The organism is Actinomycetota bacterium (assembly GCA_035697485.1).
Classification (GTDB): Bacteria; Actinomycetota; UBA4738; order UBA4738; family HRBIN12; genus JAOUEA01.
This window is the reverse complement of record DASSCU010000033.1, coordinates 57672-114168: the sequence shown is the minus strand read 5'-3', so window position 1 is coordinate 114168 and position 56497 is coordinate 57672. Positions and strand designations below refer to the sequence as shown.

The following is a 56497-nucleotide window of genomic DNA, read 5'->3' as shown; positions in this document are numbered from 1 at the left end:
CGTCGGGATGATCGCCGATCGGGATCCGGTCCATGCGCACTTCATGGACCGGCGTCGCCCCGGCGGCCAACCCGGATCCGCCATCCTTCCTCCGGATGCCCCTCGTCTGCCTGCCCCGCGTAGAATCCTTGACACGGGGCGACCGCACCCCGCGATGGGTCGGCAGACCCGGAAGGAGAGACGAGTCGATGAGCACGACGCTCACCCGCCTCACCGAGCCGATGGTTCGCGAGCACGGCGAGCTGCGCGTGGCCAACTGGGACGAGGCCCTCGACCGGGCCGCCGAGGGGCTCCGCCGCGCCGCCGACCGCAACCCCGGCTGGGGCACGGGGGTGTTCAGCTGCTCGAAGGCCACGAACGAGATGAACTTCGTCGCCGGGAAGTTCAGCCGTCAGGTCCTCGGCAGCAACAACATCGACAGCTGTAACCGCACCTGACACGCGCCCTCGGTGGTCGGTCTGGCCACCGTCTTCGGTGCCGGTGGCGGTACCAGCTCATATGAGGAGGTCGAGCACACCGACCTCATCCTGCTGTGGGGCTCGAACGCTCGAGCCGCGCACCCTATCTTCTTCCACCACGTCCTGAAGGCGGTCAACCGCGGGGCGAAGCTGATCGTGGTCGATCCCCGGCGCACGGAATCGGCGGAGTGGGGCGACCTGTGGCTCGGCATCGACGTCGGCACCGACATCGCGCTGTCGAACACGATGGCGCGCGAGATCGTCGTGAACGACCTCCAGCACCACGCGTTCGTTGAGGGGGCCACGCTCGGGTTCGCCGAGTACGTCGACTCGATCATGGACTGGACGCTCGAGCGAGGTGAGGCCGTGACCGGGGTGCCGGCCGACGTGATCCGCGAGGTAGCGCATGCCTACGCGAAGGCCGACCGGGCGACGATCTGCTGGACGCTCGGCATCACCGAACACCACAACGCCGTCGACAACGTGCTCTCGCTGATCAATCTGTCGCTCCTCACCGGCCACGTCGGCACGTACGGCAGCGGCGTGAATCCGCTGCGCGGCCAGAACAACGTGCAGGGTGGCGGTGACATGGGCGCGATCCCGAACAAGCTGGCCGGCTTCCAGGACATCGAGAAGGACGCGGCCGCCCGGGCGAAGTTCGAGGCGGCCTGGGGCACGCCGATCATCCCGAAGTACGGCTGGCACCTCACCAACATGTTCCAGGCGATGGAACGCGGCGAGCTCACCGCGGTGTACTGCATCGGCGAGAACCCGGCGTCGAGCGAGGCCGACAAGGAGCACGCCGTCGAGCTGCTGCAAGGCCTCGATACGCTGATCGTGCAGGACATCTTCATGACGAAGACCGCGGAGCTCGCCGACGTCGTGTTCCCCGCGTCCAACAGCGCGTTCGAGTCCGACGGCACGGTGACGAATTCCGAGCGCAGGGTGCAGCGGGTGCGGGCGGCCCTGCAGCCGCCGGGCGAAGCCAAGGACGACATCTGGATCATCAACCAGCTCGCGAACCGCATGGGGGCCGGCTGGGGCGATGTCTCACCGCGTGAGGCGTGGGACGAGTTGCGCACCCTCAGCCCGATGCACGCGGGCATGAGCTGGGAGCGCCTCGACGAGCTCGGCGGCATCCAGTGGCCGTGCCCCGACGAGGAGCATCCCGGCACGACGTTCCTGCACGCCCGCCTGTGGGAGTTCGACGACCCCGAGGCGCAGGGCGCGAAGGCGCCGTTCTCGATCGTGATCGACGACCCGCCGGTCGACGAGCTCACGGAAGAGTTCCCGTTGCGCCTCACGACCGGTCGCCGACTCGACTCCTTCAACACCGGGGTGCAGACGGGCGCGTTCACGTCACCGCTGCGCCGTGGGGAGACGATCGACGTCTCGCCCGAGGACGCCGAGCGGCTCGCCCTCGCCGAGGAGGAATGCGTCGTCGTCTCGAGCCGCCGGGGGTCGGTCGAGGTGCCGGTCCACGTCGACGAGGCGCTCCGCCCCGGGCTCGTCTTCATGACGTTCCACTTCCCCGACCAGGTCGACACGAACGTGCTCACGATCGAGGCGACCGACCCGAAGTCGGGGACCGCCGAGTTCAAGGCTGCCGCGGTGCGCATCGACAAGTTGCCGGAGTCGCAGCCCGCCGGTTCGGTGTCCGGCGGAGGCGGGGAGTAGCATCCCGACCGTGACCGCCATCCGCCCGCCAGCGTCGCCCTCGGAGGCGTCGTGGACCTGAAGCTGATGCAGGCCGGCCCGTCGGCCGCCGAGCGCGCCGCCGTGGACGAGCTGCTCGGTCCGCCGACGAGCGCCTGGGACGGTGCGCTCGAACGCTCGGAATTCGACCACCGTGTGGCCCGAGGGGGAGCCGACGCGCGCGGAGACCGCGACCTGCTGCTGCCCGCGCTGCACGCCCTGCAGGGCGCGGCCGGCTGGATCAGCCCCGGCGGTATGAACTACGTCTGCGAGCGCCTCACGGTGCCCCCGGCCGAGGCGTACGGGGTCGCGACGTTCTACGCGATGTTCAGCGTCGAGGAACGGCCACCCACCGTCGTCCACGTCTGCGACGACCTGGCCTGCCGCCGGGCGGGTGCCGAGACGGTGATCGATCGCCTGCGCTCCGACGACGCAACCGTCGTGGCGAGCCCCTGTCTCGGGCTCTGTGAACGGGCACCTGCGTTGCTGCTGCAGCGCGCCGGCGACCAGGTGGACTCGGCCCTCGCCCCGGTGACCGACGATGCCCTCGAGGGGTTGATCCGCGACGGTGTCTGGGGCGACGCGGACGCCGGGCCCGAGAGCGCGCCGCAGGCGTGGGAGGCCGCATCGCGAGAGGGCCTCCGTCTGCTGCGGCGCATCGGCGCCGTGGACCCCTCCTCGATCGATGACTACCGGGCGCACGGGGGCTACGAGGCGCTGCGCCTGGCTCTCGAGCACGGCCCCGAGTGGACCCTCCGCGAGGTGACCGACTCCAAGCTGATGGGCCGCGGCGGCGCGGCGTTCCCCACGGGCGTGAAATGGAAGGCGGTCGCCGAGCAGCCGGTCCGCCCGCACTACTTCGTGTGCAATGCCGACGAGAGCGAGCCCGGCACGTTCAAGGACCGCGTCGTGATGGAGCAGGATCCGTTCGCGGTGATCGAGGCCCTCACGATCGCCGGCATCACCACCGGGTGCGAGCGAGGCTACGTGTACATCCGCGGGGAGTACCCGCTCGCGACCGAGCGCCTCGTGCACGCGATCGAGGAAGCGCGCCGGCACGGCTTCCTCGGCGACGACGTGTTCGGGCACGGCGCCGCGTTCGACGTCGAGCTCCGCCGGGGTGCCGGCGCGTACATCTGCGGCGAGGAGACGGCGCTGTTCAACTCGCTCGAAGGCAAACGCGGGGAGCCCCGGAACAAGCCACCGTTCCCGGTGCAGCGCGGGTTGTTCGGCAAGCCCACCGGCATCAACAACGTCGAGACGCTGATCAACGTGCTCGAGCTGCTGCGGATCGGCGGCCGGGCGTACGCCGGCATCGGCACGGAAGGCTCCACGGGTCCGCGGCTCTTCTGCCTGTCCGGCGACGTGGCGGCGCCCGGCGTCTACGAGCACCCGCACGGGGTCACGCTGCGGGAGGTGATCGACGCCTCGGGCGGCGTGCGTGACGGGCGGGCGCCGAAGGCCGTGCTGCTGGGCGGCGCCGCCGGCGGGTTCGTCGGCCCCGATCGGCTCGACGTGCGGCTCACGTTCGAGGATGCCCGCGAGGGTGGTTACACGCTCGGATCCGGGGTCGTGATGGTGTTCGGCGACTCCGCCGACCTCTCCGACACGTGCCTTCGCATCGCGCGGTTCTTCCGGGACGAGTCCTGCGGGCAGTGTGTGCCGTGCCGGGTCGGCACCGTCCGCCAGGAGGAGGCGCTGCACCGGCTCGTGCAGGGCAGGACGCTGGGCTCGCGCGCCGACGAGCTCGCGCTGCTCGAGGACGTCGCCCGGGTGATGCGCGACGCGTCGATCTGCGGGCTCGGCCAGACGGCGGCCAACGCCGTGCAGTCGGCGATCGCGTCGCTCGGGGTGTTCGGCGGCGGCGAAGCGGACGCGCTCGAGGGAGAGGCCGTGCCGACCCGCACCGAGGCGCAGGAGTCCTGATGGCCGTCCGACCCCTCGGCGCCGTGCCGCTCGAGCCCCCCCGCCGTCTGCTCACGGTCACGGTCGACGGCGCCGAGACCCGGGTGCCCGAGGGCGCCACGATCCTCGACGCCTGCCGGGCGAACGCGGTCGATACGCCCACGCTCTGTTACGCCGACAACCTCACGCCAGTCAACGCGTGCCGCGTATGCGTGGTCGAGGTGGAGGGCTCGCGCACACTCGTGCCCGCGTGCAGCCGGACGGCCGAGGACGGCATGGTCGTGTCGACCGACACCGACCGGGTCCGGCACTCCCGCACCCTCGTGATGGAATTCCTCGCGTCGAGCGTCGAGATGGACCTCACGAATGCCGACGTGCACCGCTGGATGGCGGAGTACGAGGTGCATCCCGAGCGGTTCGGGGCGCAGATGCCCGAGCTGCCGGCCGACGAGCGCGACCGGCGTGACCCCGGCCATCACCACGAACCCCTCGACCCGACCGTGGCCGAGGGCGTCGCCCAGCCCGTGAAGATCGACAATGAGCTGTACGTGCGCGACTACTCCCGCTGCATCCTCTGTTACAAGTGCGTCGAGGCCTGCGGCGTCGACGCCCAGAACACGTTCGCGATCGCCGTCGCGGGCCGCGGCTTCGACGCCCGGATCTCGACCGAGTACGCGGTCCCGCTCGACGAGTCCGCGTGCGTGTACTGCGGCAACTGCATCGGGGTCTGTCCGACCGGCGCGCTGATGTTCCGCAGCGAACACGAGATGCGCGAGGACGGCTCGTGGGACGAACAGCAGCAGACCGTGACGAACACGATCTGCCCGTACTGTGGCGTCGGGTGCGAGCTCGAGCTGCACGTGCAGGACAACGAGATCGTGAAGGTCACCAGCCCCTGGGACCATTCGGTCACCAACGGGCACCTGTGCATCAAGGGGCGGTTCGGGTTCGCCTACGTGCAGTCGCGGCGGGAAGACGATCCGACCCGCCGGCGCGCGGGTGCTCGGGACCGGCGGGGGTCGAGCGAGTCTGCGTCGGACTAGCGACCTCGTCAGCGGCATCGTGCTGGCCGGCGGACGCTCGACCCGGTTCGGCGGTGCCGACAAGCTCGCGGCAGATGTGGATGGCACACCGCTCCTGCACCACGCGGTGATCGGGCTCGCGAGGGTCACGGACGACCTCGTGATCGTGATCGGACCCGAGGCGGCGGAGCCTTCGATGCCTTCGGACGTCCGGGTCCGGTTCACGAGAGACGCGGTGGCGGACGAGGGCCCGCTCGCCGGGGCGCTCGCGGGGCTCGAGGCGGCCGGCCGGGAGCTCGCCGTCCTCGTCGGCGGCGACATGCCCGAGCTCTCGGTCGAGGTCCTGCGCGACCTGGTCCGCGTCGCCGGGGCCGGTGCCGTCGACGCCGTGGCGCTCGAGGACGGTGGACGGTTCCGCCCCCTCCCGGTCGTGGTGCGGACACTCCCGGCCGCGGTCACGGCCCGATCGCTGCTGGAGCGCGGGGAACGGTCCCTGCGGGCCTGGCTCGAGGCGCTGGACGTGCGGACGATCGGCGAGGCGACCTGGACCCGCCTCGACCCGGGCCGGCGGACGCTTCGCGACGTGGACGCCCCGTCGGATCTCCACGCGACGTAGGCTGCTGCCATGACGCACGTCGAGCCGATACGGGTCGGCGACGTCGAGATCGCCGTGGCCTGCTACGGGTTCGCCCCGCTCGATCTCGCCGACGAGTGCCCGGGCCACGACGTGGACTGGCCGGCCGAGCGCGAGCGGCACCCGTGGGCCTTCGTCGACGAGGGCTCCTGGCCATGGCACGTGCACGCGTTCGTCGCGAGCGGCCGCTGGGGAACGGCGGTGATCGACACGGGCGTCGGCGCGTACCCGCCGTATCGGCCCTGGGCGCCGGGGACGGGAAGCTCGGCCGACGAGGCGTTCGCGGGCGTCGAGCTCGCGCCGGGCGACGTGGGCCTCGTGGTGCTCTCGCATCTGCACGCGGACCACGCGGGAGGCGCGTGGGCGGGGGAGAGGCCGCGGTTCCCGAACGCCCGCTACGTGCTCCACGAGGCCGACCTCTCGTTCTTCGCAGACGGGCACGAGGCATACGCGGCGGTGAACGAGATGCAGCAACTGCGCACGCTGGGCCTGCTCGACCTCGATCCGCGCGACCGGGAGCTCGTCCCCGGCATCCGGGTCGTCCACACTCCAGGCCACACGCCGGGCCATCGCAGCATCGTCGTCGGGACCGACGCCGGCGACCACGTGCTCCTCGCGGGCGATCTGCTCCACATCCCGGTGCAAGCGGCACATCCCGAGTGGGCGTCGAGCCATGACGAAGATCCCGAGGCGGGCGCTGCCTCACGCCGGGGTCAGCTCGAACGGGCCGCCGAGGGGTCATGGATCGTGGGTGTTCCCCACTTCGCGCAGCCGTTCGGTCGCATGGGTGACGATGGATGGCGGTCCGTCGGGCCCTCCGCCGAAGGGGCCGACGCCCTCTGACCGGCGGCAGCCGGCTGGGGTAGTCTCGCCGATGAAGAGCGGGGACGTGCGCCGCGGCGCAGGCCCCGAGGCGCGCTCGCCTCCGCGCATCAGACGATTCCGACGCAACGGGCCTTCGAGCTGGAGGGGAGTCCTCATGGCGAAGCGACGTGTCCTCATCATGGGAGCTGCGGGTCGCGACTTCCACAACTTCAACACCGTGTACCGCGATGACGCGCAGACCGAGGTCGTGGCGTTCACAGCGACCCAGATCCCGTTCATCAACGACCGTCGGTACCCGGCCGAGATCGCGGGGCGGCACTACCCCGACGGCATCCAGATCTACGACGAGTCGGAGCTCGTGCGGTTGATCGGCGACCTCGACGTCGGCGACGTGGTGTTCAGCTATTCCGACGTCTCGCACGAGACCGTGATGCACAAGGCGAGCGAGGTGCTCGCAGCCGGGGCGAACTTCGTGCTCCTCGGGCCCGACGCGACGATGCTGCGCGCGACGATCCCGACCGTGGCCGTGACGGCCGTACGGACCGGCGTGGGCAAGAGCCAGACGACCAGGGCGATCGCCGGAGCGCTGAAGGGGGCGGGCAAGACCGTCGTCGCGGTGCGGCACCCGATGCCCTACGGTGACCTCGCCGCGCAGCGCGTGCAGCGGTTCGCGGCGCTCGAGGACCTCGACCGGTACGGCACGACGATCGAGGAGCGCGAGGAGTACGAGCCGCACATCATGAGCGGCACCGTGATCTACGCCGGTGTGGACTACGGCGCGATCCTCGAGCAGGCGCAGGCCGAGGCCGACGTGCTGCTGTGGGACGGCGGAAACAACGACCTGCCCTTCTATTCACCCGACGTCTGGATCACGCTCGTCGACCCGCTGCGCGCGGGCCACGAACTCAGGTATCACCCCGGAGAGGCGAACCTACGAGCGGCCGACGTGATCGTCGTGAACAAGATGGACTCCGCGACGGCCGAGCAGGTCGCGATGATCGACGCGACGATCGCCGAGGTGAACCCCTCGGCCACGGTCGTCAAGGCGAACTCGGACGTCACGGTCGACGACCCAGGGGCGATCCGCGGCGCGCGCGTGCTCGTCGTCGAGGACGGTCCGACCCTTACGCACGGCTCGATGAAGATCGGCGCCGGCGTGGTCGCTGCCGAGCGCAACGGTGCCGCCGTGATCGTCGACCCTCGGCCGTGGGCGCTGGGCACGATCGCGGACACGTTCGAGAAGTACGACGTCGGCGCCGTGCTGCCGGCCATGGGCTACAGCGACGGCCAGCTCGCCGAGATGGAGAAGATCATCGAGGCCGCGGACGTCGACCTCGTCGTGATCGGCACCCCGATCGACCTGCGGCGGGTGATCGACATCCGCAAGCCCGCCGTGCGCGTGCGCTACGACCTGGACGTCCTCCCGGAGTCCCCCCAGTTGCTCGACGTGCTCAAGCCCGTCCTGGGCTGAGCCGACTCGGAAACGCGGGGCGCGACCAAGCCGTCGCGTCCGTGCGAGCGGCGGGTGCAACGGCCCGCGACGGTGGAAGGGGTGCGCATGGAACGGGTCGTGGTCGCCTTGGGCGGCAATGCGCTGCTTCGTCGCGGTGCCGACGACACGTTCGAGGAGATGTACCGGGCCTGCCGCCGGGCCGCCGAGCGCATCGCCGACATCGCGGCCGACGGGTGGCAGGTGGTCCTCACCCACGGCAACGGACCACAGGTGGGCAGGATCCTACTGCAGCAGGAGGCCGCCGCGGAGTCGGTGCATCCGATGCCGCTCGACGTGTGCGGGGCTGAGAGCCAGGGACAGATCGGCTATCTGCTCCAGGTGACGATCGGTGACGTCTTCTTCGAACGCGGCATGGAACGCCCCGTCGCCACCGTGCTGACCCTCACGAGGGTGCCTCCCGACGACCCGGCGTTCGCCAACCCGACGAAGTACGTCGGCCCTTACTACGAGGAGCATGAGGCGCGCCGTCTCGAAGAAGAGCGCGGCTACACGATGAAGGCCGACCCGCACGGTGGGTGGCGCCGCGTCGTGCCGAGCCCGAAGCCCTACTCGATCGTCGAGACCCCCGTGATCGCCCGGATGGTCGCCGACGACGTGATCGTGATCGCGAGCGGCGGCGGGGGCGTGCCCGTGATCGAGGAAGGCCCCCGGTTGATCGGCAAGGAGGGTGTCGTCGACAAGGACCTCGCGGCCGCGATCCTCGCGAAGGAGGTCGGCGCGAGCACCCTCCTGATCCTCACCGACGTGAAGAAGGTGCAACGGGGGTACGGCTCGTTCTACCCCGAGGACATCGACCGCATGACGGTCGGCGAGGCCCAGACGCTGCTCAAGAAGGGTGAGTTCGGTGCGGGGTCCATGTGGCCGAAGATCGAGGCGGCGATCGGCTTCGTGCGCGGCGGGGGAGCGATGGCCGTGATCGCCGACCTGGAGGACGCGACCGACGCGCTGCGGGGCGAGGCGGGGACCGTGATCGTGCCGAGGTCCGACGGGAACGGTGCCTAGAGCCCTCGCCGCTCGCGGCGACCCGGGTTGCGGAACTGCTGCGCGATCACGAAGAGGGCGAAGAGACCCACGGCACCTGCCAGCAGCACCAGCAGGCCCACGAAGACCGCCTCGAGCCATCCCTTGATCTCGGGGAACAGCCCTCCGATCAGCGCCGCATCGATCATGCCGACATCCTATCGAAGCCCCGGGAACCGGCCGGGAGTGCCCTACCCGGCCCGCGGTATCAAGGTCCCGGCACGCGGTTCCGATGCTGCATGAGGCATCGATCTCACGCACGTAGAGGGTGGAGACGGACGAATGGCGGACAGGCGGTCGGTCGACAAGGGGCTCGGCTTCGTGAAGGACGTGACCGATGAGCGGGCACCGGGGGCCGAGGGCCCCGAGGGCTCCTCGCAGGAGGACGGCGCCTACGAGGACAGCTGGTACCAGGTGCTGAAGGCGCAGGCCGACGGGGCCGAGGAGGCCTGATCCCGGCCGTCGTAGGCTGTCGCCCGTGCGGATCGGACTCCTCACCGGCGGAGGCGACTGCCCGGGCCTGAACGCGGCGATCCGGGCCGTCGTGCGCCACGCGCTCGACGAGATCGGCGCCACCGTCTACGGCTTCCGCGACGGGTGGCGCGGGGTGATGGAGGGCACCGCCGATGAGCTCACCCGCGACGAGGTCCGCGGCATCCTGCCTCGAGGCGGCACGATCCTCGGCACGTCGGGGATGCAGCCGTTCCGGACCCCCGACGGCATCGACCGGGTGCGCGAGACGACCGAGGTGCATCGGCTCGACGGGTACATCGCGATCGGCGGCGAGGGCACGATGAGCGCGTGCGCCGCGATGCCCGACGTCCCGGTGGTCGGGGTGCCGAAGACGATCGACAACGACATCGGCGGCACCGACCACAGCATCGGGTTCCAGACCGCCGTGCAGATCGCGACCGACCTGATCGACCGGCTCTACAGCACGGCCGAGAGCCACCAACGCGTGATGGTCTGCGAGGTCATGGGGCGCAGTGCGGGATGGATCGGGCTCGAGGCGGGCCTCGCCGGGGCGGCCGACGTGATCCTGCTGCCCGAGCACCCGTTCGACATCGAGCTCGTCGCCCGCCGGGTGAAGCAGCGCATGCTCGAGGATCGTCGGTTCTCGATCGTCGTGGTGTCCGAGGGGGCCTCGCCGGTCCCTGGCACGATGGACGTGCCCGACTACGCGCTCGATGAGAACGGATGGCCGCGGCTCGGAGGCATCGGGAGCCTCGTGGCCCGGGAGCTGGGGATGCGCAACAGCGTGGAATCGCGCATCACCGTGCTCGGACACGTGCAGCGTGGCGGATCGCCCGTGGCCTACGACCGGGTGCTCGCGACCCGCCTCGGGATCGCGGCCATCGAGGAAGCTGCGCACGGCGGGTGGGGCAACATGGTCGGCATGCTCGGGCGGAAGATCGTGACCACCTCCGTGGCCGAGGTGGGCGCCGCACCTCGCACGGTGCCCGACGAACTCTGGGACCTGCCGCAGGTGCGCTGCGATTGAGGGCCGGCTCCCACGCGGGGCAGGCCGGCTCTCGTAGGCTTCCGCCATGCGCATCGGCATCCTGACCGGCGGCGGCGACGTGCCGGGCCTCAATGCCGCGATCAAGGCGGTGGTCAACCGGGCCGCGTCGGAGGGGCACGAGGTCGTCGGCATCAGGCGCGGATGGGGCGGCCTGCTCGACACCGAGCCGGACGACCTCGAGAGCATCGCGGCCAACTCGCTGGCGCTCGACCCCGGTGTGGTGCGGACGATCGACCGCTCGGGGGGGACATTCCTGCATACCTCGCGTACGAACCCGGCCAAGGTAAAGGCGGCGGACGAGCCGGCGTTCCTGGCATCGGGACGCGTCGACGAGGGTCCCCGCGACCACACGGACCACGTGCTCCGCGTGATCGAACGACTCGGCCTGGACTCGCTGATCCCGATCGGCGGCGACGACACCCTCTCGTTCGCCCTGCGCCTGCATCAGGAAGGCGTGCCGGTGATCGCGATCCCGAAGACGATGGACAACGACGTGCACGGCACCGACTACTGCATCGGCTTCTCGACCGCCGTGACCCGCACGGTGATATTCGTGCACCAGCTGCGCACGAGCGCGGGCTCGCACGAGCGCCTGGCTGTGGTCGAGGTGTTCGGTCGCTACAGCGGCGAGACCTCGCTCGTGTCGGCGTACCTATCGGGGGTGGAGCGAGCGATCATCTCCGAAGTGCCGTTCGACATCGATCGGCTGGCCGAGCAGCTGAAGCGCGACAAGGCCGCGAACCCGAGCAACTACGCGATGATGACGATCTCCGAGGGCGCCACGTTCGCCGGCGGCGAGATGGTGCAGGCCGGCGTCGAGGACGCCTACGGGCACCGCAAGCTGGGAGGCATCGGGCAGCGGACGAGCGAGCTACTCAAGGAACGCACCGGCTCCGACATGATCTACCAGCAGGTCGGCTACCTGATGCGGTCGGGCTCGCCCGATTCGCTCGATCTGATGGTCGCGATCAACTACGCGGTGATGGCGGCCGACCTCGCGATCGAAGGGGTGCACGGCCGCCTCGTCGCGCTGCGAAACGGGAACTACGTCAACGTGCCGCTCTCGGTGCTGGGACAGGGCGTGAAGCGGGTCGACGTCGACGCGCTCTACGACCTCGAAGCGTACCGACCGAAGATCCGCCACGTCGACGGCAAGCCGATGTTCCTGTACTGAGGCGCCGACGCGTGCGCCGGGTCGTGCACGCTCGCATCGCTAGACTGCGGCCCATGAGCCGGTTCCGGGTGGATCTGCGTTCGGACACCGTCACCGCCCCGTCGCCAGAGATGCGCCGGGCGATGGCTGAGGCCGAGGTCGGCGACGCCTGGTACGGAGACGACCCGACCGTGAACCGGTTGCAGGAGCTCGCGGCCGAGTGCCTCGGCACGGAGGCCGCCCTCTACGTGCCCACCGGCACGATGGCGAACCAGATCGCGCTGGCCCTTCACACGAACCCAGGTCATCTCGCGGCGTGTTCGGAGTGGTCACACGTCGCGACGACCGAGGTGATGACCTCGGCGACCCTGTCGGGCATCGCGTTCCGGACCGCCGACCCCGGGCCACGGGGCTGGATCGACGCTGAGATCGCCGCAGCCCTGCTCGAACCCGACTCCTACTACGACGTCGAGGTCGTCGATGTCGTCTCCGTCGAGAACACCGTCGGCGGAGCCGGCGGCCGCGTGATGCCCGCCGAGGAGCTGCGCGCGGTGCGCAAGGTCGCCGAGGCGGCCGGGGTGGGGGTCCATCTCGACGGTGCCAGGCTCTTCAATGCCGCCGCGGCCGCCGGGGTGGACGCCGTGGAGTTCGCGCGCGAAGCCGACACGGTGATGTTCTGCGTGTCCAAGGGGCTCGGTGCACCGATCGGGTCGCTGCTGTGCGGCCCCGCCGAACTGATGCCCGAGGCCCGACGCCTCTGGATCCTGTTCGGCGGCGCGTGGCGCCAGGCCGGCATCACCGCGGCGGCGGGCATCGTCGCGCTCGAACGAGGTCCCGGGCGTCTCCACGAGGACCACGAGCGCGCCCGCCGCCTCGCCGAGGGGGTCGCCGAGCGCCTCCCCGGCTCGATCGATCTCGGACAGGTTGAAACGAACATGGTCTTCGTCGACACGGAAGCGGTGGGGCTCGGCGTGCTCGAGACGCTCGAGCGGCTCGAGGCCCTCGGCGTGGGGGCGACGCACACCGGGAGTCACGTGCGCATGGTGACCCACGTCGACGTGAGCGACGACGGCGTCGACGTCGCGCTCGAGGCATGGGCATCCGTCGCGGAGGCCGCGTCCCCCGGGCGCCGCGAGGGTGCGAAGGAGGAATGATGGGCCTGTTCACGAAGAACTATCCGCCCGAGATCGCCCCCCGCATCCCGCCGGGTCAGCGTCTCGTGAAGACCTGGCCGGTGCTGCACTACGGGCCGATCCCGACGTTCGACGGCGCGCACTGGGACCTCGAGGTCTCGGGTCTCGTGGCGAACCCGTTCACGCTGAGCTACGAGGAGCTTCGAGCCCTGCCGAGCGTCACCGTGGGCGCCGACATGCATTGCGTGACGGGCTGGACGACGCTGGACAACGCGTGGGAAGGGGTCCCGTTCCGCACGATCCTCGAACGCGCGCAGCCGGCGCCAGAAGCGAAGTGGGTGATCGCGGAGAGCCCGTCCGGGTACACGTCGGACCTGTCGCTCGATGCGATGAGCGACGATGACGTGCTGCTCGCATGGCGCAACTACGGCGAGGACCTGACACCCGAGCACGGCTGGCCGCTCCGGCTCGTGGTGCCGAAGCGGTACGCGTGGAAGAGCGCGAAGTGGCTCACGGGACTCCGGTTCAGCGACCGCAACGAACGCGGATTCTGGGAGGAACGCGGCTACCACGTGCACGCCGAGCCGTTCGCGGAGGAGCGCTACAGCTACCAGGAGGGACCGAGGGCGGAGCTCGAACCCTGAACGGGCGCACCCCTCGCGACGTCAGGCGGGGCCAGGCTGCGCAGCAGCGCGATCTGCGCCGCGTGCGACGCCGCGTCGCCAGGGGTCTCGAGCACGAACGTCCAGTCGGCCGCCTCCGGTCGTGCCAGCAATGCACGCCATCCCTCCGCCCCGATCGCCCCCTCGCCGATCGGGGCGTGGCGGTCGCGGCGTTCCCCCTTGGAAAAGGCGGAGTCGTTGGCGTGCACGAGGCAGACCCGCCCGGTGAGCTCGTGCGCCGCCAATTCGTCGAACATCGCCGCAACCCCTTCGGGCGTGTCGAGTCCGTAGCCCGCCGCGAACAGGTGGCAGATGTCGAGACACAACCCGAGGCGATCGTCGTCGGTAACCTCGAGCAGAGCCGCAGCCTCCGCGATCGTTGAGGCGACCGCCCCGCGCGTCCCGGCCATCAGCTCCACGAGCACGCGCACCCCCTCGGCGGCCCCGACCGTCTCGAGCAGGCTGCGGACCGCACGACGACGCGATCGCGCAGGCTCGCCGGTGCCGCCCGCCCCCGCGTGTACCACGAGCAGGTCGACTCCGAGGAGGTCACAGGCACGGGCCGTACGTCGAGCGAGGGTCCGGGAGCGCGCGAGGAAGCCGCGGTTCGGCGAGGCGATGTTCACCACGTACGGGGCGTGGGCCGCCAGCGGACCGAGCCCGCTGGTCGTCCAGGCATCTCGGAACCGCGCGGCGGCCTCGTCGGAGAACGACGGGGGAGCCCAGGCGCGGGGATTCGAGACGAAGACCTGGGCGCAGTCGGCGCCACGTCGGCGGCACTGCTGGACGACGCCGGTGGTGGCTTCCGACCCACGGCGCACGTGTGCGCCGAACCTCACAGCAGGAAGAGCTGGATCGTGTCGCCGTAGCTGACCATCACGCCCGGCGCGGGGCTCTGGGTGATCACGACGCCGGTGCCGCCGGGGAGGTCGGTGAACGACACCTGCAGGCCGTACTCCGCGGCCCGGTCCTCGGCAGCGCCGCGGGTGAGCCCGATGAAGCTCGGCGCCTGGAAACGTTCGGGCCCGAGCGAGACCTTCAGCGTGACCGTCGAGGCGTAGGCGGTCTCCTCGCCGGCCTTCGGGCTCGCGCCGATGACGAACCCGCGCTCGACGCCGTTGGAGAAAGCTTCCTCGGTTCTGACCGTGAAGCCGAGCGCCTGGAGGGCGTCGGAGGCCTCGGTCTCGCTCATGCCGGCGACCTTCGGAACCTCGACGGGTGCGTGTCCCTTGCTCACGACCACCTCGACCGTGCTGCCTGAGGGGACCATGCCGGTCTGCCGCTGCTCGATCACGCTGCCCTCGGGGATCTCGTCGTCGTAGCGGCGCTTCACGATCGAGACGGCGAGACCGGCCCCTTCGAGCTGCGTGGTCGCCCGTTCGAGGGTCATGCCCTCGATGTTCGGGGCCTTCACCGGCGGCGGGCCGAGCGAGGGCACGATCGTGACCGTCTCGCCCTGCTCGAGCGAGGTTCCGGGCTCCGGCTGCACACGGATCACGCGATCCTCCGCGAGACGCGGAGAGTACTGTCCGTCGGCGATCACGACCGCGAAGCCGAGGTCGGAGAGCCGATCGCGCGCCTCGTCCACCGACACGCCGGCGAGCGCGGGGACGTCGGCACGGTGAGGGATCAGGTACGTCCACACCCCCCAAGCCGAGGCGGCGAGCGCGGCCACGAGGGCAACGATGCCCAGGAGCCGACGCCACCGACGGCGGGTACCCCGCTCCACCCTCGCGATCGTGGCGGTGGTGGTCTCGAGCTCGCTCGTCGCCGCCGCGTCGCCGAGCACGACGACGTCGGTCGTCGTGCCGTCGTCCGGAAGCGGCGTGACCGCAGGCGCGTCGTCGACGATCGACCCCAGTGCCCGCGAGGGGGGGAGCGAGGGCGCGATCGCGTCGAGGTCGCGATGCATCGCGAGCGCTGACTCCGGGCGCATCTCTCGGTCGCGGTCGGTGGCGCTCGCCACGAACCCGTCGAGCTCGGTCGGGACCGAGTGGACGGCCGCGCTGGGCACCGGCACCCGCCCCGACAGGTGCTTGTACGCGATCGACATCGCGGTCTCGCCGGTGAACGGAAGCTTCCCGGTCAGCAGCTCGTAGCTGACGATGCCGAGCGAGTACAGGTCGCTGCGAGGGTCGGCGGGCTCGCCCCGGATCTGCTCGGGTGCCAGATACTGGACCGTGCCGGTCACCGTTCCTGCCTGGGTCTGTCGTCCCTCGGCGTAGGCGCGCGCGAGGCCGAAGTCCGCAACCTTCACGACGCCCTCGGTGGTGACGAGGATGTTCTCGGGCTTGATGTCGCGGTGCACGATCCCCTGGCGGTGCGCGTGGTCGAGGGCCAGCAACGTCTGGCGCACGACCTCAGTGGTCTGCGCGGGCTCGAGCCGCCCGTCGCGGTTCAGCAGCGCCCGAAGGCTCTGGCCACGGACGAACTCCATGACCATGTAGTAGATGCCGTCGACCGAGCCCCAGTCGAAGACGGCCACGATGTTGGGGTGGGAGAGGCCGGCAGCCGCACGCGCTTCGGTTCTGAACCGGTCGACGAACGCCTGGTCGCCGGCGAGGGACCGGTGGAGCACCTTGATCGCGACCTCGCGAGCGAGGACCGTGTCGCGGGCGCGGAAGACCTCGCCCATGCCGCCCGAGGCGATGCGCTCCACGATGGCGTAGCGTCCATCGAGCGTGACGAGCGCATGGCCTTGCGGAGCCCCCGTGGGCGCCGGCTGCGCGATACTCCTAGACGTGATGCCCTCCTGCACGTGTCGGGGAAGCGCTCTCCGCAGGAGCGCCGGGCGAATCGTATAGCCGGAAAGGGGCCGGATCGTGGAGGTTCGGGCAACTGCGTCGCCGGAGGTTCATCCTGAGATCGGCGCCGATCTCGACCGGATCGAGGCGGCCGTGGCCGCCGGCAACACCGATCTGAGGGCCCTCGGGTTCTGGGCGGTGGTGAAGCAGGTCAAGCTCGACCGCCTCCTTGTGGACGAGCACGCCGATCAGATCGGCCGCATCGACACGGCCGCGTTCCGCACAGGGGTTCGGCTTCGAGCGCCGGTCTGGCTGGGCAACGCGCTGCTCGTCGTCGGCACGGTCGTCGGCGCGCTCGCCGTGGGGGCGGCCTTCGTCTGGCAGACCCCGCTGTGGAAGGGGCTGGCCATGATCGCGGCGGGGGCGATCTGGGCGATCTCGGTGCACGCCCCGACGCACTGGCTGGTGGGCACGATCGTGGGGATCAGGTGGACCGACTACTTCCTCGGCGGACCGCCCCCGCCTCGGCCGGGCCTGAAATCTGACTACGGTTCGTACCTGCGGGCCGATCCGGACTCCCGAGCCTGGATGCATGCGTCGGGCGCGGTCGCCACGAAGCTCGCCCCGTTCGCCGCGCTCGCGTTCTGGCCGGCCTCGGGTGCGCCCTGGTGGGCGGCGGCCGTGCTGGCCGGCATCGGTCTGCTGCAGATCGCGACCGACATCGGCGTCAGCACGAAGTCCAGCGACTGGAAGAAGTTTCGTCGCGAGAAGGCGATCGCGAGGGAACGGCGCGCCGCGTTGGAGCCAGGGGCTCCCCCCGAGGAACTGGCGCGGATCACCGGCGGATCGCAGATCCCGACGCCGGCGCCGCCGGCCCTCCTCGCCGAGCCGGTCGAGCGGCAGCCCGGTTGAGGCCGGGCCCCACATCGCCGCCCCGGTAGGGTGTGCGCCGTGGACCTGGTGTGCGTCGGCGACGTGATGCTCGACATCCGGGTCGACGCGGAGGCGTTGAAGCGCGGCGGCGACGTACACGGCCGCGTGCTCCTGCAGCCGGGGGGCACCTCGGCCAACGCGGCGGTCTGGGGGGCGTGGGCGGGCGCGACGACGCAGGTGCTGGGTCGCGTGGGCGACGACCTGCCGGGAAGGACCGTGCGCGGGGCGCTCGTCGAAGGAGGGGTCGACGCAGCGCTCACGGTCGACGCGCGCACGCCGACGGGCACGATGCTCGTCGTCCACGAGCCGGGGGAACGGTCCATGGTCGCGGACCGAGGCGCGAACGCCCGGCTCGCGCCCGAGGACCTCCCCCCAGCGATCGAGGCCGGCGCCGTGCTGGTCTCGGGCTACCTCCTGCTGCAGGAGGCCGGCCACGATGCGGCCGTCGAGGCCCTGACCAGGGCACGGGCCGACCTGATCGCGGTGGAGACCGCGTCGTGGCCACTCCTCGAAGCCTTCGGGGCCGATCGCTTCTTCGGGGAGACCTCGGTGGCCGACGCGGTACTCGCGAACGAGCGAGAAGTCGAGGTGCTCACGGGCCGTGGCGGCGCCGGCGCCGCGGCGGCGCTCGGCGAACGCTACCGGCTCGCGGCGGTGAAGATGGATCGCCGGGGGGCCGTCCTCTGCGCCGACGGACGCGTGCTCGTCGCTCCCGCCGAAGTGATCGACGAGATCGACCCCACGGGAGCGGGTGATGCTTTCGACGGGGTGCTGCTCGCGATGCTCGTGCGAGGTGCCGCACCCGAGGACGCACTCGCCCGCGCCTGCCACGCCGGCGCCCTCGTCGCGGCGAGCGAGCAAGCGTGGCCCCAACCGGGGGCTCCCCGTGACTGATCGCTTCGAGGTGGCCGACGAGGTCCGCGACGCGCTGACCCGGGGGGTCGGCGTCGTCGCGCTCGAGACCAGCGTGATCGGTCAGGGCCTTCCCGCCCCGCGCAACGACGAGTGCGTGCGGCGCATGAGCGCCGCGATCCGAGCCGCGGGCAGCGTGCCCGCCTGGATCGGCGTCGTCGACGGGTGCCTGATCGTCGGCCTTTCACCCGACGAACTCGCCCGCTTCTACGAGTCGGGAGCCGCCACCAAGGTGGCGCGGCGCGACCTTCCGGCCGCCGTGGCGACTGGGGCGCTCGGGGCGACGACGGTGAGCGCCACGATCTGGGCGGGGGCGAAGGCGGGCGTGGCCCTCGGCGCGACCGGAGGCATCGGTGGCGTGCATCCGGGCAAGTCGCCCGACGTCAGTGCCGATCTGCTCGAGCTCGCGCGCACGCCGGGGATGCTCGTCTGCTCCGGGCCGAAGTCCATCATCGACCCGGTCGCCACGGCCGAGAAGCTCGAAGAGCTCGGCGTGTCGATCGTGGGGTACGGGGTGGATCGGCTGCCGCACTTCCTGGCGAGGGAGGCGCCGGTCGACCTCGAGCACCGCGTCGACGCCCCCGGCGAGGCCGCCGCCGTGCTCGGCGCCTCGCTCGCCCTGGACACCGCCTCCACCGTGCTGGTGTGCAACCCGGTGCCGTCCTGGGTCGCGATGGACGCCCAGGACGTGGCACGAGCGGCCGCGGAGGCCGAGCGCCTCGCCGACGAGCAGGCGGCGTTCGGGAAGGCGCGCACACCGTTCCAGCTCTCGACGTTGGCCGAGCTCACCGGCGGGCGGAGCCTCGAGGCGAACCTCGCGCTGCTCGAAGACAACGCGCGCGTGGCGGCGGAGATCGCGGTCGCGCACGCCGCTCGCTCGTGAGCGACCGTCCAGAACCGAATCGCGTCGCGCTGTGGGCCGGCGCGGCGGGGCCCGTCGGCTTCCTGATCATGGCGTTCGTGCTCGCCGGCACGCGCCAGGCTGTGATCGAGGACGGCGGGTGGCTGAGCTGGCCGAGCAGCTTGGCGCTCGGTGGTCTCGCCGGCGTTCCGATGATCGCGGCGTTCCTGTGGCTCGGCGGGTGCTACGCGGTGTTCGCGCTCGGCGGCCTGCGTCCGGCCGCCGTCTCGACGGTCGCGGTCACGGGGTACCTGATCACCGCAGGCGGCGACGCGCTCCTCGCGTTCCCCACCGACGCGCCAGGGACACCGACGTCCTGGCACGGGATGCTGCACCTGACCGGCATCGTCGTCGCGACCGTCGGCACGCTCATCGCGGCCTCCGGCCTGCTTCGTGCCACGCGGGGGCGCCGAACATGGCGTCCGCTCCGCCCGGCGGTCGCCGTGCTCGCCGGGGCGACCCTCGTCGGTGTCGCCGGCGGGTTCGACGAGGGGTGGGCCAAGGTCGTCTACGTCGTCGGCATCACGCTCCCCGCCGCGGTGGTGCCGTGGTGCCTCGCGCGGGACCGGCTCGCGGGGGCCGGGCTCACCTGAGCCAGGTCTTGCCGATCGCCTTCGAGAAGTGCCAGGCGTACCGCATGCTCTTCGGCTTCTTCGACTCGCCGCCGCGTCGTGTGAGGAACGTGACCGGTACCTCCACGATGCGGGCACGTTGCCGCAGGGCCTCGATCGTGATCTCCGAGCTCCAGAACTGATCCTGCACGAGGATCAGCTTGCGCAGGGTCTCGGCGCGCGTCGCGCGGTACCCGCTCGAGATGTCGGTGATCCGTTGACCGGTGAGGATCGTCACGAGCCAGGAGAAGAAGTGCACGCCCGCGTGGCGGATCAGGGGCCCTCGTTCGAAGTCGCCCAGCATGCGGGACCCGTTCACGTGGTCGGCGCGGTCCTCGACGATCGGAGCGATCAACGCGGGGATCTCCTCGGGCAGGTGCTGCCCGTCGGCGTCGAGCGAGACGACGATGTCGGCGCCGAGCCGCAGCGCGATCTCGTAACCGACGCGCAGCGCCATCCCGCCTCCGCGCCGGATCGGCAAGGTCGCCGCGAAGGCCCCGGCCACCCGGGCGGCGTCGGCGGTGCCGTCTTCGGAGTGGTCGTCGATCACGATCGGCACCACGTGGTAGCCCGCGACCTCTTTCGGCATCGCGTCGATCACCACGCCGACGTTCTCGGCCTCGTTGAACGCCGGGGAGATCGTGACGACCTTGGGCCCCGACGGCACGCGACGCTCGGCTTCGTCCCAGTCGAACCGCTCGACGGTGAGCGACTCCACGAGCTGTCGGATCGCGCGCTCGCTGCGGTCGGAGTGACCTTGCAGGCGGAACAGCAGCAGGAAGAGCACGACCACCGCGCCGAGCAGCAGCGCCACGAGCCTCCGGTTGTTGCCCGCTTGGAAGTTGAGGGTGTCGAAGACGGGGTCGAACAGGTTCGGGAAGGCCGCCAGCACGATCACGGCGGTCGAGGCGATGAACGCCGTGAACAGGCTGAGCCGGCTGATGTTCCGTCGCTGATATGAGCGCAGCGCCGCCAGGAAGAACGCGGCCGCGGCCACGCCGGCGAGCAGCCGCAGGGCCCACATGGGCTACGAGGCGGTGGTGTCGGCCGGCGCCGCGGGCTCGGCCTCGATGGGTCCGGCAGCCCATCGGTCGCGGGGCATGATGTGGTCGACGATCACGCGTCCGCGATGGCGCTCGACCTCGGCGAAGACCGACTCGATCAGCGTCTCCGAGAGCAGGTGCGGCTTCAGGCCGAGGTCGAGCAGCTTGGTGTGGGTGGGGTTGTAGTAGTGCTCCTCGAGCTCGAACCTCGGGTTGTCGATCGACTCGACCGCGACGTCGATGCCGATCTCGGCCCCGGCTTTCTGCACGAGCTGGGCGAGCTCGAGGATCGAGAACGACTCGGTGAACTGGTTGAACACGCGCATCTCGCCACGCTCAGCGGGGTGCTCGACGGCGAGTTCGATGCACTGCAGCGTGTCGACGATGTTCAGGTAGCCGCGCGTCTGGCCGCCTTTGCCGTAGACGGTGAGCGGGTGGCCGATCACCGCCTGCAGGCAGAAACGGTTCAGGGCGGTGCCGAAGACGTCGTCGTAGTCGAACCGGGTCAGCAGCCGGTCGTCCAAGCGCGTCTCGTCGGTGTGGATGCCGTAGACGACCCCTTGGTTCAGGTCGGTGGCCCGAAGGCCCCACACCCGGCACGCGAAGTGGATGTTGTGCGAGTCGTGGACCTTCGACAGGTGATACATCGAGCCGGGCACCTTCGGGAACGGCAGGTAGTCCTCGCGGCCGTTGTGACGGATCTCGATGAAGCCTTCCTCGATGTCGATGTTCGGCGTGCCGTACTCGCCCATCGTGCCGAGCTTCACGAGGTGGGCGTCCGGCGTGAGGTCGCGCATCGCGTAGATCACGTTCAGCGTGTTGACGACGTTGTTGGTCTGCGTGAACACCGCGTGCTCACGGTCCTTCATCGAGTACGGGGCACTCGGCATCTCGCCGTAGTGCACGACCGCCTCGGGCCGGAAGTCGCGGAACAACCCCTCGGTCACGTCCCACTCGGTGAGGTCGCCCTCGGTATGGCCGATCTCGTTGCCGGTGACGTCGTTCCACGCGGCCACGCGCTCGGGCAGACCTGCGGCGATCGGCGTGAGGGACTCTGACCCCGCCTCTTGATGCGCGGTGCGCCGCAGGTAGTTGTCGACCAGGTGCACCTCGTGGCCGCGGTTCGAGAACCGCATCGCGGTCGGCCACCCCAGGTAACCGTCACCGCCCAGGATCAGGATGCGCATGTCGTTCCTTTCGAAGGGGGATCGCGCCGGAAGTCGCCCGATCGTACCAACCCGGCACCCCCGAGCCGATACGTGCCGACGACCCCGACGCATGATCGTCGCAGGTCAGCCCCGGCGTCGGCCTCCTCGGGCGTCGCTCAGGCGAGCTCGGCGAGCGCCTCGAGCACGCGATCGATCTCGTCGGCCGAGTGGTAGTGGCAGAAGCCGATGCGCACCGCCCCACCGGTGTCGAGCAGGCCCAACCGGTCGTAGAGCTCGATCGCGTAGTAGTGCCCGTCCCACGCGTAGATGCCGCGCTCGGCGAGGGCTTTCGCCGTCTTCCGTGGGTGCCGGTCGCCGACGCGGACGGCAAACGTGGGCGTACGCTCGTCGAGCCGCTCCACCTCGCGGACACCGAACAGACGCACCCCGTCGATCGCGGCGATGCCGTCCAGGAACCGTCGCGCGAGCACGCGCTCGTGCGCCCCGATCGCGTCGAACGCCGCGACCACAGCGGCGCGTCGGGACCCGTCGCCGGGGCGGCCGTACGTGGCGCCGATGCCGGCCACGTACTCGACCGTGGCGACGAACCCGGCCATGGCCTCGTGGTTCTGGGTGCCGGTCTCCCATCGCTCGGGCGATGCGTAGTGCTCGGCCGGACGCACGCGGTAGGGGTCCCAGCCGTCGAGCACGGCAGGCGTGGCCGCAACCATGCCCATGTGCGGGCCGAAGACCTTGTAGGGCGAGACGGTGAGGATGTCGGCCCCGAGAGCGGCGAGGTCGATCGAGCGGTGCTGCGCCAGGTGCACGCCGTCGACGGCGACGAGCGCACCGGCGGCCTTGGCGCGGGTCACGAGATCGACCGCTGGGGTGACGGTGCCGACCGCGTTCGACGCGAGCGTGAACGCCACGAGCCGGGGCGCCCGCTCCAGCGCCTCGTCGAACGCGCCGAGGTCGAGGGTGGCATCGTCGGGCCGGACGTCGACCCATCGCACGGTCGCACCGGCGTCACGAGCTGCCAGCACCCACGGGCGCACGTTCGCGTCGTGGTCGAGCCGGGTGACGACGACCTCGTCGCCGGGTCCGATCGTGCGGGCGAACGACCGCGACAGGTGGAACAGCAAAGACGTCGAGTTGGCGCCGAACACGACTTGGCGAGGCTCGGCGCCGACGAGATCGGCGCCGGCGCGTCTCGCGGCGGCCACGGCCTCCTCGAGCTCCTCGCTCGCCGCGAACACCCCGTCCATGTTCGAGATGCCGCCCCGGTAGTGGCGGTCGACGGCCTCGATCACGCTGTCGGGCACCTGGGATCCGCCGGGCGCGTCGGCGAAGACGACGACGCGTCCGTCGTGGGTCCGCGCGAGCGCGGGGAAGCGTGATCGGAGCGCGGAGAGGTCGGGCGGGGCCGTCATGGCGATACCTTCGCCGGTGGGGGCGCGGCCGACAACCGAGTGGCCCCGAACGCGCCGAGGGCGCCCACAAGGGGCGCCCTCGAGACGGACCGGTCGGGACGATCTCAGACGGAGCGGTTCAGCTCGACACGCAGCCCGTCGGCGCTGAGCGATTCGGTCCTGGCCCGCAGGTCGAGGTAGAGCAACACGCTGATCAGCGCCGAGAAGGGCGCCACGATGATCTGCGCCAGGGAGCTGAAGATCCACGACACGAACCAGTTGTCGCTGATCGCGGTTCCGATCGCGCCGATGATGCCCGCAACGACGGCGGTGATGATGAAGGTCAGCACGATCAGCCCGAACGCATGCCAGAAGTGACCCTTGACCAGGTTCCAGGAACGGCCCATGGCCTCGGTGCCGCGCCGGTTCTCCACGACGAGCGCCGGGATCGCGACGGCGAACATCACCGCGAGGAAGATCCCCGGGATCACGAACAGCAGCAGGCCGCCGAGCACGGCCAGGCCGACGAGGATCGAGATGAGCAGCACGCTGCCGAACCGAGCGAAGCCCCACTTGTACGACGCGTCGATGTCGACGGGGTCGCCGATGCTTCCCTGTGCCGCACCTCGCATGATCGCCGCCTGCAGCACCGCGGAGATGATCACGCCGATCACGGCGGCGATCGCCCCGACGAGCAGGGCGGCACCCGCCGACTGGCTGGTCACCTCGATCTCCTGACCGAAGACCACCTCGGTGGTGGTCTCAGGGGCGAAGACGACCCCCCCGAGGAAGGCACTGATGAACGTGAGCGGGACCACGACGATCGCGACGATCATCAACAGGCTCGAAGCGTTCGCCTTGTAGATCTCGAACGCCGTGCTCAGGATCTCCCCGATCCCGCGCGGCGGGAGGCCGGGCCCTCCTGCGCCTCCCTCGCCACTGGGCGGTGGCGGAGGCGGGGGCGGGGTGGTGAAGCCACCCGAGTTGTCCATGATGGATCCCCCTTCTCGACTGAACGGACGGCGGCATCCTACGCCCGCCCCTCCCGAGGGTGTGGGATGCGGTCGAACGCGTCAGGTGGCGTCGTCGGGCAGATCCAGGGGCCCCCAGGAAGGGTCGGGGCGCCATGTCGCCCAGTCGAGGTCGAACGGAGGTTCGTGGAGCAGGACGTGTTCGACCGCGCGTTCCCCGGCCCAGCGCACACCGTGGGCGTCGGCGTCGGTGATGAGGCCCCGCTCGACCGCCTCGGCGAGCTCGTGCTCGTCCTTCCAGCCGTAGGTGTCGCGGCTCGGCGGGATCCGCACGTCGAGGAACCAGTCCGTGTACTCGAGTGCCCCGTCATGGTCGCGAAGCGGCGACTGGATGTTCACGTAGTACCCCTCGAACACCCAGTCGGTGCTCCAGGACAGCAGCACGGCGTAGGCCGTCTCGGGGAACGCGAACGACAAGACCGGACGGTCGCGCTGCCTCGCCTCGAGACGCCAGTCGTCATCGAGGAAGCGCACCTCGCCCGGATCGCGGGGATCGCGCAGGAAGCGGGAGCCCGGCGCCAGGTAGAATGCGCGATGGCGAAGCGGGGCGTCCTCGACCACGCGCACCGCCCGTACGGAGGTGGGCCGCCCCTGCCAGGTCTCGCGGAGCGTGACGACCGTGCCGGGCGCGAGGGGTTCCGCTGCCGGGCCGGGACCGTCGCCGATCAGTCGAGCCGCTCGGCCAGGGCCGTAAGGATCCGCTCCGCCGCCCAGTCCAGGTCCTCCTCGGTCACGCAGAGCGGGGGAGCGAGCCGCACGGTGGTCTCGTGGGTGTCCTTGGCCAACACGCCCATGTCGAGCAGCCGCTCACACATCTCGCGGGCGGGCGATCCGTCGGGGATCAGCTCGATGCCGACCCAGAGCCCCTTGCCCCGCACCTCCGCGACGACGCCGGGCGGCGATCCCTCCCGGAGGCGCTCGATCAGCCGGGCGCCCAACACGGCCGCGCGCTGCTGGTACTCGCCGGTGCTCAGCAGGCGCAGCACCTCGAGGCCGATCGCGCAGGCGAGCGGGTTTCCCCCGAACGTCGAGCCGTGCTCGCCGGGGCGGAAGACGCCGAGCACGTCGCGGTCCGACACGACCGCCGAGATCGGCACGATGCCGCCGCCGAGCGCCTTGCCCAGCACGTAGACGTCGGGCCGCACGTCCTCGTGCTCGCACGCGAACGTGCGGCCGGTGCGACCGAGGCCGGACTGCACCTCGTCGGCGATCAGCAGCACCCGATGCTCGTCGCAGAGCTCGCGGGCGCGCCGCAGGTACCCCTCGGGAGGCACGATCACCCCCGCCTCGCCCTGGATCGGCTCGACGAGGAAGGCGACGACCTCGGGGTCGGCGAGCGCGGTCTCGAGCGCCGCGGCGTCGCCGTAGGCAACGGTCTCGAACCCGGGGGTGAACGGCCCGAATCCACCCTTCGCGCTGGGGTCGGTCGAGAAGCTCACGATCGTGATCGTGCGGCCATGGAAGTTGCCGGAGCAGGTGACGACCTTGGCGCGGTCCTCCGGCACGCCCTTCACGTCGTAGCCCCACCGGCGGGCGGTCTTCACCGCGGTCTCGACGGCCTCCGCGCCGGAGTTCATCGGCAGGACCATCTCCATGCCGCAGAGCTCGGCCAGGCCCTGACAGAAGGGCCCCATCTTGTCGTTGTAGAACGCTCGGCTGGTCAGGGTCAGCTGGTCGAGCTGGGAGTGCGCGGCGGCGATCAGCGCGGGGTGGCGATGGCCGAAGTTGAGGGCGGAGTACGCCGCCAGCATGTCGAGGTAACGCTTGCCCTCGACGTCGGTGACCCACGCGCCCTCGGCCTCCGCGACGACGATCGGCAGGGGGTGGTAGTTGTGGGCCGAGTAGTGCTCGACGAGCTCGATGTGCTCCTCGGTCGGCGTCATCGGAGCGACGGGGCCGAGCTGCTCGTTCGGATCCGCCACGGTGGCCATGGCCAGCATGATACGGGCCGTCGCCGTCCGAACTGCGTCTTGACGATGTCGGAGACCGGGCGTACATTCATCCTCCGCTCGAACGTATGTTCGATTCAGAGTCTGTGAGGCCCGTCACGGTGACGAAGCGATTCGACGAGGAGATCAGGGTCGAGCGTGACACCGGCATGCCGAGCGCGTTCGAGTGGCGGGGCCGGCGCTACGAGGTCGCCGACGTGATCGGGCGATGGAAGATCGAGGGCCGGTGGTGGTCCGACGGCCGCGATCGCGAGTACTGGCGGGTCGAGGCGCGCGGCGGCGCTGTCTGGGATCTCTACTTCGACCGAGCCAAGGACCGCTGGCACATGGAGCGCTTGTGGGACTAGTTTGGAGCCGTGCGCGTCATCCCTTTCCTGGTCTCCGAACTGCGGCTTCTCGAGGAGGAACAGGCGACCCTCGGGGTCGAGTGGTGGCCGTCGTACGGGCACGCGGTCGAGCATCCCGACGGGATCTTCTTGTTCGACAACGGGGCCGGCTTCGGCAACGCCGAGGTCGACGCGACGTTCTCACCGCGCGTCCGTCCGGTCGAGGATGTCCTCGAGCAGGTCGGCATCTCGCTCGGCGACGTGACCGGCGCGGCCAACTGTCATCTGCACTTCGATCACTGCGGACAGAACGCCCGGCTGCACGGTGTACCGATCTTCGTGCAACGCTCCGAGTGGGCGATGGTCCACGAGCCCGACTACACGGTTCCCGAGTGGGTCGACGTGCCGGGGCTCGCCTACGAGCTGCTCGACGGCGAGACCGAGGTCGCCCCCGGTCTACGACTGGTCCCGACGCCGGGGCATACAGCGGGGCACCAGTCGCTGATCGTCGACGGGCCCGACGGCGCCATCGTCCTCGCCGGTCAGGCTGTGCAGTCACGCGACGAGTGGCAGGGAGCCGAAGGTCCCGAGGCGTCGGGCCGATCGGGGTCGCCGGATCCCGACGCGTATGCGAGCTCGGTCGACCGCTTGCGGCTGCTCGACCCCGTGCGTGTGCATTTCGCCCACGACCCGTCGGTCTGGCAGCGCTGAACAGTAGCGCGCGACCCGCAGCCGGTGACCGTCCCCGGCTGAGGAACGGTCTCGAGGACTTCCCGGCGGAAGTCGGGATCGAACGCGAGTGACGACATGACGGCTCCCTTCGTCCACCTCGACGTACGGTCGTGCTTCTCCCTGAAGGAAGGCGCGTTCACGCCGGAACAGCAGGTGCGGGCCGCCGCGGCGCTCGGGATGACGGCGATCGCGATGACCGACCGCGACGGGCTCTACGGCGCCGCGCGGTTCGTGCGGGCGTGTGAGACCGAGGGAGTGCGGCCGATCATCGGAGCGTCGATCACCGTGCGCGCGAGCGCGCCTCCACCGGGTGACGCGCACGTGGTGCTGCTCGCGACCGACGACACCGGCTACGCGAACCTGTGCAGGCTGATCACCGACGCCCACATGCTCGGCGAGCGCGGCGACCCGTGGGTCGATCCGGTGCAGATCTGCGCGCACGCCGGTGGGCTCATCGCGATCGTGGGGCCCCGGTCGCACCCGGGGCGGGCGGCCGCTCTGGGCCGCGTCGACCTCGGTGCTCGGCTGCTCGACCCGTTCCGGGAGGCGTTCGGACGCGAGCGGCTGTTCGTCGGCGTCGAGCACCGGCTCGAGCGTGGCTCGAGCGACGAGATCCGGGCGATGCTGCGCCTCGCCGAGCGGGCGGGCGTCGGCGTCGTCGCGACGAACCCGGTGCGTTACCTCGAGCCCGGCGATGCGTTCGTGGCCGACGTACTCGAGTGCATGCGGCGGCTCGTGCCGCTCGCCGAGACGAACGTGACCCGGCGCAACGCCGAGGGCTGGCTGAAGCCCGCCGCCGAGATGCGCGCTCTCTTCACCGAGCGGCCCGACCTGTGCGACGCGACGCTCGAGGTCGCCGACATGTGCCGGTTCGACCTGGGGCTCGGACGCATCCACTTCCCCGACTTCCCGACTCCGCAGGGTCGCAGCGCCGACGCCGTGCTCGCCGAGCGGTGCTGGCGCGGGGTGCACGAGCGTGCGATGCGTGAGGACGAGCGCTTGCGCGACCGGCTGCATCACGAGCTCTCGATGATCCGGCGCATGGGGTTCGCGGCATACTTCCTCACCGTGGCCGACATCGTCGGCGACGTGAAGGCGATGGGCATCATGGCTGCCTGCCGGGGGTCGGCCGCCGGATCGCTGGTGTGCTACCTGACCGGCATCTCCGACGTCGACGCGCTCCGTCACGACCTCTCGTTCGAGCGGTTCATGAACCCGATGCGCAAGGACCTGCCCGACATCGACGTCGACGTGGAATCCGCCAGGCGCGAGGACGTCTACGACATGATCCTCAGCCGCCACGGGGAAGAGCGTGCCGGCTGCGTCGCGATGGTCGACACCTACCGCGCGCGATCGGCGATCCGGGAGGTGGGCAAGGCGCTCGGCCTGCCCGACGTCGAGGTCGGCGTCGTCGCGAAGTCGTTCCCGCACATCTCGGCGCGACACCTGCGCGAGGCGATCGACCGCCTGCCGGAGCTGGCGAGCATCAACCTCCGCTTCGAGCAGATGGAACGTCTGATCGGCGTCGCCGAGAGGATCGGAGGGTTCCCGCGGCACATCGCGCTGCACCCGTGCGGCATCGTGCTCGCGTCGCACGACCTCGTGGAACGCGTGCCGCTCGAGCGCAGCGCGAACGGCCACCGCATGATCCAAGCCGACAAGGACGACGTCGAGCTGCTCGGCTACCTGAAGCTCGACATCCTCGGCGTACGGATGCTGAGCTCGATGCGCCACGCGCTCGACGAGATCGCGCGCACGACCGGGGAGAAGGTCGACCTCGACCGCATCGCGCTCGACGATCCGGCCACGTTCGAGCTCGTCCGCGCCTCCGACACGCTCGGGTGCTTCCAGATCGAGTCGCCCGGCCAGCGCGAGCTGCTGCAGAAGCTCCAGCCCGACCGCTGGGAGGACCTGATCGTCGACATCTCGCTGTTCCGGCCCGGGCCGGTGAAGTCCGACATGATCACGCCCTACCTGCGACGGCGCTCGGCGTTCGAGCGTCCGACGTACATCCATCCCGGGCTGCGCGGACCGCTGCAGGAGACCTACGGGGTGATCGTCTTCCACGAGCAGGTGATCCGTGCGCTCGCGGCGCTCGCCGGTTACACCGAGACCTACGCCGACCACATCCGACGACACCTCGACCGCGACGACATGCTGCCGGGCTTCGAGGTCGACTTCATCGAGCGCGCGGTCGCCCGTGGCGTCGACCGCGACGCGGCCGCCGAGGTCTGGCGCGCGGTGACGCAGTTCGCGAGCTTCGGCTTCTGCAAGGCCCACGCGGCCGCGTTCGCGGTGCCGACCTATCAGAGCGCCTGGCTGAAGGCGCATCACCCGGCGCACATGTACGCGGGCCTGTTGACCCACGACCCCGGTATGTACCCGCGCCGAACGATCCTCGATGACGCCCGTCGCCACGACATCCCGATCCTGGCGCTCGACGTGAACCGCAGCGAGCCCGAGTACGTGGTGGAGGAGGTCGCCGTCGGGGGATCTGGTGGGCTCATGGAGGGATCATCGGCGGCCGTCGCACCACAACGGTGGGGCATCAGGCTCGGGTTCCAGGACGTGCACGGCATCAGTGACGCCGAGATCCGCTCGATCCTGATGGCACGCGCCGACCGGGCGTTCCGCGACGTGGGCGACTTCATGCGGCGCACCACCGTGAGTCGTCCGGTGACCGAGGCGCTCGCGCACGCCGGTGCGTTCGACGCGCTCGCACCGGCTCGCCGTCGCCACCTCTACGTGGCGATGACTGCCGAGACCGAGCGCGAGGGCGATCAGCTCACGCTCACGATTGGCGCGGACCCGGCCGAGGGGCACCGGTTCAAGGACTACTCCGACGCCGAGGTGGTGCGGGCCGAGCTCGAGGTGCTCGGGCTCGACGCCACCCGGCACATCGTGAGCTTCTACGGACCACTGCTCGCCGACCTCGGGGTCACTCGCTCGAAGGACCTGCGTGCCATGCGCGGCGGCTCGAAGGTGATCGTCGCCGGCGTGAAGGTCGCCTCGCAGACCCCGGCGATCCGCAGCGGCCAGCGCATCATCTTCCTCACGCTCGACGACGCCACGGGGCCGGTGGAGGTGACGGTGTTCGAATCGGTGCAGCCGAAGGTCGCGTCGACCGTCTTCCACGGGTACGCGCTCGCGGTCGCGGGTGAGCTCCGCCGCACCGGGGTCGGCGGCGTGAGCGTGGTCGCCGAGGAGGTCTGGGACCTGTCGGCGTTGCACCGCGCGCGCGCAGAGGGGCGCCTGCGCGAGGCCGTGCGCGGCGAGGTGCGTGGTCCGGCGAGCGCGACCCCCGCCGGCGGCGGGCCGCGCGCGCTCTGGCACGCGAGCCCCGGCTCCGCGGGATGATGCTCACATGACCGGCAGACCACGGGGCCACGCCCTGCCCGGGGAGCGCCCGCCCGAACCGATCCTGCACGTCGACCTCGACGCGTTCTACGCCTCGGTCGAGGTGCTGAAGGATCCGTCGCTCGCGGGCAAGCCGGTGGTCGTCGGCGGGGTCGGCGGCCGCGGCGTCGTGAGCTCGGCATCGTACGAGGCCCGGGAGTACGGCGTGCGATCGGCGATGCCCACGGTGCGGGCCCGCCGGCTCTGCCCCGACGGCGTGTTCCTGCCGCCCGACTTCCCGGCCTACCAGACGCACTCGAACCGGTTCCGCGAGGTGCTGCTCGCCCACACGCCGTACGTCGAGCCGATCTCCCTCGACGAGGCGTTCCTCGACGTCGGCGGGGCCACGATGCTGTTCGGCGAGCCGGGGGCGATCGCCGCGCGCATCCGGGCCGAGGTCGAGCGCGAGGTCGGGGTCACGTGCTCGGTCGGGGTCGCGCCGACGAAGTTCGTCGCCAAGCTCGCCTCCGACCACTGCAAGCCCAACGGCATCCTCGTGGTGCCGGCGGACGGCGTGCTCGCGTTCCTCGAACCGCTCCCGGTCGGCCGGCTGTGGGGCGTAGGGGAGAAGACCGGCGAGGTGCTCTCGCGTCTGGCCGTGCGCACGATCGGCGACCTCGCCGCGACCCCCGAGCCGATCCTCTCGCGTCTGCTCGGGGAGCAGCACGCTCGGCATCTGTCGCAGCTCTCCCACGGCGTCGACGACCGTCACGTGGTGCCCTACGAGGCGCCGAAGTCGGTCGGCCACGAGGAGACGTTCGAGCACGACCTCGACGACGACGAGACCCTCCTGCGCGAGCTCCTGGCCCTCTCGGGCAAGGTGGCGTCGCGGCTGCGGGCCGACGGGTACCGGGCCCGAACCGTGACGATGAAGGTGCGGCTGGCGACCTTCACCACCCTCACGCGGTCGAAGACGTTGGCTGATCCCACCGACGTGGGCGCCGACCTCTACCACACCGTCACCGAGCTCTACCGCGCCCTGCCGGGCGAACGCCGGCGTGTGCGCCTGCTGGGGGTGCAGGCGAGCGGACTCGTGCCCGCGGGCGCCGAGCAGCTCGCCCTGCTCCGCGGGGAGCGGTGGGGCGACGTGGAGCGGGCCGTGGACCGCATCGAGGATCGGTTCGGACGCGGCGCGGCGATGCCCGCCGCCTTGTTGGATCGTTCGCGTCGCGCCCCCTGATCCGAACGCGTGGGTTCCAAGGTCGGGAAGGCTCCTTATAATCGAGGGGTCCGGAGGGCTACCCCCAACGTCCGCCGAGCGAGATCGCCGGAGGAACCGCATGCCCCTGAGCGAACACGAGCAACGCATCCTCGACGAGATCGAGCGACGGCTGGCCGAGGACGACCCGAAGCTGGTCGAGCAGGTCGGGCGCACCGATCTGTACACGCATCTCGCCCGCCGCATCCGGCTCGCTGCCGTCGCGTTCGTGATCGGCTGCGTGTTGCTGCTCCTGTTCGTCGTGAGCCCGTGGATCGCTGCGGTCGGGTTCGTCACGATGATCGGGTCCGCGCTGTTGATCTACCGATACCTCGGGCAGTTGGGACGCGACCAGATCCGCGCGATGCAGTCCGACGGCGGGTCCTTCACGGGCATCATCGGCCGGCTCGCGGCCCGGTTCCGTCCGCCTGCGCCGACAGACGACGTGTAGCTCCTCGTCGGAGCGGCGTGTCCACGACCGTCGTGACCTCGCGGCTTGCCGCCCTTCCGCGCACTGTTGTACAACGGGGTCCCTTCCCCCGGGTGCGAGTCGTCGGTCGGTCCGCCAACCGTGTTCGGCGATCCGTGCTGAAGGTGGACGACGGAGCTCGAGACCGAGGGGGCGCGCAACCGGATGGAGGGATTCACCACCCACCAGGCCTGCAAGTTCACCGGCTGCACGCCCCGCCAGCTCAGGTACTGGGATCAGATCGGGTTGGTGCAACCATCCGTCCAAGGCACCGGCGGCCGGCCGGGGGTGCCGCGCCTCTACGCCTTCCGAGACCTCGTCGCGCTCCGGGTCGTGAAGTCGCTCCTCGACGGCGGCATGTCGCTCCAGCGCGTGCGGCGCTCCTGGGAGTTCCTCAACCGGAAGGCCGGCATGGACAAGCACCTGTCCGAGGTGAAGCTCGTCACCGACGGCCAGAGCATCTTCAAGATCTGTCGCCGTGACGGCGAGGTGATGGACGCGCTCCGCGACGGCCAGATGGCGTTCTTCGTGGCGATCGACGACATCGCGAGCGGGGTCGAGACCGACGTCCGACAGTTCCGCGAGGATCGCGAGAGGTTCGTGCGGGCGCTACGAGAGGCTGCGGCGCAGACCGTCACGGGCACCTCCTAGGCGCGCGCTCAGCCCTCACCGGCGCCGGTACGGGCCCACCAGCCGCTGCGCCCAGCCGGCATCGCGCCGCAGCGCCCGCACGACCGATTCGGAGGCGAGCCGCACGGTCTCCGCGTCGTCGCGGTCGAACTCGTCGCCCGCGTACGCCGCGCGCGTCGCGAGGTCCGTCAGCCGGTCGAGATCGTCGCCGCCCAGCCGGCCTGCGCCCGCGACGGCCCGCCGGTACTCCTCGATCGTCTGCCCGGGCGCCCTCGCGTACCCGAGTTCGGCGGCCCGCTCGGTGAACACGTCGTAGGTCGCGAGGATCAGGCCGCGCGGCCCCGGCCCTGCGCGCCGTAGCCGCCGACGACGACGCCACGCTCGCACCGGGGGGACGAGCGCCATCGCCACAGCGGCGGCGACGAATCCGGCGAGGACGGCGTTCCGGGCGGTGAAGGGACCCGGATCGGGGGCGACGTTCGCGGCGCCGAATGGGGTCGTCGGACCACCTCGGGGGGAACCACGAGTGTCGAGCAGGCCAGGCGGCACGCCCTCCCGCACGTTCGTCGAGGTCGCAGCGCTCTCCGACCCTCCCCCTACGCCGCCACCCCCCGGGCCGTCGGGCTCACAGGGCGATCCTTCGGGGCACGAGGACGCGGTCTCGGGGTCGAGGTAAGGATAGGCCTCCACGTTCTGACGGTCGGGAGTCGGTTCGAACGGCACCCACCCGAACGACGGGAAGAGCACCTCGACCCACACGTGCGCGTTCTCGGTGGTCACCGAGAACCTGCCCGAGGATCCCTTGGCTTCTCCCGGCGTGAAGCCCATGGCGAGCCGGGTCGGGATTCCCAGCGTGCGGAGCATCGCCCCCATCGTGGTCGCGAACTGCTGGCAGAAGCCCACCCGGTCCTCCAGGAGGAAGTCCACCATCGCCCGGTCGCTCGTGGAGCCGGGCACGGTGTCGTCGTATTCGAAGTCTCCTCCGGTGAAGCGATCCTGGATCGCGATGATCTGGTCGTACGGGGATGAGGCGCCTCGGGTCCACGCGACGGCCGTCTCGGCGATCTCGGGCGGCAGGTCCTCCGGCCGCAGGGTGTACCGGATCGTCTCGCCGGTCGGCAGGAAGGGGTCCTCACGCAGCTCCTCAGGCGTGGGCTGCACCACGTCGGCGACCGCCGCGTACGTCGTGCCCGCGCCGACATCACCCTCGATCAGGACCGAGCCGCCCACGGGGTCCCATCGCATGCCGTCGAGCTGCGCGTCGGTCGAGCGGGGGGGATAGGGGAGCGGCAGCCACGGCAGGGTGAGCTCGCCGGTCGTCGTGAACGTGACCTCGGTCGTCTCGCCCGGCGCCGCGACCGGAGTGCTCGTGGCGAGCGTCGCCCCGGGCCTGATCTCGAGGGTGGCGGGGGCAGGATCGGGGCTCCAGGCGTGGCCATCGAAGTTCGGCAGGGCGACCATCCGCCAGTACCGCCCGACGTCGGCCTCGACGTCGAACACGGAGAGGATCTCGTCGCGCTGCAGGCTCTCCTGCACCGACACCAGCGGGTCGATGCGCACACGGTCGTCGTCGGTGGCGGAGAGGTCGATCACGCCTCGAGAGCCGAAGCCCGGGAGCACGACGGGGACGATCGCGGCGACCATCACCGCGGCGGCCGCGACGCGTCTCGCCCCGCGCCCGGCCGCGACGTCGAGCCTCGAGACCCGGCCGGGGCTCGTCCACACCGGACCCCACCCCTGCACCCGGCGGAGACCGTCAGCGAACAACAGCGCGGTGGCCGCGACGAGGAAGAGCAGGCCGAAGATCGGGCGGACCACGTCCTCCAGCACCGAGTCGGCGAAGCCAACGAGCGCGATCGGCGGGAGCAGGGCGAGCAACGGGCTGCCGGCACGGAACGCGAGCGAGTGTGCGGCGAAGACCGCGGCCCAGACACCGGCGATGCCGGCGAGCATGAGCGGCGCGAGCGGCGGTGCGGGGGCCACCTGTACCCGTGCTTGCTCACCCACCCGGGCCGCAGCGTCGAGCGACGCCCTGAGGGTCTCGAGCGTCGGGAGCCCGAACCAGGTGGTCTCGGGGAACACCAGCAGCCCGATCGTGACGGCGAGCCCCGCGGCGCTCGCGATCGTCGCGAGCACCAGGCTCCGGCGCTCGAGCGCCGCCGCGATCAGGGCCGAAGCCACCCCGGCGGCCAACAGCCGAAGCGTCGGACCGTTGGCCTGGAAGACGCGGCCCAGCGCGATCGCCGACGCGGCCGCGACGAGCACGGTCGCGACGCCGGCGATCAGACGCTGCGTGCGAGCGGACGTTCCCTGGGTGCGTGCCATCGTTCCTTCAACGGGGTCGAGGGAGTCAACACGATGCAGTCCCAGCCGGCCCGGGCGAACGCCAAGTTGGCCTGGGTCGCCCTCCCTTCCAGCTGGGCGGCTCGTCCGGGGGGCAGGGTCTGTGGATCCACGGGATGCACGAGCACGACGAGCTTCGGACCGTAGCCCGCGCCGGCTCGGATCAGCGACGACAGCTCGCCGGGCGCCGGCGGTGCTGCCACATAGACGAGCGAGGTGTCGGCCGACGCTCCCGTGCGCAGGTGCGCGAGTGACGGGCCGACCGAGCGGGCCGAGGCGTGGCTGATGCTCGAGAGCGCGTCGAGGAATCGCTCCTCGCTCACGGTGGCCGGCTGCGCCTCGGTAGTGCCGAGGCGCAGCGCGAAGCCTCGCTGCGCCAACAGGACGCCGAGCGTGGCGGCGACCGAGACGGCGCGCTCGAACGCGGGGGAATGGGACTGCCCGAGCGCGTGCCCCCGGTTGTCCAGGAACACCAGCCCGCTCGCGCGCCTGGACGACTCGTCCTGGCGGATCATGAGGTCGCCGGTGCGGGCGACCGACGGCCAGTGGATGCGCCTCAGATCGTCACCGAGCTGGTACTGGCGCATCGTGTAGTACTCCTCGCCGGTCCGGAAGAGCTGCCGGGCCCTCGTGGCTCCCCAGTTCGGCCCGAGCCCCGAGTCGGGGGCGGCGAACAGGTCCTCGATCTCCGGCGTGACGAGGAGCTCGTCGAGCTCGTCGAACTCCAGGTGCTGGCGCGTCAGGGCGAACGGGTCGGACACGTCGACCGTGAGTGGTCCCAGCCGGTATCGCCCTCGGGTCTGCGGCAGCACCGTGTAGGCCACGCCCTGCGATCCCTTCCCCGGCAGGCCCGACACCACGAGACGCGAAGGACGCCCGAGCGCGGCCGGCAGGCGGTCCTCGACCAAGAGCACCGGCGAGGGCGCCGGCGATCCGTTCTCGACGTCGAGCCGCACGGTGATGCGCGTGCCCGGCGGCACGCGAACGTCGGACAACCGACGGCGGATGCGCAGCTTCGTGCGACCCCACCGCACGAACGCCCCAGCCAGGAACGGCAGGGCGATGAGGCCGATCGCGACGACCTCCATCCCTGCCGATCCCACGAGACGGGCCGCGACCCACATCGCGAGGCCGACGCCGAAGACGACGAGTCCCCGGCCCGATGGCATCAGGGGTTCTCCGCGACCGGTACCGGCACCTCGTCGAGGATCTCCTGCAGGACGACCTCGGTCGAGCGCCCGGTCATGACGGCGTCGGCCGTGACGATGATGCGGTGTCCGAGCGCCGGCAGGGTCAGCGCCTTCACGTCGTCGGGGATCACGAAGTCGCGCTCATCGGCAGCCGCGTACGCGCGGGCCGCACGCAGGATCATGAGGGACGCGCGCGGGCTCGCGCCCAGATAGACGTCGCCGTGGCGCCGGGTCGCCTCGACGAGGTCGACGATGTAGCGACGCAAGGCCGGCGCGACGTGCACCAGGCGTGCCTGCTCGATCATCTCCGCGACCCCCGGGGCGTCGCTCACCGGCCCGATCTCCTCGAGCGGCTGCGCGCCGGCCGTATGGCTGCCGAGGATCTCGGTCTCGATCTCGCTGCTCGGGTACCCGATCGACAGGCGGAGCATGAAGCGGTCGAGCTGCGCCTCGGGGAGCGGGTAGGTGCCTTCGTGCTCGATCGGGTTCTGCGTCGCGATCACCATGAACGGCGTTCCCAGCGGGTGGGTCTCGGTGTCGACCGTGACCTGGCGCTCCTCCATGCACTCCAGCAGTGCCGACTGGGTCTTCGGCGAGGCCCGGTTGATCTCGTCGCCCAGCACGATGTTGGCGAAGATCGCGCCCGGCTTGAACTCGAAGTCGCGCTGTTCCTGGTTGAAGACGTTCACGCCGGTCACGTCGGTGGGCAGCAGGTCGGGGGTGAACTGGATGCGGCGGAACGAGCAGTCGATCGATCGAGCGATCGACTTCGCAAGCATCGTCTTGCCGACACCTGGGACGTCCTCGATCAGCAGGTGCCCCTCTGCGATCAGCGCGACGAGAGCGAGCCGGATCTCGGGGTGCTTGCCGCGCACCACCCGTTCGACGTTCGACTCGATCTCGTGGAACCGGGCCGCGAACCGCGTCCAGTCCTGGGAACGCTCCTCGACCTCCACCCGCACCTCCGACCGGCTCGCTGTACCCCGAGGCAACCCGGTCATCGTACGCCACATGGAGCAGAAGGCCGATCCGTGAAGGCCCGCCGCCATGGGTGCCCGGGGGGGATGCGGGCAGATTCCCGCAACACGCACCCGCGGGGGCGGCCCGCGATCGGGGCCAGCGAGGTGTGCGACGACCGGGCCGATGCTCGCGGACGCCCCGCGCGGCCCCTATTCGCAACTCCAGGCATCGCGCTCGACCCGGCCGTCGCAGGGGTACAGATTACACAGATGTGATTCGTCGCGTCGAGCCCCCGAGTCCGCCGAGGCCACCGTAGACTGCCCTGCATGGGACGTGCGCTCGTCCTCAATGCGACCGACCTGCCGCTGGCGGTGGTGCCAGCGCGTCGTGCCGTGGTGCTCGTCCTGAAGGAGAAGGCTGAGGTCGTGCTCTCCAACGGCATGATCTTCCACTCCGAGCGCCTGGTGATCGAGGCCCCCTCGGTCGTGCGCCTGCGTCGTTACGTTCGCGTGCCCTACCGCCCGCATGCGCCCCTCACGCGTCGTGCGGTGTTCGCGCGCGACGAGTGGAAGTGCCAGTACTGCGGCGGGTCGGCCGAGAACCTCGACCACGTGCTGCCGCGCTCGCGGGGCGGGATGCACGTGTGGGAGAACGTGGTCGCGGCCTGCCGCAGGTGCAACGCGAAGAAGGAAGACCGCACGCCCGCCGAGGCCGGCTTTCACCTCGCCCGCCAGCCGTTCGCGCCGCGGGACGGGTTCCACCTCACGCTCGGCCATCTCGAGCCTGGCTGGGAAGACTTCCTGATCTAGCCCCGGCCGCACGCCGAGCGCGCCGCACCCCGATCCACCCGCGACCTGCCGTCGCATGCCTTCCACCCGAACACATGTTCACGTTGACGAGGTGGAGTGATAGTGGCATAAACGTGGGGCTCAGTGGAGGAAAGGGGAGGAGGCGTGGCCGAACTGCTCGGCACGCACAGCTACCAGCTCGACCCGAAGGGCAGGGTCTCGCTCCCGGCGAAGTTCCGGGCCGCGTTCGTCGACGGCTGCTGGATCACCGTGGGGCAGGATCGGTGCCTCTACGTCTTCCCCAGGGCCGAGTGGCAGCGGCGCTCCGACGAGGTCGCGTCCTCTCCTCTTTCCGACACCGACGGCCGCGCGTACTCACGCATGTTCTTCGGCTCCTCCGAAGAGGCGAAGCTCGACGGGCAGGGGCGGGTCACGATCCCGCAACGCCTGCGGGAGGCCGTCGGCATCGACAAGGACGTCGTTGTGCTCGGCGTGCGGGACCGGATGGAGGTCTGGGATCGCGAGACGTACGAGAGCTACACCGCAGGATTCGCCGACGCGTACCAGACCGGTGCGCTCGATCCCAGGAGGTAGGGCGCACATGGCAACGATGGCCCCCGGTCCACGGCGTACGGAGCCGACCAAGCTCGGCGCGGAGGTACGACAGAGCTTGTCCCTGATCGGCATGACGGCGCTCACGCTCATCGCGTCGATCGGTATCGGCATCCTCGCCGGGCAACTGGGTTGACGTGGGGGAGCGGGGTGCGACGGGAGCGAGCGGGCCGCACGAGCCGGTCATGGTCACAGAGGTGGTCCGCTTCCTCGTCGACGAGTCACCCCGAGCCGGGACGGTCGTGGACATGACGCTCGGAGCGGGAGGACACACCGAGGCGCTGCTCCGGGCCGGCGCCGAGCGGGTGATCGGGATCGATCGCGACGCGCGCGCGCTGGCCCTCGCCGACGAGCGGCTCGCCGTCTTCGGCGATCGCTTCCGATCGGTCAGAACGACCTTCGACGAGGTGGACGACGAGCTCACCGGGGGGCCGGTCGACGGCGTGCTCTACGACCTCGGCGTCTCGTCGATGCAGCTCGACCGGGCGGATCGCGGTTTCAGCTATCGCGACGACGGCCCGCTCGACATGCGCATGGCGGGTGCCGACGACGACGAGCCCACGGCCGCCGATCTCGTGAACTCGTTGCCGGAACGCGAGCTCGCCGACCTGATCTACGAACTCGGCGGCGAACGACGTTCGCGCCGCATCGCGCGGGCGATCGTCCGGCGCCGACCGATCACCTCCACCGATCAGCTCGCCGGCGTCATCGTGGGCGCTGTGGGACGACGACCGGGGGGCCCCCACCCCGCGCGTCGCACGTTCCAGGCGCTCCGCATCGCGGTCAACCGGGAGATCGAGGGGCTCGCCGCCTCCCTGCCTCAGGCGGTCGGGCTCCTCGCTCCCGGGGGCCGCGTGGTCGTGATCGCGTACCACTCGCTGGAGGACCGCGTCGTCAAGACGACGTTCCGCGACGACGAACGCCTCACGCTGCTGACGAAGAAGCCGCTGCGCCCATCCGAGGACGAGGTCGCTCGGAACCCGCGCGCGCGCAGCGCGATCCTCCGCGCCGCCGAGCGAGCCGAGGTGGCCGCGTGAGCGTTCCCGCACGGAACCTCCCCGCTCCCCGGCCGCCCGCTCGCGGGGCGCGTCCCGTGCCGCGACCCGCGGCGCGCTCGACACCCTCCACCCCTCCCCAGCGTCGAGCGCGCCGCGGGTCCACCCCCGCCTTCTGGTTCCTCGCGGCGATCGTCGTCTCGGCGCTCGTCTTCCTCGTCGTCGGGCTGAACGCGATGGTCGTGAACACGACCTACCGCACCCAGGCGATCGAGCAGCGGGTGCGAGCCCTCGAGGAACGGCACGAGGATCTCGACGTCGAGGTGGCTCGCCTCTCGTCGCCGTCGCGCATCGCGGAATGGGCCGACGTCGTGGGCATGGTCGTGCCGGGCCCCGGGGAGTCGGTGATCCTCCGGGTGCCGGGGGAGCCGCGGCGAACGGAAGCCTCGAACGGTGATCGTTCGGGGACCGGCGCATGACGCGACCCCCGGTGACGAGGCTCGTCGCGATGCTGACCCTGATGATGCTCGCCTTCGGGGGCATCGTCGTCCGGCTCGCCTTCCTGCAGGTCCGCGACAACCCCGAGCTCGAGGCGCTGGGTCTGCAACAGCGCGTGCGGACGATCACATTGCCCGCTCGCCGCGGGGAGATCGTCGATCGCTCGGGCGTGCCGCTCGCCGTCACCCGGGAGGCCCGCGACGTGTACGTGGACCCTCGCTACGTCGTCGATGCCCGCGCCGAAGCCGAGACGATCGCCCAAGTGCTCGACCTGCCCGAACGTGAGGTGCGGACAGCGCTCGAGAGCGACGGCACGTTCGCCTTCATCGACCGGCAGGTCGATCTGGAGGTCGCGGAGGAGCTCGAGGCGCTCGCCCTGCCCGGCATCGGTTTCCTCGAGGTGCCGAAGCGCTACTACCCGGCCGGGGCACTCGCGGCGCAGGTGTTGGGGTTCGTGAACGTCGACGGGGACGGTGCAGCGGGCCTCGAGAGCGCCTTCGACGACGTGCTCGCGGGCATCCCTGGTGAGCGCACCGCCGAGATGTCGGCCGACGGGTTGCCCATCTCGAGCGGGCTCGACACGCTGGTCGAGCCGGTGCCTGGCTCGACGATGCACACGACGATCGACCGGCAGATGCAGTACATGGTGCAGGCCGCGCTCGAACGCGCGGTGAAGGCCAATGGGGCGCTGGGCGGGACGGCGGTCGTGATGGACCCTGCCACGGGCGAGGTGCTGGCGATGGCCACCTACCCCTGGTTCGACCCCAACGAGTACAGCGAGGCGCCGGTCGACGCGATGCGCAACCGCGCGGTGACCGACGCGTTCGAGCCGGGCTCGGTCAACAAGATCATCACGGCGGCAGCGGCGCTCGAGACCGGTGCGGTCTCCCTCGAGGAGCGTTTCCGCGTCCCCGCATCGATGAAGGTCGGCCCGTTCACGATCCGTGATTCCCATGAGCACCCGGTGGAGTCGATGACGATCGGGGACATCATCACGGAGTCGAGCAACATCGGCGCCGCGCTGATCGCCGAGCAGGTGGGGAGCGTCACGCTCGGCTCCTTCATGGAGAAGTTCGGATACGGGAGTCCCACCGGAGTCGGGTTCCCGGGCGAAGCGTCCGGCGTGCTGCTGCCCGGCGGAAGCTGGGACGAGGTGATCCGCGCGACGGTCTCCTACGGCCAGGGCATCTCTGTGACCCCGCTGCAGATGGCCAACGTCTACGCCACGATCGCGAACGGCGGGCGCTGGATGCAGCCGACGCTCGTGCGCGGCTTCGAGGCACCCGACGGCTCGTTCCGCGAAGCCGACGCGAGGCGGACCCACCGGATCATCCGCCCCGACACGGCGCAGCTGCTGACGGGCATGCTCGCGTCCGCCGTCGAGGAGGGGACGGGTGTGAACGCGCAGATCCCCGGGTACCAGGTGGCGGGCAAGACCGGCACGTCGCGCAAGCTCGATGTCTACGGCCACTACGTGCAGCGCTATCACGCCTCGTTCGCCGGGTTCCTGCCTGCCGCCGACCCCCGCGTGGTGATCGCAGTCTCGATCGACGAGCCCCGCACCGTCTACGGCGGCCTGGCGGCGGCGCCCTTGTTCCAGGAGATCGCGCGGTATGCGATCCAGCGCCTCGCGATCCCGGCTGCACCCCCGGTGGCGCTGCCGCCGAACGCCCTGGGAACCTCCTGATGGCTACCGGCCGGCGGCCGGGGGCGCGGGTAAGCTCGGAACCGGTGGCTTCCCCGTCGGTGTCCCCCCCGTCCTCGCCTGCGTTCCCGCCGATCCCCCTCTCGGCGCTGGTCGACGCCGTCCCCGATGCCGAAACTCGGGGCGACACGGCGCTCTCGATCCTCGACGTCACCCACGACTCCCGCGCAGTCACCACCGGTGCCTTGTACTGCTGCGTGCAGGGCGCGACGGCCGACGGGCACGACTTCGCTCGCGCAGCGCTCGATGCGGGCGCCGCCGCGCTCGTCGTCGAGCGGTGGCTCGACCTGGCGGCTCCCCAGGTGCTCGTGCACTCGGTCCGCGAGGCGATGGGTCCGATCGCGGCGCGAGCGTTCCGCGATCCCGCCGAGGCGATGACCATGCTGGGGGTCACCGGTACGAACGGGAAGACCACGACGACCTACCTGCTGGAGGCGATCGCCCGTCGAGCGGGCGTGCGTCCGGGGGTCATCGGCACCACGGGGGCTCGCGTGGACGGCGAGCCGATCCCGCTCGACCGGACGACCCCCGAGGCTCCCGATCTGCACCGACTGCTCGCCCGCATGCGCGACGGCGGGGTGGGTCTGGTGGCGATGGAGGCGTCGTCGCACGCGCTCGAGCAGCACCGGATCGACGGCGTGGTCTACGACGCGGTCGCGTTCACGAACCTCTCGCAGGACCACCTCGACTACCACGCGTCGATGGAACGGTACTTCGCGGCCAAGGCGGTCCTGTTCACGCCTCGGCACGCTCGCCGGGGATTCGTCAACGCGGACGACTCGTGGGGCCGTCGGTTGCTGACCTCTCCCGAGATCCCGATGTCGACGTTCGCGGTCGACGCCGACGCCCGGCTCCGAGCCGCCGACGTCGAGGTCACCCCGTCGGGGCTCGCGTTCCGGGTCGACGGTCTCACCGTGCGGTCCTCGTTGCGCGGCGCCTTCAACGTCTCGAACTGCCTGGCCGCGATCGCGCTGGCGCGGGCCGTGGACCTGGCCGACGAGGCGATCGTTGCGGGCATCGCCGACGTGGGCGAGGTACCCGGGCGGGTGGAGCCGGTCGACGAGGGACAGGAGTTCCTGGTGGTGGTGGACTACGCGCACACGCCGGATAGCATCCTCGGCGTGCTGCAGGCCACGCGCCCGCTGGCCACGGGCCGGCTGATCGTCGTGTTCGGTTGCGGGGGAGACCGCGACCGCGCCAAGCGACCCGTGATGGGGAGGGCGGCCACCTCGACCGCCGACCTCACGATCATCACGTCGGACAACCCGCGCTCGGAGGATCCGCTCCAGATCGTGGCGGCGATCGAACGCGGGGCGGTCCAAGGGGGCGGCGATTATCGGATCGAGCCCGATCGCCGGGCGGCGATCGCCCTCGCGCTCACCGAAGCATCGCCCGGAGACGCGGTGGTGATCGCTGGCAAGGGGCACGAGGGGTATCAGGAGTTCGCCGATCGCACGGTCGAGTTCGACGATCGCGCCGTTGCCCGCGAGGAGCTGCGGGCGCTCGGGGGACCGGCATGATCGCCCGATCGCTGTCCGCGATCGCGCGGGAGGTCGGCGGCAGGCTCGTCGGCCCCGACGCGGAGATCACCCACGTGGTGAGCGATTCGCGGCTCGCGGGTCCCGGGGCCCTGTTCGTCGCCCTCGCGGGTGAGCGGACCGAGGGGGCGCGCTTCGTGGGGGACGCCCTCGCGCGGGGCGCGACGGGGGTGCTCGTGCCCGAGGGCGTCGCCGTGCCGGGTTCGGGCATCGTGGTCGCCTCGACCGGGGAGGCCCTGCTGAAGCTCGCCGCGGCCGAACGCACCTACTCATCGGCGACCGTGGTCGGGATCACCGGGGCGAACGGCAAGACCAGTACGAAGGACATGGCGGCGATCGTGCTGTCCCGGAAGTTCCGGACCCATGCGAGCCCGGGATCGTTCAACAACGAGATCGGGCTGCCGATGACGATCCTCGGGGCGGATCCGCTGACCGAGGTGATCGTCGCGGAGCTCGGGGCCCGTCGCAAGGGCGACGTCACGCTGCTCAGCGAGGTCGCGAAGCCGGTGATCGCCGTCGTCACCAACGTGGGCGTGGCGCACATCGAGGTCTTCGGGTCCTGGGAAGCGATCGTCGAGGCCTCCGCGGAGCCGGTCGAGGCCGTCCAGCCGGAGGGCTGGGTCGTCCTCAACGCCGACGATCCGGTCGTCGCGGGCTACCGTTCGCGCACCGCCGCGCAGGTCGTCACGTTCGGCGTGCACGCGGAGGCCGACGTGCGGGCGGAACGGGTCGTGGTCGGGCCCGAGGGCACGGCCTCGTTCACCCTCGTGATCGGAGAGGAGCGCGTCCGCGTCGACCTCCAGGTCGCCGGCGAGCACATGGTGCCCAACGCCCTCGCCGCTGCGGCGGTCGGGCGGATCCTCGGCGTGCCCATCGAGGCCTCGGCCGAGGCGCTCGGCGCGGCGGCCGTCTCCCGCTGGCGGATGGAGACGTTCGCCACGCCGGAGGGCGTTCGCGTGATCAACGACGCGTACAACGCCAATCCAGAGTCGATGGCGGCGGCGCTCAAGACCGCCCGCAAGATGGCGGCCGACGACCGGCTGATCGCCGTCCTCGGCCACATGGCCGAGATCGGCCCGATCGCCGGCGAGGCGCACGAGCGCGTGGGCGACCTCGCGGCGCGGCTGCCGGTCGACCGGCTCGTGACGGTCGGGCCCGATGCCAGGCCGATCGCCATGTCCGCGCTCCGAGAGGGCGTGGAGCCCGAGAACGTCGCCTCCTACGACGACCCCGGGGAGGCGCTCGCCGACGTGCGGATGCACGCACGGGCCGGTGACGTCGTGCTGTTCAAGGGTTCGCGCGTCGCGGGGCTCGAGGCCGTCGCGGAGGCGTTGCGGTGATCTCGATCCTGGTGGCGGGGGCGATCGGCCTGACGGTGACGCTGCTCGGGACCCCGATCGCGATCAAGGCCTTCACGGTCTGGGGGTGGGGCCAGCGCATCCGCGAAGACGGTCCCCACACGCACATGGAGAAGATGGGAACCCCGACGATGGGCGGCATCGTGATCCTCGCCGGCCTGCTGCTCGCCTACCTCGCGACGCGGTTCACGACCCAGTTCGACGGGCCCGTGACCCCGGCGGGGCTCGCGCTCGTCGTGGCGGTGGTGGGCTTCGGGCTGGTCGGCTTCCTCGACGACTTCATGAAGGTCCGCAACCGCCGGTCGCTGGGGCTGACGAAGCTGCAGAAGTTCGGCGGCACCGCGCTCGTCTCTGTCCTGTTCGGCCTGATCGTCGTCCGGTCGAGCGACGAGACGGGCATCAGCACGAACCTGTCGTTCATCCGGCCGACCGCGCTCGCGCTCGGGGTGTTCTTCCTCGTGTGGGTCTTCTTCGTGCTGACCGCGTCGTCGCACGCGGTGAACCTCACCGACGGCCTCGACGGGCTGGCCGCGGGGTCGAGCGCCCTCGTCTTCGCGTCCTACGTGTTCATCGCGTTCTGGGAGTTCCGGCACCTCTGCTTCGAGGCGGAGGGCATCGCCCTGCAGGGATGCTTCGACGTGAACGGACCCGCGATGCTCGACAACGCGATCGTGGCGGCGGGCATGATGGGGGCACTCGCCGGCTTCCTGTGGTGGAACGCCGCCCCCGCGCGCATCTTCATGGGTGACACGGGCGCCCTCGCGATCGGGGGGCTCCTGGGCGGCCTCGCGATCACCACGAACACCCAGCTCCTGCTCGTGATCCTCGGCGGCCTGTTCGTGATGGAGACGATGTCGGTGATCCTGCAGGTCATCTCGTTCCGCGGGTTCGGTCGGCGCATCTTCCGCATGTCACCGATCCACCACCACTTCGAGCTGGTCGGGTGGCCCGAGTTCACGGTGATCGTGCGCTTCTGGATCATCGCAGGCCTCTGCGTCGCCGTGGGGCTCGGGCTGTTCTACTACGACTTCATCCAACAAGGAGGGCTCGAGTGAGCGGGCGCTTCGAGGGTGAGCGGGCGGTGGTGGTCGGTGCCGGCGTGGCCGGGTCCTCGGCCGCGCGCGTGCTCGCGGCCGAGGGTGCCTCGGTGCGCGTGACCGAGGCGCGGCCCGTGTCCGAGCTGTCCACGACAGCGGCGCTGCGCGAAGCCGGCGTCGAGATGCTGACCGGCGGGCACGATCCCGAACACCTCGACGACGCGACGCTCGTCGTGACCGGTCCGGGTGTCCCCGAGGCAGCTCCGGTCCTCGCGTGGGCGCGCGAGCGGGGGGTCCCAATCTGGAGCGAGATGGAGCTCGGTGCCAGGGTCGCCGAGGTCCCCTACCTGGGTGTGACGGGGACCAACGGCAAGACGACGACGACCAGCATGATCGAGACCTGCTTGCGCGCCGACGGTGTCGACGCCGTGGCGTGCGGCAACATCGGGCACCCGTTCCCCGAGGCGGCGCGCGAGGGACACGAGGTGCTGGTCGTCGAGTGCTCGTCGTTCCAGCTGCGGATGCAGGAGTCGTTCCATCCCCGGGTCTCCGTGCTCCTGAACCTGGCGCCTGATCACCTCGACGAGCACGGATCCTTCGAGGCCTACGCCGAGACCAAGGCGCGGATCTACGCAGGCCAGGGACCGGGGGACACGCACGTCGGCAACCGCGACGATCCGGCGGCGGCCGCGCGCTCGGCTGAGGCCCCATGCGACGTCGTGTGGTTCCGAACGGGAGCGCCGGCCGCCGGCGAGGTGGGCTACGATGGCGATGCGCTCGTCTCGAGCCTCACGGGGGAGACCGAGCGTCTCGGTCACATCGACGGGACGGCCGGGATGCGCGCCGACGCCGCGGCGGCAGCCGCGGCCGCGCTCGCGTTCGGCGTCTCCGCAGACGGTGTGCGCCACGGACTCGACGGCTTCGTGCCGGCGCCGCATCGCGGTCAGGTCTCGGTCGTCGTCGACGGCGTGGTGTTCATCGACGATTCCAAGGCCACGAACGTGCACGCGGCGCTCGCCGCGCTCGATGGCGTCGACGACGTCGTCCTGATCGCCGGCGGCAGGGCCAAGGGCGTCGACCTGTCCCCGCTGGTGACCCGCGCCGAGCGCATCCGGGCGGTGGTCGCGATCGGCGAGGCCGCCCCTGAGGTCGCGCGGGTCTTCGACCGGGTGCGGCCGGTGCATCGGTCGGGCACGATCGAGGAAGCCGTGCGGGCCGCCTTCGGGCTCGCCCGGCCCGGGGGGCGAGTGTTGCTGGCCCCCGCATGCGCGAGCTGGGACCAGTTCACCGACTACGCCGAACGCGGCGACCGTTTCGCGGCAGCCGCCCGCGGGCTGCAGCAGGAGGTGGGCGCGGGTGGCCGGTAGGAAGTCCGCCGGGCGGCGGCACCACCTGCACGTGGTCCGCACGCCCGGTTCCCGTGCGGCCGCGATGCACGCCGCCCGAGTCAACGTCCTGCTCCTGCTCGTCCCGACCGCGGTGCTCACGATCCTCGGGCTGACGATGGTGCTCTCGGCCGGTTCGGTCTCGGCGACCCAGGGATACGACGGCAACCCGTTCTGGTACTTCCAGCGACAGGGGGCCTACGCGGTCGTCGGCGTCATCGCGCTGATGGTGGCCGTGCGGCTCCCCCACGCCGTGTGGCAGAAGATCGCGGTGCCGGCGGTCGTCCTGCTCGTGCCGTTGATGCTGGTCGCCCTGCATCATTCGGCGGGGTCGTCGCTGTACGGGGCCTCGAGGTGGATCGACCTCGGCTACCTCACGCTGCAGCCCTCGGAGTTCATGAAGCTCGCGATCGTGGCGTTTGCCGCGACCGTGCTCACGAAGAAGTGGGGCACGCTCGACGACCCCGTGCACCTGCTGATCCCGCTCGCCCCGGTGGTGCTCGGGGTGGCCCTGCTCGTGATCCTGCAGCGCGACCTCGGCACCACCGTGATCATCTGCGGTTCGGTCTTCCTGCTGATGTTTGCCGCCGGGATCCGCCTGCGCTACCTGGCCGTCACCGGTGCGGTCGCGCTCGCCGGCGCCGCGTTCCTGATCTTCGGCGAGGCCTATCGGCGGACCCGATTCATCGACGCGTTCCTGAACCCCTGGAATGATCCGGACGGGGCAGGGTTCCAGCTGATCCAGGGCATGATCGCGTTCGGTTCGGGCGGGTGGACCGGGGTCGGCCTCGGTGCGAGCCGCCAGAAGTGGGACTACCTGCCCAACGCGCACTCCGACTTCATCTTCGCGATCATCGGCGAGGAACTCGGGCTGCTCGGGGCGCTGTTCGTGCTGGCGATGTTCGCGGTGCTCCTGTTCGCCGGGGTCCGCATCGCGATCGCCGCGCCGGACACCTTCGGGCGCCTGATGGCCGCAGGCATCACCGGATGGATCGGGCTGCAGACGATCATCAACCTGGGGGCGGTCACCGGGCTGATGCCGATCACGGGCGTGCCGCTGCCGCTGCTGTCGTTCGGCGGCACCGCGCTCGTCGTCACGCTCGCCGGGATCGGGGTCCTCGCCGGCGTCGCCCGCGCGAGCATCCAGGCCGTGCCACGTTCGACGCCGGCGCGCTCGTCCCGCACACGCGGCCGCGCGCCGGCGCGTCGCGAGGCGCCCGCCGCTGGGGCGCGGGGAAAGACCGCCCGCCAGCACGCGGCGGGGGAACGGACCTCGCGATGAAGGTCGTGATGAGCGGCGGCGGTACCGCCGGCCATGTCTTCCCCGCCCTCGCGGTGGCCGAGCGACTGCGCGACCGCGGGCACGACGTTCGCTTCGTCGGTTCCGCCTCCGGACAGGAAGCCACCCTCGTACCCGGCGCGGGTTTTCCGTTCGTGCCGGTGCGGGTGGCGTCGGCCCAGACGCGGGTCTCGCTGCATACGGCGAAGGCCCTGTGGATGTCGTTCACGTCCGCGAGCGCCGTGCGTCCGTTGGTGCGCGCGGCTGACGTGGTCGTCGGCATCGGGGGCTACGCGAGCGCCCCCGCGATCCTGGCCGCCCGTCGGGTGCGGACCCCGATCGTGCTGATCGAACAGAACGGCGTGCCGGGGATCGTCAATCGCGTCGCCGCCCGATGGGCCGGCGCGGTCGCCACGACGTTCGAGGCGACGGCCGAGCGGCTCCCGCCGGGCATCCGGGTCGTCCGCACCGGCAACCCCGTTCGGCGCCGGATCGCCGAGGTCGTGGCCGAACGCGTCGATCGCCGCGCCGAAGCGCTCCGCGCGTTCGAACTCGACACCGACCGCCGCACGGTGTCCGTGTTCGGCGGAAGCCAGGGGGCCCGCCAGCTCGACCGCACGGTCGCGGCAGCGATCGGCGAGCTCCGCGGGCGGCACGATCTTCAGCTGCTCGTCTCGACGGGCGCCGCCCACGAGGGCGAGGTCGCGCCGGCCGCTGAGGCATCGGGTGACCTGCTCGTGCGCGTCGAGGGGTTCATCGAGCGCATGGATCTCGCCCTCGCGGCGACCGACCTCGCCGTCGCACGAGCGGGGTCGGGCACCATCTCGGAGCTCGCCGTGTGCGGGGTGCCGTCGCTCCTCGTGCCCTACCCCCACGCCACCGAGCATCATCAGGAGGCCAACGGCCGTGAGGTGGAGCGCGCGGGCGGCGCCGAAGTCGTGCTCGAGGCGGAGTTGACGCCGACGGTCCTCGCCCGGCGGGTCGCGGCGCTCATCGACGACGAACCCCGACGTGCCGCGATGTCCAGGGCGATGCTCGCGTGGGCGCGCCCGGATGCCGACGAGCGTATCGCGGACCTGGTCGCGGAGGTCGCCGCATGAGGTCGTACGCCCCGCCCTCCGGCAGCATCCCCACGCTGCCCGTGCCGAGCCTCGACGGGATCAGCTCGGTGCACATGATCGGCGTCGGCGGGGCGGGCATGCGCAACCTCGCCCGCCTGCTCCTCTCCCGGGGTATCGAGGTCCGCGGCTCCGACATGAAGGACTCGAAGGGGGTCCGGGAGCTGGTCGCGGCGGGCGCCGACGTGTGGGTCGGACACGACCCGGAGCGGCTGGGGACCCCGGACGCGGTGATCATCTCGAGCGCGATCGGTGACGCCAACCCAGAACTCCGCGCGGCGAGGGAGCGCGCCCTGCCCGTGTGGGCGCGGCAGCAGGCCCTCGCCGCTCTCGTGGCCGGGCATCGGGCGGTCGCCGTCGCCGGCACGCACGGCAAGACGACCACCACCTCGATGATCGCCGTGGTGCTCGAGCGGTGCGGGCTCGACCCGAGCTACCTGATCGGCGGCGACCTCAACGAGAGCGGGAGCGGCGCGCGGAGCGGAGGCGGCGACGTCTTCGTCTTCGAGGCCGATGAGAGCGACGGCTCCTTCCTGCTCGCTCGGCCGCACGTCGGCGTCGTCACGAACGTGGACGTCGACCACGTCGACTTCTACCCGGGTGGCCGAAGGGAGATCGAGGCGGCGTTCGGCGCGTTCGTCGCCAGGTGCGAACACGTGGTCGGCTGCGGCGACGACCCAGGCGTCCGCTCCGTGCTCGACGATGCCGCCGGAGCCGGAACACTCCGCTACGGCGTCGGCGACGGCAACGAACTCGTGGTCTCCGTCGACGAGCTCGGCCCCGACGGCGCGGTCGGGCGCATCCGCGGAGGCGAGGGCGTCGAGGCGGCGCTGCGGCTGCAGGTCGACGGCACCCACAACCTCTTGAACGCGGCGGCGGCGATCGGGGTCGCGGGTCTGCTCGGGGTCTCGCTCGCCGATGCCGCGGCCGCGGTCGGGGAATACGCCGGCGTGCATCGTCGGTTCGAGCGGCGCGGACGAGCTCGCGGCGCCGACTTCTTCGACGACTACGGGCACACCCCGACGGAGATGGCCGTCACGATTGAGACGGCCCGACGTCGACGGCCCTCGCGGCTGATCGCGTTGGTGCAGCCCCACCGGTACTCGCGCGTGCAGGCGCTCTGGCGAGAGCTCGGCGAGAGCGTCGCCGGCGCCGACCTCGTGCTCGTCACCGACGTCTACGGTGCGGCCCAGGATCCGATCCCCGGCGTGACCGGGAGGCTGGTCGTCGACGGCGTCGCGTTGGCGTCACCCTCGACTCCCGTGGTCTACCTGCCCCACCGCGCGGACGTGGTCGACTATCTGGATCGGGAGGTCCGCGAGGGAGACCTCGTCGTCACGATGGGCTGCGGCGACGTCTGGATGCTCGCCGACGCGGCGGTCGAGCGGCTGGGGGGAGGCGGCGACGGATGAGCGACAGCGCCCGAGCCGAGGCGATCCTTCGGGCCGCGTGCGGCGATCGGCTCCGCACGTCCTTCCCGATGGCACCGCTGACGACGTTCCGCATCGGCGGAGCGGCGGCCCTCTACCTGGAACCGGAGTCCGACGCCGATCTCGTCGCCGTCGCGCAGGCGGTCTCGCAAGACGATCTCCCGTACGTCGTGATCGGGAAGGGATCCAACGTGCTGGTCTCCGATCGCGGGTTCGACGGCCTCGTGCTTCGACTCGGGCGTGGCTACCGGTGGGTGGCGCGAGACGGCCTGCGGCTCACCGCGGGCGGGTCGATGCCGCTTCCTGCGCTGGCGGGCGTCGCCCTCCGGCACGCGCTCGACGGCCTGGCCTTCGGGGTGGCCATCCCGGCGACCCTCGGGGGAGCGGTGAAGATGAACGCCGGAGCGCACGGGGGGCAGATGGCCGACGTGCTCCTCGATGTCGAGGTCTTCCGGCTGGAGGAAGGGCGCGTGGACCGTGTGCCCGCCGCGCAGGCCGGGTTCTCCTACCGCCACTCCGAGCTGCCGTCCGACGCCGTCGTCACGGGTGCCGAGTTCCAGCTGCGATCGGGCGATCCGGTCACGATCCGAGCCGCGATGGACGAGGCACGGGCGTGGAGGAGGCGCACCCAGCCGCTCGCCGAGCCGAACTGCGGGAGCGTGTTCAAGAACCCGGTCGACGGGCATGCGGCACCTTTGATCGAGCAAGCCGGGATGAAGGGCGCCCGGGTCGGGAGCGTGCAGGTCTCGACCAAGCACGCGAACTTCATCGTGGCCGACGAGGGAGCCCACGCCGAGGACGTGCTCGCCTTGATCGACCTCGTCCGGCGGACGGTGGAGTCCCGCACGGGCGTCGTGCTGGAGCCTGAGGTCCGATTGATCGGGGGGTTCGATCGTGTCGGCGGATGAGCGGGCGACCGACCTGAGCGACCGCGCCACGCCGGAGCCCCCCGCCTCGATCGATCCCGCGCCGGTGCTCCGCCTTGACGAGGACCGTCGGCGCCGACTCCGCCCGTGGGCGATCGCCGGGGCGGCGAGCGTCGCCCTCGTGACGGGAACCGTCGCCCTCAGCTACAGCCCGATATTCGGGGCGAGGGTGGTCAAGGTCGAGGGTGAGGAACGCCTGGCGCCCCGACAGGTGATGCGGCTCGCCGGGATCGAGCGTGGGACCAACGTCGTCCACCTCGACACGAGCGTCGCCGAGTCTCGACTCGAGGCCGAGCCCTGGGTCCTCGATGCGACGGTCGCCAGGAGCTTGCCCTCCACGATCACGATCTCGGTGAGAGAGCGGATACCGGTGCTCGTCCTCGTCGCCGGCGAGACGAGGCAGCTGGTGGCCACCGACGGTACCGCGCTCGGGCGCGCGCCGAGGGACTCGGCGTTCCCCGAGGTGACCGCGGCGCCCGGATCCCGGTTGGGGCGCTCGGAGATCGAAGCCGCGGGGCTGGTCGTGCGGTCGATGGCTCCGGAGATGAGGGCACGCGTCGACTCGATCACGGTGACGGAGGACGGCAGCGTGTCGCTCGTCGTCGAGGGGGACGTGGCGGTCCGGTATGGGATCGTGGACGACACCGCGGCCAAGTCCCAGGCGCTGCGGGCGATCCTGCGCTACGCCGAGAACGAGGGGCGGGAGCTGATCTCCATCGACCTGTCCGCCCCCGCTGCCCCGACGGCGAGGTTCGTCGGATCCCAACAGCCGCTCTCGGGCCCCGACCCGTCGGCGGACGTGCCCCCTGTCGACCCCGCCATCGACGGCCACGGCACCGATGGGGGGGCACAGGGGGCTCCCTCGTCGTCGCCCTGACGTCTCGAAACTGTCATCGACGGAACAGCGCGAGCGAAGTCTCGACTTGACGGACCTGCTGAGACTTAGTAACTTGCCGCACTCTACGTCATGTAGATATAACAATAAGGCTTCAGTTTATGGTTATGGTTTCGTGGGTACAGCAATTCCCCAGTTCGTGGGTACGGCAATTCCCCAGGTAGAGCGAGCCACGGCTCGCGGAGGAAGACAGATGGACGTTCCCCAGAACTACCTCGCCGTCATCAAGGTGGTGGGTATCGGCGGCGGCGGCGTGAACGCGGTGAACCGCATGATCGAGGCAGGCTTGCGGGGCGTCGAGTTCATCGCCGTCAACACCGATGCCCAGACGCTGCTCATGTCCGACGCGGAGGTGAAGCTCGACATCGGACGCGAGACGACCCGAGGTCTGGGGGCCGGCTCCGATCCGGAGATCGGGAAGGGTGCCTCCACGGAGCACGCAGACGAGATCGAAGAGATCCTCAAGGGCGCCGACATGGTCTTCATCACCGCCGGGGAAGGGGGCGGCACGGGCACCGGCGGCGCGCCGGTGGTCGCCGAGGTCGCCCGCGGCCTCGGGGCGCTGACGATCGGGGTGGTGACCCGCCCGTTCGGCTTCGAGGGACGCAAGCGTGCGACCCAGGCGGACCTCGGCATCACCGAACTGAAGAAGGCCGTCGACACGTTGATCGTCGTCCCGAACGACCGCCTGCTCCAGGTCGCCGACCCGAACATGCCGATGGTCGAGGCCTTCCGCATGGCGGACCAAGTGCTGTTCCAGGGCGTCGACGGCATCACCTCGCTGATCACGACCCCCGGCCTGATCAACCTCGACTTCGCCGACGTGAAGTCGGTCATGTCGGGCGCCGGGTCGGCCCTGATGGGCATCGGTCTCGGCTCGGGCGCGGATCGGGCGACCGAAGCGTCGAAGGCGGCGATCAGCTCGCCGCTCCTCGAGAGCTCGATCGACGGTGCGAAGGGCGTGCTGCTCTCGATCGCCGGCCCGACCGACCTCACGCTTCACGAGGTGAACCAGGCGGCCGACGCGATCACGAAGGTGGCGCACCCCGACGCGAACATCATCTTCGGCGCCGTCGTCGACGACGCGCTGGGCGAGGAGGTGCGCGTCACGGTGGTCGCAGCGGGGTTCGACAAGGTGGCACCGAGCGCGACTGGCGGCAACCAGTTCGAGTCGCGCCTCTCGCGCCTACTCGAGGAACCCGTCCGCGGCGAGGGAGAGGAGACGCGCGAGCCGCTCCCGTCGATCCTGGCCGACGAGGGCGACGACGAGGGCGACGTCTTCATCACCGGCGAGCAGGAGTCGCAACCGTCTGTGTCGTTCGACGCCGAGGAGGACCTGGATATCCCGGACTTCCTGAAGAGCTGAGCGAGTATCCCGCTCCGCGCGGCCCGAGTGGGCGTGGGGGCGGGGAGGTTCCCACGCGAGGAGGCGCCCTTCCCCCGCCTCTTGGCCGAGAGACCTCCCCGCCCCCGTTCTCGTCTCCGCGGCTGCTCGACCCGGTGACCGCGCGCGCTCGCATGACACGATGACCGCATGACCGCCGGGCGAGACGAGGTGGTGCAGAACCTGCAGGCGATCCGGGCCGTCGTCGAGCGGGCCTGCGACCGGGCCTCGCGCGACCCCGGGTCGGTCCTGTTGGTGGCCGCCGCGAAGACCCAGCCGGCCGAGCCGATCGGGTGGGTGGTCGACGCCGGGGTCACGGCGATCGGCGAGAACTACGTGCGGGAGCTCCGCGCCGTGCACGACGTCGTGCCCGGCGCCCGCTGGCACTACATCGGCGCGTTGCAGGCGAGCTCCGCCCACCACGTAGCAGCCCTCGCCGACGTGGTGGAGACGCTCTCCGGCGAGCGGGCGACCCGCCGGCTCGCACGCCGGGCCGCCGCGCTCGGCCGCACCCTCGACGCCCTGATCGAGGTGGACTTCACGGGTTCGAGGGCGGGGGTATCGCCTGACGAGACGGCCCCGTTCGCTGACCTCGTCGCCGGGGTGGAGGGGCTCCGCCTGCGGGGGCTCATGACGATCGCGCCGATCGGCGAGAGCGCCGAGGACGCCCGCTACTGGTTTCGCAGGTTGCGCGAGCTGCGAGATGCGATCCGGGAGAACCACCCAGACGTGGTGGACTTGAGTATGGGGATGTCGTTGGATTACGAAGCTGCGATCGAAGAAGGCGCTACGATGGTTCGCATCGGAACGGCGCTGTTCGGCCCCCGGGATCGACCGGAGGAAATGGGCGGAGCGCCGAGATCTGGCCGATGACACGAGAGGAACGGAGATGGCCGGCGTGTGGAAGAAGACGCTGAACTACCTGGGGCTCGTCGAGGAGGACGAGGACTTCGTCGACGACATGCCCGAGGCCGACCCGGCGCCGGTGCGGCGCATGCGTCCGCAGGCGGTCCGCGAGGTTCCCGCCGAGGCCGAGGGGGTCGTGCGCACGATCGCCTCGCCGCGCCCCGTGTCGACCGGCATGAGCTCGATCCACAAGTCCGAGCCGAAGCGGTTCAACGAGGCCCGGGAGGTCGCCGACCGGTTCAAGGATGGCACCGCGGTCATCATGAACCTGCAGGCGACCGAGGACTCGATCGCGCGCCGGCTGGTCGACTTCGCGAGCGGGCTCGTCTACGGGCTCGACGGCAAGATCGAGCTGGTCGCGAACCGTGTCTACCTGCTCAGCCCCGCCGATGTCGAGGTCTCGGCCGAAGAGCGGGAGCGACTGGCCGGCACGGGCTTCTACAACCAGTTCTGACGCCCGTTCTCGCGCCCGGATCGGCGTTCGGCGACCCGGTTCCGGTCCTGCTGTTAGCCTCTCGACCCGATGAACCGGCTCATCTGCGTCGCGCTCACGCTCGTCTGGGTGATCCTGCTCGTGCGGGTCATCCTGAGCTGGGTCCAACTCGCCGGGTGGCACCCGCCCGCCACAGGTCCGCTCCGCTCCGCCTACGATCTGTTGTTCGACGTGACCGAGCCACCGCTGCGCGCGCTCCGGCGCATCATCCCCCCGGCAGGTATGTTCGACCTCTCGGTCGTGGTGGCGTTCATCATCATCTTCGTGCTGCAGACCGCGCTCTGCCGCTGACCAGGAGGGGTTCATGGGCAAGAAAGACACAGGGTTGGGCGAGGTGGTCGCCGCGCCGACGCGGCTCACCCCCGCCGACATCCAGCAGAAGGAGTTCCGGGTCTCGCGCTTCGGCGGCTACAAGATGCGCGACGTGGACGAGTTCCTCGACCAGATCACCGACTCGTTCACGGCCCTGACGGCCGACGTCGACCGCTTGCGCGCCGGAGCTGCCCCGGTCGTGGGAACGCCGGACCTCGGCGACGTTGCCCGGCAGGCGGACGAGATCATCGCGCGCGCGAGGGCGGAGGCGGCGCGTATCCTCGCGGAGGCCCGGGCGACCGCAGCCACGGGGTCGACCGCGAGCCCGAACGGACCGCAGGAACGGGCGGCCGTCACCGCGTTCATCGCGC

54 protein-coding genes (1 of these 54 running past the window's edge) are annotated in these 56497 nt (G+C 71.0%); 42 read left to right on the top strand and 12 right to left on the bottom strand.

The window, feature by feature from the left end; translation table 11 throughout:
• The first annotated feature begins 188 nt into the window (after positions 1-188).
• The 7 genes from VFI59_10260 (at position 189) to arcC (ending at position 9054) form a co-directional block, all read left to right on the top strand.
• Positions 189-2135 (top strand): molybdopterin-dependent oxidoreductase, encoded by a 1947-nt coding sequence (locus VFI59_10260; protein ID HET6714080.1) that lies wholly within the window; start codon positions 189-191, stop codon positions 2133-2135.
• A gap of 66 nt (positions 2136-2201) precedes the next feature.
• Positions 2202-4079: an NADH-ubiquinone oxidoreductase-F iron-sulfur binding region domain-containing protein gene (locus VFI59_10255; protein ID HET6714079.1), complete on the top strand. Its 1878-nt coding sequence runs from the start codon at positions 2202-2204 to the stop codon at positions 4077-4079.
• Positions 4079-5101, top strand: coding sequence for a 2Fe-2S iron-sulfur cluster-binding protein (locus tag VFI59_10250; protein ID HET6714078.1), 1023 nt, complete (start codon positions 4079-4081; stop codon positions 5099-5101). Before VFI59_10255 ends, VFI59_10250 begins: the two co-directional genes overlap by 1 nt.
• Positions 5058-5696, top strand: a complete 639-nt coding sequence (locus tag VFI59_10245) for an NTP transferase domain-containing protein (protein HET6714077.1) — start codon at positions 5058-5060, stop codon at positions 5694-5696. The genes VFI59_10250 and VFI59_10245 overlap by 44 nt, the downstream gene beginning before the upstream one ends.
• Positions 5697-5705: 9 nt before the next feature.
• Entirely contained in the window at positions 5706-6557 is an 852-nt protein-coding gene (locus tag VFI59_10240; GenBank protein HET6714076.1) for an MBL fold metallo-hydrolase, read from the top strand.
• A gap of 136 nt (positions 6558-6693) precedes the next feature.
• Complete coding sequence (locus VFI59_10235; GenBank protein ID HET6714075.1) at positions 6694-8010, top strand: cyclic 2,3-diphosphoglycerate synthase; 1317 nt, start codon at positions 6694-6696, stop codon at positions 8008-8010.
• Positions 8011-8097: 87 nt separating this feature from the next.
• Positions 8098-9054, top strand: coding sequence for a carbamate kinase (gene arcC / locus VFI59_10230; protein HET6714074.1), 957 nt, complete (start codon positions 8098-8100; stop codon positions 9052-9054).
• Here the strand turns inward: arcC and VFI59_10225 are convergent.
• Positions 9051-9221 carry a hypothetical protein gene (locus VFI59_10225; protein ID HET6714073.1) on the bottom strand — a complete coding sequence of 57 codons (171 nt, stop codon included), beginning with the start codon at positions 9219-9221 and terminating at the stop codon, positions 9051-9053. The genes arcC and VFI59_10225 overlap by 4 nt on opposite strands.
• 133 nt (positions 9222-9354) lie before the next feature.
• On the opposite strand from VFI59_10225, the gene VFI59_10220 reads away from it, so the two are divergent.
• Genes VFI59_10220 through VFI59_10200 form a run of 5 tightly spaced genes read left to right on the top strand, consistent with a single transcriptional unit; the run spans position 9355 to position 13524 of the window.
• Positions 9355-9525, top strand: a complete 171-nt coding sequence (locus VFI59_10220; GenBank protein HET6714072.1) for a hypothetical protein — start codon at positions 9355-9357, stop codon at positions 9523-9525.
• A gap of 25 nt (positions 9526-9550) precedes the next feature.
• On the top strand, positions 9551-10573 hold the full coding sequence (locus tag VFI59_10215) for an ATP-dependent 6-phosphofructokinase (GenBank protein ID HET6714071.1): 1023 nt from the start codon (positions 9551-9553) through the stop codon (positions 10571-10573).
• Between the two features lie 46 nt (positions 10574-10619).
• Positions 10620-11768 carry an ATP-dependent 6-phosphofructokinase gene (locus VFI59_10210; GenBank protein ID HET6714070.1) on the top strand — a complete coding sequence of 383 codons (1149 nt, stop codon included), beginning with the start codon at positions 10620-10622 and terminating at the stop codon, positions 11766-11768.
• A 53-nt stretch (positions 11769-11821) separates the two neighbouring features.
• Positions 11822-12901, top strand: a complete 1080-nt coding sequence (locus VFI59_10205; protein HET6714069.1) for a threonine aldolase family protein — start codon at positions 11822-11824, stop codon at positions 12899-12901.
• Positions 12901-13524, top strand: a complete 624-nt coding sequence (locus VFI59_10200) for a sulfite oxidase-like oxidoreductase (GenBank protein ID HET6714068.1) — start codon at positions 12901-12903, stop codon at positions 13522-13524. The genes VFI59_10205 and VFI59_10200 overlap by 1 nt, the downstream gene beginning before the upstream one ends.
• Here the strand turns inward: VFI59_10200 and VFI59_10195 are convergent.
• The gene (locus tag VFI59_10195; protein ID HET6714067.1) at positions 13488-14363 is read right to left on the bottom strand and encodes a deoxyribonuclease IV; all 876 of its coding nucleotides are present in this window, start codon (positions 14361-14363) and stop codon (positions 13488-13490) included. The genes VFI59_10200 and VFI59_10195 overlap by 37 nt on opposite strands.
• A gap of 14 nt (positions 14364-14377) precedes the next feature.
• Positions 14378-16300, bottom strand: a complete 1923-nt coding sequence (gene pknB, locus VFI59_10190; protein ID HET6714066.1) for a Stk1 family PASTA domain-containing Ser/Thr kinase — start codon at positions 16298-16300, stop codon at positions 14378-14380.
• A 64-nt stretch (positions 16301-16364) separates the two neighbouring features.
• Between pknB and VFI59_10185 the strand changes: the two genes are divergently transcribed.
• Genes VFI59_10185 through VFI59_10170 form a run of 4 tightly spaced genes read left to right on the top strand, consistent with a single transcriptional unit; the run spans position 16365 to position 19625 of the window.
• Positions 16365-17198 carry a hypothetical protein gene (locus VFI59_10185; GenBank protein HET6714065.1) on the top strand — a complete coding sequence of 278 codons (834 nt, stop codon included), beginning with the start codon at positions 16365-16367 and terminating at the stop codon, positions 17196-17198.
• A gap of 39 nt (positions 17199-17237) precedes the next feature.
• A complete protein-coding gene (locus VFI59_10180) occupies positions 17238-18113 on the top strand; it encodes a PfkB family carbohydrate kinase (GenBank protein ID HET6714064.1) in 876 nt (291 codons plus the stop codon).
• On the top strand, positions 18106-19014 hold the full coding sequence (locus tag VFI59_10175) for a pseudouridine-5'-phosphate glycosidase (protein HET6714063.1): 909 nt from the start codon (positions 18106-18108) through the stop codon (positions 19012-19014). The genes VFI59_10180 and VFI59_10175 overlap by 8 nt, the downstream gene beginning before the upstream one ends.
• A complete protein-coding gene (locus VFI59_10170; protein ID HET6714062.1) occupies positions 19011-19625 on the top strand; it encodes a hypothetical protein in 615 nt (204 codons plus the stop codon). The genes VFI59_10175 and VFI59_10170 overlap by 4 nt, the downstream gene beginning before the upstream one ends.
• On the opposite strand, the gene VFI59_10165 is transcribed toward VFI59_10170, so the two are convergent.
• From VFI59_10165 to rocD, 6 genes are all read right to left on the bottom strand, one after another.
• Positions 19618-20667 carry a glycosyltransferase family 2 protein gene (locus tag VFI59_10165; GenBank protein ID HET6714061.1) on the bottom strand — a complete coding sequence of 350 codons (1050 nt, stop codon included), beginning with the start codon at positions 20665-20667 and terminating at the stop codon, positions 19618-19620. The two genes, VFI59_10170 and VFI59_10165, sit on opposite strands and share 8 nt — an antisense overlap.
• Positions 20668-20670: 3 nt before the next feature.
• Positions 20671-21873, bottom strand: coding sequence for an NAD-dependent epimerase/dehydratase family protein (locus tag VFI59_10160; GenBank protein HET6714060.1), 1203 nt, complete (start codon positions 21871-21873; stop codon positions 20671-20673).
• A gap of 137 nt (positions 21874-22010) precedes the next feature.
• Positions 22011-23264, bottom strand: a complete 1254-nt coding sequence (locus VFI59_10155; GenBank protein HET6714059.1) for a cysteine desulfurase-like protein — start codon at positions 23262-23264, stop codon at positions 22011-22013.
• Positions 23265-23368: 104 nt separating this feature from the next.
• Entirely contained in the window at positions 23369-24235 is an 867-nt protein-coding gene (locus tag VFI59_10150; GenBank protein HET6714058.1) for a hypothetical protein, read from the bottom strand.
• Between the two features lie 81 nt (positions 24236-24316).
• Entirely contained in the window at positions 24317-24835 is a 519-nt protein-coding gene (locus VFI59_10145; protein ID HET6714057.1) for a DUF402 domain-containing protein, read from the bottom strand.
• 104 nt (positions 24836-24939) lie between these two features.
• On the bottom strand, positions 24940-26157 hold the full coding sequence (rocD, locus tag VFI59_10140; GenBank protein HET6714056.1) for an ornithine--oxo-acid transaminase: 1218 nt from the start codon (positions 26155-26157) through the stop codon (positions 24940-24942).
• 134 nt (positions 26158-26291) lie between these two features.
• Between rocD and VFI59_10135 the strand changes: the two genes are divergently transcribed.
• The 6 genes from VFI59_10135 (at position 26292) to VFI59_10110 (ending at position 32995) form a co-directional block, all read left to right on the top strand.
• Positions 26292-26570, top strand: a complete 279-nt coding sequence (locus VFI59_10135; protein ID HET6714055.1) for a DUF6504 family protein — start codon at positions 26292-26294, stop codon at positions 26568-26570.
• Positions 26571-26579: 9 nt separating this feature from the next.
• A complete protein-coding gene (locus tag VFI59_10130) occupies positions 26580-27260 on the top strand; it encodes an MBL fold metallo-hydrolase (protein ID HET6714054.1) in 681 nt (226 codons plus the stop codon).
• A 96-nt stretch (positions 27261-27356) separates the two neighbouring features.
• Positions 27357-30638, top strand: a complete 3282-nt coding sequence (locus VFI59_10125) for a DNA polymerase III subunit alpha (protein HET6714053.1) — start codon at positions 27357-27359, stop codon at positions 30636-30638.
• A 7-nt stretch (positions 30639-30645) separates the two neighbouring features.
• Complete coding sequence (dinB, locus tag VFI59_10120; protein HET6714052.1) at positions 30646-31857, top strand: DNA polymerase IV; 1212 nt, start codon at positions 30646-30648, stop codon at positions 31855-31857.
• Positions 31858-31957: 100 nt separating this feature from the next.
• Positions 31958-32326: a DUF3040 domain-containing protein gene (locus VFI59_10115; protein ID HET6714051.1), complete on the top strand. Its 369-nt coding sequence runs from the start codon at positions 31958-31960 to the stop codon at positions 32324-32326.
• 183 nt (positions 32327-32509) lie between these two features.
• Complete coding sequence (locus tag VFI59_10110; GenBank protein HET6714050.1) at positions 32510-32995, top strand: MerR family transcriptional regulator; 486 nt, start codon at positions 32510-32512, stop codon at positions 32993-32995.
• Between the two features lie 15 nt (positions 32996-33010).
• Here the strand turns inward: VFI59_10110 and VFI59_10105 are convergent, their stop codons facing one another.
• Genes VFI59_10105 through VFI59_10095 form a run of 3 tightly spaced genes read right to left on the bottom strand, consistent with a single transcriptional unit; the run spans position 33011 to position 37406 of the window.
• Positions 33011-35299: a transglutaminase domain-containing protein gene (locus VFI59_10105; GenBank protein HET6714049.1), complete on the bottom strand. Its 2289-nt coding sequence runs from the start codon at positions 35297-35299 to the stop codon at positions 33011-33013.
• Positions 35257-36486, bottom strand: coding sequence for a DUF58 domain-containing protein (locus VFI59_10100; protein ID HET6714048.1), 1230 nt, complete (start codon positions 36484-36486; stop codon positions 35257-35259). The genes VFI59_10105 and VFI59_10100 overlap by 43 nt, the downstream gene beginning before the upstream one ends.
• Positions 36486-37406, bottom strand: a complete 921-nt coding sequence (locus tag VFI59_10095) for an AAA family ATPase (GenBank protein HET6714047.1) — start codon at positions 37404-37406, stop codon at positions 36486-36488. Before VFI59_10095 ends, VFI59_10100 begins: the two co-directional genes overlap by 1 nt.
• A gap of 387 nt (positions 37407-37793) precedes the next feature.
• On the opposite strand from VFI59_10095, the gene VFI59_10090 reads away from it, so the two are divergent.
• The 20 genes from VFI59_10090 to VFI59_09995 all read left to right on the top strand — a co-directional run.
• Complete coding sequence (locus VFI59_10090) at positions 37794-38276, top strand: HNH endonuclease (protein HET6714046.1); 483 nt, start codon at positions 37794-37796, stop codon at positions 38274-38276.
• A gap of 153 nt (positions 38277-38429) precedes the next feature.
• Positions 38430-38849: a division/cell wall cluster transcriptional repressor MraZ gene (gene mraZ, locus VFI59_10085; protein HET6714045.1), complete on the top strand. Its 420-nt coding sequence runs from the start codon at positions 38430-38432 to the stop codon at positions 38847-38849.
• 7 nt (positions 38850-38856) lie between these two features.
• Positions 38857-39003, top strand: a complete 147-nt coding sequence (locus tag VFI59_10080) for a hypothetical protein (protein HET6714044.1) — start codon at positions 38857-38859, stop codon at positions 39001-39003.
• 1 nt (position 39004) lies between these two features.
• Positions 39005-39904 (top strand): 16S rRNA (cytosine(1402)-N(4))-methyltransferase RsmH, encoded by a 900-nt coding sequence (gene rsmH / locus VFI59_10075; GenBank protein ID HET6714043.1) that lies wholly within the window; start codon positions 39005-39007, stop codon positions 39902-39904.
• The gene (locus VFI59_10070; protein HET6714042.1) at positions 39901-40341 is read left to right on the top strand and encodes a hypothetical protein; all 441 of its coding nucleotides are present in this window, start codon (positions 39901-39903) and stop codon (positions 40339-40341) included. Before rsmH ends, VFI59_10070 begins: the two co-directional genes overlap by 4 nt.
• 29 nt (positions 40342-40370) lie before the next feature.
• Positions 40371-42047, top strand: a complete 1677-nt coding sequence (locus VFI59_10065; GenBank protein ID HET6714041.1) for a penicillin-binding protein 2 — start codon at positions 40371-40373, stop codon at positions 42045-42047.
• A 44-nt stretch (positions 42048-42091) separates the two neighbouring features.
• Positions 42092-43585, top strand: coding sequence for a UDP-N-acetylmuramoyl-L-alanyl-D-glutamate--2,6-diaminopimelate ligase (locus tag VFI59_10060; protein ID HET6714040.1), 1494 nt, complete (start codon positions 42092-42094; stop codon positions 43583-43585).
• A complete protein-coding gene (gene murF, locus VFI59_10055; GenBank protein HET6714039.1) occupies positions 43582-44943 on the top strand; it encodes a UDP-N-acetylmuramoyl-tripeptide--D-alanyl-D-alanine ligase in 1362 nt (453 codons plus the stop codon). The genes VFI59_10060 and murF overlap by 4 nt, the downstream gene beginning before the upstream one ends.
• Complete coding sequence (mraY, locus tag VFI59_10050) at positions 44940-46016, top strand: phospho-N-acetylmuramoyl-pentapeptide-transferase (GenBank protein ID HET6714038.1); 1077 nt, start codon at positions 44940-44942, stop codon at positions 46014-46016. Before murF ends, mraY begins: the two co-directional genes overlap by 4 nt.
• Positions 46013-47365 (top strand): UDP-N-acetylmuramoyl-L-alanine--D-glutamate ligase, encoded by a 1353-nt coding sequence (murD, locus tag VFI59_10045; GenBank protein HET6714037.1) that lies wholly within the window; start codon positions 46013-46015, stop codon positions 47363-47365. The genes mraY and murD overlap by 4 nt, the downstream gene beginning before the upstream one ends.
• Positions 47355-48665 (top strand): putative lipid II flippase FtsW, encoded by a 1311-nt coding sequence (gene ftsW / locus VFI59_10040; protein ID HET6714036.1) that lies wholly within the window; start codon positions 47355-47357, stop codon positions 48663-48665. Before murD ends, ftsW begins: the two co-directional genes overlap by 11 nt.
• Positions 48662-49762 (top strand): undecaprenyldiphospho-muramoylpentapeptide beta-N-acetylglucosaminyltransferase, encoded by a 1101-nt coding sequence (gene murG, locus VFI59_10035; protein ID HET6714035.1) that lies wholly within the window; start codon positions 48662-48664, stop codon positions 49760-49762. The genes ftsW and murG overlap by 4 nt, the downstream gene beginning before the upstream one ends.
• A complete protein-coding gene (murC, locus tag VFI59_10030) occupies positions 49759-51192 on the top strand; it encodes a UDP-N-acetylmuramate--L-alanine ligase (GenBank protein ID HET6714034.1) in 1434 nt (477 codons plus the stop codon). Before murG ends, murC begins: the two co-directional genes overlap by 4 nt.
• Complete coding sequence (murB, locus tag VFI59_10025; protein ID HET6714033.1) at positions 51189-52118, top strand: UDP-N-acetylmuramate dehydrogenase; 930 nt, start codon at positions 51189-51191, stop codon at positions 52116-52118. The genes murC and murB overlap by 4 nt, the downstream gene beginning before the upstream one ends.
• Positions 52105-53013: an FtsQ-type POTRA domain-containing protein gene (locus VFI59_10020; GenBank protein HET6714032.1), complete on the top strand. Its 909-nt coding sequence runs from the start codon at positions 52105-52107 to the stop codon at positions 53011-53013. Before murB ends, VFI59_10020 begins: the two co-directional genes overlap by 14 nt.
• Before the next feature lie 211 nt (positions 53014-53224).
• Positions 53225-54397 (top strand): cell division protein FtsZ, encoded by a 1173-nt coding sequence (ftsZ, locus tag VFI59_10015; protein ID HET6714031.1) that lies wholly within the window; start codon positions 53225-53227, stop codon positions 54395-54397.
• Positions 54398-54565: 168 nt separating this feature from the next.
• Entirely contained in the window at positions 54566-55288 is a 723-nt protein-coding gene (locus VFI59_10010; protein HET6714030.1) for a YggS family pyridoxal phosphate-dependent enzyme, read from the top strand.
• A gap of 16 nt (positions 55289-55304) precedes the next feature.
• Positions 55305-55775 (top strand): cell division protein SepF, encoded by a 471-nt coding sequence (gene sepF / locus VFI59_10005; GenBank protein HET6714029.1) that lies wholly within the window; start codon positions 55305-55307, stop codon positions 55773-55775.
• 69 nt (positions 55776-55844) lie between these two features.
• A complete protein-coding gene (locus VFI59_10000; protein HET6714028.1) occupies positions 55845-56105 on the top strand; it encodes a YggT family protein in 261 nt (86 codons plus the stop codon).
• 13 nt (positions 56106-56118) lie between these two features.
• Positions 56119-56497, top strand: the beginning of a protein-coding gene (locus tag VFI59_09995; GenBank protein HET6714027.1) for a DivIVA domain-containing protein. Its footprint extends 395 nt past the window's final position; 379 of the gene's 774 nt are visible here — the first part of the coding sequence; the start codon lies at positions 56119-56121; its stop codon lies off the right edge, out of view.

Excerpts from the sequence above, each read along its gene's own strand:
- VFI59_10255 (HET6714079.1), top strand. The coding sequence starts at position 2,202 with ATGCAGGCCGGCCCGTCGGCCGCCGAGCGCGCCGCCGTGGACGAGCTG.
- VFI59_10250 (HET6714078.1), top strand. The coding sequence starts at position 4,079 with ATGGCCGTCCGACCCCTCGGCGCCGTGCCGCTCGAGCCCCCCCGCCGT.
- VFI59_10240 (HET6714076.1), top strand. The coding sequence starts at position 5,706 with ATGACGCACGTCGAGCCGATACGGGTCGGCGACGTCGAGATCGCCGTG.
- VFI59_10235 (HET6714075.1), top strand. The coding sequence starts at position 6,694 with ATGGCGAAGCGACGTGTCCTCATCATGGGAGCTGCGGGTCGCGACTTC.
- arcC (HET6714074.1), top strand. The coding sequence starts at position 8,098 with ATGGAACGGGTCGTGGTCGCCTTGGGCGGCAATGCGCTGCTTCGTCGC.
- VFI59_10225 (HET6714073.1), bottom strand. The coding sequence starts at position 9,221 with ATGATCGATGCGGCGCTGATCGGAGGGCTGTTCCCCGAGATCAAGGGA.
- VFI59_10220 (HET6714072.1), top strand. The coding sequence starts at position 9,355 with ATGGCGGACAGGCGGTCGGTCGACAAGGGGCTCGGCTTCGTGAAGGAC.
- VFI59_10210 (HET6714070.1), top strand. The coding sequence starts at position 10,620 with ATGCGCATCGGCATCCTGACCGGCGGCGGCGACGTGCCGGGCCTCAAT.
- VFI59_10205 (HET6714069.1), top strand. The coding sequence starts at position 11,822 with ATGAGCCGGTTCCGGGTGGATCTGCGTTCGGACACCGTCACCGCCCCG.
- VFI59_10200 (HET6714068.1), top strand. The coding sequence starts at position 12,901 with ATGGGCCTGTTCACGAAGAACTATCCGCCCGAGATCGCCCCCCGCATC.
- VFI59_10165 (HET6714061.1), bottom strand. The coding sequence starts at position 20,667 with ATGTGGGCCCTGCGGCTGCTCGCCGGCGTGGCCGCGGCCGCGTTCTTC.
- VFI59_10160 (HET6714060.1), bottom strand. The coding sequence starts at position 21,873 with ATGCGCATCCTGATCCTGGGCGGTGACGGTTACCTGGGGTGGCCGACC.
- VFI59_10155 (HET6714059.1), bottom strand. The coding sequence starts at position 23,264 with ATGACGGCCCCGCCCGACCTCTCCGCGCTCCGATCACGCTTCCCCGCG.
- VFI59_10150 (HET6714058.1), bottom strand. The coding sequence starts at position 24,235 with ATGGACAACTCGGGTGGCTTCACCACCCCGCCCCCGCCTCCGCCACCG.
- rocD (HET6714056.1), bottom strand. The coding sequence starts at position 26,157 with ATGACGCCGACCGAGGAGCACATCGAGCTCGTCGAGCACTACTCGGCC.
- VFI59_10135 (HET6714055.1), top strand. The coding sequence starts at position 26,292 with ATGTTCGATTCAGAGTCTGTGAGGCCCGTCACGGTGACGAAGCGATTC.
- VFI59_10125 (HET6714053.1), top strand. The coding sequence starts at position 27,357 with ATGACGGCTCCCTTCGTCCACCTCGACGTACGGTCGTGCTTCTCCCTG.
- dinB (HET6714052.1), top strand. The coding sequence starts at position 30,646 with ATGACCGGCAGACCACGGGGCCACGCCCTGCCCGGGGAGCGCCCGCCC.
- VFI59_10115 (HET6714051.1), top strand. The coding sequence starts at position 31,958 with ATGCCCCTGAGCGAACACGAGCAACGCATCCTCGACGAGATCGAGCGA.
- VFI59_10110 (HET6714050.1), top strand. The coding sequence starts at position 32,510 with ATGGAGGGATTCACCACCCACCAGGCCTGCAAGTTCACCGGCTGCACG.
- VFI59_10105 (HET6714049.1), bottom strand. The coding sequence starts at position 35,299 with ATGGCACGCACCCAGGGAACGTCCGCTCGCACGCAGCGTCTGATCGCC.
- VFI59_10100 (HET6714048.1), bottom strand. The coding sequence starts at position 36,486 with ATGCCATCGGGCCGGGGACTCGTCGTCTTCGGCGTCGGCCTCGCGATG.
- VFI59_10090 (HET6714046.1), top strand. The coding sequence starts at position 37,794 with ATGGGACGTGCGCTCGTCCTCAATGCGACCGACCTGCCGCTGGCGGTG.
- VFI59_10080 (HET6714044.1), top strand. The coding sequence starts at position 38,857 with ATGGCAACGATGGCCCCCGGTCCACGGCGTACGGAGCCGACCAAGCTC.
- VFI59_10065 (HET6714041.1), top strand. The coding sequence starts at position 40,371 with ATGCTGACCCTGATGATGCTCGCCTTCGGGGGCATCGTCGTCCGGCTC.
- murF (HET6714039.1), top strand. The coding sequence starts at position 43,582 with ATGATCGCCCGATCGCTGTCCGCGATCGCGCGGGAGGTCGGCGGCAGG.
- murG (HET6714035.1), top strand. The coding sequence starts at position 48,662 with ATGAAGGTCGTGATGAGCGGCGGCGGTACCGCCGGCCATGTCTTCCCC.
- murC (HET6714034.1), top strand. The coding sequence starts at position 49,759 with ATGAGGTCGTACGCCCCGCCCTCCGGCAGCATCCCCACGCTGCCCGTG.
- murB (HET6714033.1), top strand. The coding sequence starts at position 51,189 with ATGAGCGACAGCGCCCGAGCCGAGGCGATCCTTCGGGCCGCGTGCGGC.
- ftsZ (HET6714031.1), top strand. The coding sequence starts at position 53,225 with ATGGACGTTCCCCAGAACTACCTCGCCGTCATCAAGGTGGTGGGTATC.
- VFI59_10010 (HET6714030.1), top strand. The coding sequence starts at position 54,566 with ATGACCGCCGGGCGAGACGAGGTGGTGCAGAACCTGCAGGCGATCCGG.
- sepF (HET6714029.1), top strand. The coding sequence starts at position 55,305 with ATGGCCGGCGTGTGGAAGAAGACGCTGAACTACCTGGGGCTCGTCGAG.
- VFI59_10000 (HET6714028.1), top strand. The coding sequence starts at position 55,845 with ATGAACCGGCTCATCTGCGTCGCGCTCACGCTCGTCTGGGTGATCCTG.